Annotated in this window: 55 protein-coding genes and 1 tRNA gene (2 of these 56 only partly in view); 33 read left to right on the top strand and 23 right to left on the bottom strand. The window is 66.9% G+C overall.

All coding sequences use genetic code 11. The features are described from left to right. From AC1REK_RS09490 to AC1REK_RS09470, 5 genes are all read left to right on the top strand, one after another. Positions 1–757 carry the 3' portion of an SDR family oxidoreductase gene (locus AC1REK_RS09490; protein WP_492268253.1) on the top strand. The gene continues 20 nt to the left of window position 1, outside the view, so 757 of the gene's 777 nt are visible here — the last part of the coding sequence; its start codon lies off the left edge, out of view; the stop codon is at positions 755–757. A 181-nt stretch (positions 758–938) separates the two neighbouring features. Continuing rightward, a complete protein-coding gene (locus AC1REK_RS09485) occupies positions 939–1,376 on the top strand; it encodes an SxtJ family membrane protein (RefSeq protein WP_316016898.1) in 438 nt (145 codons plus the stop codon). Between the two features lie 13 nt (positions 1,377–1,389). Next, positions 1,390–1,539 (top strand): DUF5989 family protein, encoded by a 150-nt coding sequence (locus AC1REK_RS09480; RefSeq protein ID WP_184231721.1) that lies wholly within the window; start codon positions 1,390–1,392, stop codon positions 1,537–1,539. An 11-nt stretch (positions 1,540–1,550) separates the two neighbouring features. After that, positions 1,551–3,383 (top strand): carbamoyltransferase family protein, encoded by a 1,833-nt coding sequence (locus tag AC1REK_RS09475; protein WP_492268254.1) that lies wholly within the window; start codon positions 1,551–1,553, stop codon positions 3,381–3,383. 105 nt (positions 3,384–3,488) lie between these two features. Continuing rightward, on the top strand, positions 3,489–4,892 hold the full coding sequence (locus tag AC1REK_RS09470) for a DUF2793 domain-containing protein (protein WP_492268255.1): 1,404 nt from the start codon (positions 3,489–3,491) through the stop codon (positions 4,890–4,892). An 89-nt stretch (positions 4,893–4,981) separates the two neighbouring features. Here the strand turns inward: AC1REK_RS09470 and AC1REK_RS09465 are convergent, their stop codons facing one another. The 4 genes from AC1REK_RS09465 to AC1REK_RS09450 all read right to left on the bottom strand — a co-directional run bounded on the left by AC1REK_RS09465 (position 4,982) and on the right by AC1REK_RS09450 (position 9,951). Then, the gene (locus AC1REK_RS09465) at positions 4,982–6,322 is read right to left on the bottom strand and encodes a nucleotide sugar dehydrogenase (RefSeq protein WP_492268256.1); all 1,341 of its coding nucleotides are present in this window, start codon (positions 6,320–6,322) and stop codon (positions 4,982–4,984) included. Positions 6,323–6,442: 120 nt separating this feature from the next. After that, positions 6,443–8,173 (bottom strand): L-arabinonate dehydratase, encoded by a 1,731-nt coding sequence (gene araD, locus AC1REK_RS09460; protein WP_492268257.1) that lies wholly within the window; start codon positions 8,171–8,173, stop codon positions 6,443–6,445. A 154-nt stretch (positions 8,174–8,327) separates the two neighbouring features. After that, positions 8,328–9,257: a dihydrodipicolinate synthase family protein gene (locus tag AC1REK_RS09455; protein ID WP_492268258.1), complete on the bottom strand. Its 930-nt coding sequence runs from the start codon at positions 9,255–9,257 to the stop codon at positions 8,328–8,330. Then, a complete protein-coding gene (locus AC1REK_RS09450) occupies positions 9,247–9,951 on the bottom strand; it encodes a GntR family transcriptional regulator (RefSeq protein WP_316016892.1) in 705 nt (234 codons plus the stop codon). The genes AC1REK_RS09455 and AC1REK_RS09450 overlap by 11 nt, the downstream gene beginning before the upstream one ends. Before the next feature lie 210 nt (positions 9,952–10,161). On the opposite strand from AC1REK_RS09450, the gene AC1REK_RS09445 reads away from it, so the two are divergent. From AC1REK_RS09445 to AC1REK_RS09435, 3 genes are all read left to right on the top strand, one after another. After that, positions 10,162–11,136, top strand: a complete 975-nt coding sequence (locus AC1REK_RS09445; RefSeq protein ID WP_316016891.1) for a Bug family tripartite tricarboxylate transporter substrate binding protein — start codon at positions 10,162–10,164, stop codon at positions 11,134–11,136. Between the two features lie 175 nt (positions 11,137–11,311). Beyond that, positions 11,312–12,028, top strand: coding sequence for a ribonuclease activity regulator RraA (locus AC1REK_RS09440; protein ID WP_492268259.1), 717 nt, complete (start codon positions 11,312–11,314; stop codon positions 12,026–12,028). A 176-nt stretch (positions 12,029–12,204) separates the two neighbouring features. Continuing rightward, the gene (locus AC1REK_RS09435) at positions 12,205–13,239 is read left to right on the top strand and encodes an SMP-30/gluconolactonase/LRE family protein (protein WP_492268670.1); all 1,035 of its coding nucleotides are present in this window, start codon (positions 12,205–12,207) and stop codon (positions 13,237–13,239) included. A gap of 82 nt (positions 13,240–13,321) precedes the next feature. Here AC1REK_RS09435 and AC1REK_RS09430 read toward each other — a convergent pair whose 3' ends face one another. After that, positions 13,322–14,182, bottom strand: coding sequence for an alpha/beta fold hydrolase (locus tag AC1REK_RS09430; RefSeq protein WP_492268260.1), 861 nt, complete (start codon positions 14,180–14,182; stop codon positions 13,322–13,324). Between the two features lie 168 nt (positions 14,183–14,350). Between AC1REK_RS09430 and AC1REK_RS09425 the strand changes: the two genes are divergently transcribed. Beyond that, positions 14,351–14,806 carry a MarR family winged helix-turn-helix transcriptional regulator gene (locus tag AC1REK_RS09425; protein ID WP_492268261.1) on the top strand — a complete coding sequence of 152 codons (456 nt, stop codon included), beginning with the start codon at positions 14,351–14,353 and terminating at the stop codon, positions 14,804–14,806. Here the strand turns inward: AC1REK_RS09425 and AC1REK_RS09420 are convergent. Beyond that, complete coding sequence (locus AC1REK_RS09420) at positions 14,803–15,876, bottom strand: LLM class flavin-dependent oxidoreductase (protein WP_492268262.1); 1,074 nt, start codon at positions 15,874–15,876, stop codon at positions 14,803–14,805. The genes AC1REK_RS09425 and AC1REK_RS09420 overlap by 4 nt on opposite strands. A 146-nt stretch (positions 15,877–16,022) precedes the next feature. Beyond that, complete coding sequence (locus AC1REK_RS09415; RefSeq protein ID WP_492268671.1) at positions 16,023–16,370, bottom strand: winged helix-turn-helix transcriptional regulator; 348 nt, start codon at positions 16,368–16,370, stop codon at positions 16,023–16,025. Between the two features lie 140 nt (positions 16,371–16,510). Here AC1REK_RS09415 and AC1REK_RS09410 point away from each other — a divergent pair, with 140 nt between their 5' ends. From AC1REK_RS09410 to AC1REK_RS09400, 3 genes are all read left to right on the top strand, one after another. Continuing rightward, positions 16,511–17,557 (top strand): LLM class flavin-dependent oxidoreductase, encoded by a 1,047-nt coding sequence (locus tag AC1REK_RS09410; protein ID WP_492268263.1) that lies wholly within the window; start codon positions 16,511–16,513, stop codon positions 17,555–17,557. Between the two features lie 10 nt (positions 17,558–17,567). Next, positions 17,568–18,218, top strand: a complete 651-nt coding sequence (locus tag AC1REK_RS09405; protein ID WP_492268264.1) for an NADPH-dependent F420 reductase — start codon at positions 17,568–17,570, stop codon at positions 18,216–18,218. A 116-nt stretch (positions 18,219–18,334) separates the two neighbouring features. Then, positions 18,335–19,879, top strand: a complete 1,545-nt coding sequence (locus AC1REK_RS09400; protein WP_492268265.1) for a VOC family protein — start codon at positions 18,335–18,337, stop codon at positions 19,877–19,879. 103 nt (positions 19,880–19,982) lie between these two features. Here the strand turns inward: AC1REK_RS09400 and AC1REK_RS09395 are convergent, their stop codons facing one another. Beyond that, positions 19,983–20,156 (bottom strand): hypothetical protein, encoded by a 174-nt coding sequence (locus tag AC1REK_RS09395; protein WP_327523989.1) that lies wholly within the window; start codon positions 20,154–20,156, stop codon positions 19,983–19,985. A 484-nt stretch (positions 20,157–20,640) separates the two neighbouring features. Here AC1REK_RS09395 and AC1REK_RS09390 point away from each other — a divergent pair, with 484 nt between their 5' ends. The 7 genes from AC1REK_RS09390 (at position 20,641) to AC1REK_RS09360 (ending at position 27,644) form a co-directional block, all read left to right on the top strand. Continuing rightward, on the top strand, positions 20,641–21,741 hold the full coding sequence (locus AC1REK_RS09390; RefSeq protein ID WP_492268266.1) for an ABC transporter ATP-binding protein: 1,101 nt from the start codon (positions 20,641–20,643) through the stop codon (positions 21,739–21,741). Positions 21,742–21,752: 11 nt separating this feature from the next. Then, a complete protein-coding gene (locus AC1REK_RS09385; protein WP_492268267.1) occupies positions 21,753–22,832 on the top strand; it encodes an ABC transporter ATP-binding protein in 1,080 nt (359 codons plus the stop codon). Continuing rightward, the gene (locus AC1REK_RS09380) at positions 22,832–23,734 is read left to right on the top strand and encodes a carbohydrate ABC transporter permease (RefSeq protein WP_316016880.1); all 903 of its coding nucleotides are present in this window, start codon (positions 22,832–22,834) and stop codon (positions 23,732–23,734) included. Before AC1REK_RS09385 ends, AC1REK_RS09380 begins: the two co-directional genes overlap by 1 nt. 9 nt (positions 23,735–23,743) lie before the next feature. After that, the gene (locus AC1REK_RS09375) at positions 23,744–24,619 is read left to right on the top strand and encodes a carbohydrate ABC transporter permease (RefSeq protein ID WP_492268268.1); all 876 of its coding nucleotides are present in this window, start codon (positions 23,744–23,746) and stop codon (positions 24,617–24,619) included. Further along, positions 24,619–24,915, top strand: coding sequence for a DUF2160 domain-containing protein (locus AC1REK_RS09370; protein ID WP_492268269.1), 297 nt, complete (start codon positions 24,619–24,621; stop codon positions 24,913–24,915). The genes AC1REK_RS09375 and AC1REK_RS09370 overlap by 1 nt, the downstream gene beginning before the upstream one ends. A gap of 90 nt (positions 24,916–25,005) precedes the next feature. Continuing rightward, positions 25,006–26,745: an ABC transporter substrate-binding protein gene (locus AC1REK_RS09365; RefSeq protein ID WP_492268270.1), complete on the top strand. Its 1,740-nt coding sequence runs from the start codon at positions 25,006–25,008 to the stop codon at positions 26,743–26,745. Between the two features lie 527 nt (positions 26,746–27,272). Continuing rightward, positions 27,273–27,644 (top strand): hypothetical protein, encoded by a 372-nt coding sequence (locus tag AC1REK_RS09360; protein ID WP_492268271.1) that lies wholly within the window; start codon positions 27,273–27,275, stop codon positions 27,642–27,644. 229 nt (positions 27,645–27,873) lie between these two features. Here AC1REK_RS09360 and AC1REK_RS09355 read toward each other — a convergent pair. The 3 genes from AC1REK_RS09355 to mnmA all read right to left on the bottom strand — a co-directional run bounded on the left by AC1REK_RS09355 (position 27,874) and on the right by mnmA (position 29,853). Then, positions 27,874–27,950: transfer RNA gene (locus tag AC1REK_RS09355), tRNA-Met, on the bottom strand. A gap of 92 nt (positions 27,951–28,042) precedes the next feature. Beyond that, positions 28,043–28,672 (bottom strand): class I SAM-dependent methyltransferase, encoded by a 630-nt coding sequence (locus AC1REK_RS09350; RefSeq protein ID WP_327523996.1) that lies wholly within the window; start codon positions 28,670–28,672, stop codon positions 28,043–28,045. Further along, positions 28,669–29,853, bottom strand: a complete 1,185-nt coding sequence (gene mnmA / locus AC1REK_RS09345) for a tRNA 2-thiouridine(34) synthase MnmA (protein WP_492268272.1) — start codon at positions 29,851–29,853, stop codon at positions 28,669–28,671. Before mnmA ends, AC1REK_RS09350 begins: the two co-directional genes overlap by 4 nt. A gap of 250 nt (positions 29,854–30,103) precedes the next feature. Between mnmA and AC1REK_RS09340 the strand changes: the two genes are divergently transcribed. The 8 genes from AC1REK_RS09340 to flbD all read left to right on the top strand — a co-directional run bounded on the left by AC1REK_RS09340 (position 30,104) and on the right by flbD (position 38,079). Beyond that, positions 30,104–31,657 (top strand): flagellar hook-length control protein FliK, encoded by a 1,554-nt coding sequence (locus AC1REK_RS09340; RefSeq protein WP_492268273.1) that lies wholly within the window; start codon positions 30,104–30,106, stop codon positions 31,655–31,657. A gap of 14 nt (positions 31,658–31,671) precedes the next feature. Next, positions 31,672–32,352: a flagellar hook assembly protein FlgD gene (locus tag AC1REK_RS09335; RefSeq protein ID WP_327523999.1), complete on the top strand. Its 681-nt coding sequence runs from the start codon at positions 31,672–31,674 to the stop codon at positions 32,350–32,352. Positions 32,353–32,454: 102 nt separating this feature from the next. Further along, complete coding sequence (sciP, locus tag AC1REK_RS09330; RefSeq protein WP_038359348.1) at positions 32,455–32,730, top strand: CtrA inhibitor SciP; 276 nt, start codon at positions 32,455–32,457, stop codon at positions 32,728–32,730. Between the two features lie 202 nt (positions 32,731–32,932). After that, positions 32,933–34,618: a flagellar basal-body MS-ring/collar protein FliF gene (gene fliF / locus AC1REK_RS09325; protein ID WP_492268274.1), complete on the top strand. Its 1,686-nt coding sequence runs from the start codon at positions 32,933–32,935 to the stop codon at positions 34,616–34,618. An 11-nt stretch (positions 34,619–34,629) separates the two neighbouring features. Further along, a complete protein-coding gene (gene fliG, locus AC1REK_RS09320) occupies positions 34,630–35,712 on the top strand; it encodes a flagellar motor switch protein FliG (protein ID WP_327524000.1) in 1,083 nt (360 codons plus the stop codon). Further along, a complete protein-coding gene (locus tag AC1REK_RS09315; RefSeq protein ID WP_492268275.1) occupies positions 35,712–36,314 on the top strand; it encodes a FliH/SctL family protein in 603 nt (200 codons plus the stop codon). The genes fliG and AC1REK_RS09315 overlap by 1 nt, the downstream gene beginning before the upstream one ends. 5 nt (positions 36,315–36,319) lie before the next feature. After that, on the top strand, positions 36,320–36,670 hold the full coding sequence (fliN, locus tag AC1REK_RS09310) for a flagellar motor switch protein FliN (protein ID WP_316016868.1): 351 nt from the start codon (positions 36,320–36,322) through the stop codon (positions 36,668–36,670). 44 nt (positions 36,671–36,714) lie between these two features. Then, positions 36,715–38,079, top strand: coding sequence for a sigma-54-dependent transcriptional regulator FlbD (gene flbD / locus AC1REK_RS09305; RefSeq protein WP_327524001.1), 1,365 nt, complete (start codon positions 36,715–36,717; stop codon positions 38,077–38,079). A gap of 63 nt (positions 38,080–38,142) precedes the next feature. Here the strand turns inward: flbD and AC1REK_RS09300 are convergent, their stop codons facing one another. The 3 genes from AC1REK_RS09300 to AC1REK_RS09290 all read right to left on the bottom strand — a co-directional run bounded on the left by AC1REK_RS09300 (position 38,143) and on the right by AC1REK_RS09290 (position 40,524). Then, positions 38,143–38,469, bottom strand: coding sequence for a hypothetical protein (locus tag AC1REK_RS09300; RefSeq protein WP_316016866.1), 327 nt, complete (start codon positions 38,467–38,469; stop codon positions 38,143–38,145). Between the two features lie 201 nt (positions 38,470–38,670). Continuing rightward, positions 38,671–40,104 carry an MFS transporter gene (locus AC1REK_RS09295; RefSeq protein WP_492268276.1) on the bottom strand — a complete coding sequence of 478 codons (1,434 nt, stop codon included), beginning with the start codon at positions 40,102–40,104 and terminating at the stop codon, positions 38,671–38,673. Between the two features lie 78 nt (positions 40,105–40,182). Beyond that, positions 40,183–40,524: a hypothetical protein gene (locus tag AC1REK_RS09290; RefSeq protein ID WP_327524003.1), complete on the bottom strand. Its 342-nt coding sequence runs from the start codon at positions 40,522–40,524 to the stop codon at positions 40,183–40,185. Between the two features lie 225 nt (positions 40,525–40,749). On the opposite strand from AC1REK_RS09290, the gene flhA reads away from it, so the two are divergent. Next, the gene (gene flhA, locus AC1REK_RS09285; RefSeq protein WP_327524004.1) at positions 40,750–42,873 is read left to right on the top strand and encodes a flagellar biosynthesis protein FlhA; all 2,124 of its coding nucleotides are present in this window, start codon (positions 40,750–40,752) and stop codon (positions 42,871–42,873) included. A 100-nt stretch (positions 42,874–42,973) separates the two neighbouring features. Here the strand turns inward: flhA and AC1REK_RS09280 are convergent, their stop codons facing one another. Continuing rightward, the gene (locus AC1REK_RS09280; RefSeq protein ID WP_414645015.1) at positions 42,974–43,549 is read right to left on the bottom strand and encodes a helix-turn-helix domain-containing protein; all 576 of its coding nucleotides are present in this window, start codon (positions 43,547–43,549) and stop codon (positions 42,974–42,976) included. Between the two features lie 118 nt (positions 43,550–43,667). Here AC1REK_RS09280 and AC1REK_RS09275 point away from each other — a divergent pair, with 118 nt between their 5' ends. Then, entirely contained in the window at positions 43,668–44,555 is an 888-nt protein-coding gene (locus AC1REK_RS09275) for a DMT family transporter (protein ID WP_316016862.1), read from the top strand. A 147-nt stretch (positions 44,556–44,702) separates the two neighbouring features. On the opposite strand, the gene AC1REK_RS09270 is transcribed toward AC1REK_RS09275, so the two are convergent. Beyond that, on the bottom strand, positions 44,703–45,797 hold the full coding sequence (locus AC1REK_RS09270) for a lysylphosphatidylglycerol synthase transmembrane domain-containing protein (protein WP_492268277.1): 1,095 nt from the start codon (positions 45,795–45,797) through the stop codon (positions 44,703–44,705). 172 nt (positions 45,798–45,969) lie between these two features. Beyond that, complete coding sequence (copM, locus tag AC1REK_RS09265; protein ID WP_492268278.1) at positions 45,970–46,344, bottom strand: CopM family metallochaperone; 375 nt, start codon at positions 46,342–46,344, stop codon at positions 45,970–45,972. A 169-nt stretch (positions 46,345–46,513) separates the two neighbouring features. Here copM and AC1REK_RS09260 point away from each other — a divergent pair, with 169 nt between their 5' ends. Beyond that, entirely contained in the window at positions 46,514–47,128 is a 615-nt protein-coding gene (locus AC1REK_RS09260; protein WP_492268279.1) for a GNAT family N-acetyltransferase, read from the top strand. A gap of 13 nt (positions 47,129–47,141) precedes the next feature. On the opposite strand, the gene fliJ is transcribed toward AC1REK_RS09260, so the two are convergent. After that, entirely contained in the window at positions 47,142–47,555 is a 414-nt protein-coding gene (gene fliJ, locus AC1REK_RS09255) for a flagellar export protein FliJ (protein ID WP_066470947.1), read from the bottom strand. A 235-nt stretch (positions 47,556–47,790) separates the two neighbouring features. On the opposite strand from fliJ, the gene AC1REK_RS09250 reads away from it, so the two are divergent. Then, a complete protein-coding gene (locus AC1REK_RS09250) occupies positions 47,791–48,993 on the top strand; it encodes an MFS transporter (protein ID WP_492268280.1) in 1,203 nt (400 codons plus the stop codon). A gap of 148 nt (positions 48,994–49,141) precedes the next feature. Then, a complete protein-coding gene (locus AC1REK_RS09245) occupies positions 49,142–49,729 on the top strand; it encodes a TlpA disulfide reductase family protein (protein ID WP_492268281.1) in 588 nt (195 codons plus the stop codon). 12 nt (positions 49,730–49,741) lie between these two features. On the opposite strand, the gene fliI is transcribed toward AC1REK_RS09245, so the two are convergent. Next, positions 49,742–51,082: a flagellar protein export ATPase FliI gene (gene fliI / locus AC1REK_RS09240; protein WP_492268282.1), complete on the bottom strand. Its 1,341-nt coding sequence runs from the start codon at positions 51,080–51,082 to the stop codon at positions 49,742–49,744. 345 nt (positions 51,083–51,427) lie between these two features. On the opposite strand from fliI, the gene ctrA reads away from it, so the two are divergent. Further along, positions 51,428–52,129: a response regulator transcription factor CtrA gene (gene ctrA / locus AC1REK_RS09235; RefSeq protein WP_291633241.1), complete on the top strand. Its 702-nt coding sequence runs from the start codon at positions 51,428–51,430 to the stop codon at positions 52,127–52,129. A 168-nt stretch (positions 52,130–52,297) separates the two neighbouring features. Here the strand turns inward: ctrA and AC1REK_RS09230 are convergent, their stop codons facing one another. The 4 genes from AC1REK_RS09230 to AC1REK_RS09215 form a co-directional block, all read right to left on the bottom strand. Further along, positions 52,298–53,182, bottom strand: a complete 885-nt coding sequence (locus tag AC1REK_RS09230) for a CheR family methyltransferase (protein ID WP_492268283.1) — start codon at positions 53,180–53,182, stop codon at positions 52,298–52,300. Further along, complete coding sequence (gene cheB, locus AC1REK_RS09225; RefSeq protein ID WP_492268284.1) at positions 53,179–54,279, bottom strand: chemotaxis-specific protein-glutamate methyltransferase CheB; 1,101 nt, start codon at positions 54,277–54,279, stop codon at positions 53,179–53,181. The genes AC1REK_RS09230 and cheB overlap by 4 nt, the downstream gene beginning before the upstream one ends. A gap of 78 nt (positions 54,280–54,357) precedes the next feature. Next, complete coding sequence (locus AC1REK_RS09220) at positions 54,358–54,723, bottom strand: response regulator (RefSeq protein ID WP_066470969.1); 366 nt, start codon at positions 54,721–54,723, stop codon at positions 54,358–54,360. Between the two features lie 25 nt (positions 54,724–54,748). Further along, positions 54,749–55,199: the 3' portion of a chemotaxis protein CheW gene (locus AC1REK_RS09215; RefSeq protein WP_492268285.1), read on the bottom strand. The gene runs 50 nt beyond the window's last position; only the last 451 of its 501 coding nucleotides appear in the window; its start codon lies beyond the right edge, outside the window; its stop codon occupies positions 54,749–54,751.

Genomic DNA, 55,199 nt, shown 5'->3' with positions numbered 1-55,199 from the left:
CCTGCGCGTGCTGGTGACGGCGGGTGCCAACGGTATCGGCCGCGCGACGGCACGGGCCTTCGCGGCGGAGGGCGCCAAGGTCCATATCTGCGATGTCGACGAGAAGGCGCTCGCCGAAATGGCGCAGAGCGATCCTGCGATCACGCGCTCGGTCTGCGACGTCTCCGACCGCAAGGCGGTGGCGCGGCTGTTCGAGGAGACAATCGGGACGCTCGGCGGGCTCGATTGCCTGGTCAACAATGCCGGCATCGCCGGGCCGACCGGCCGCGTCGACGAGATCGCGCCGGAGGACTGGGACGCTTGCGTCGCCATCGACCTGACCGGCCAGTTCAACTGCACCCGGCTTGCGGTCGAGCACCTCAAGCAGTCGAAAAACGCCTCGATCGTCAACCTCTCCAGCCAGGCTGGCAAGCATGGCTTCCCGCTGCGCTCGCCCTATGCGGCGGCGAAATGGGGCGTGATCGGCTTCACCAAGGCGCTTTCGGCCGAGCTCGGCGAATTCGGCATCCGGGCGAACGCGATCTGCCCTGGCCTGGTCGACGGCCCGCGCATCCAGAGCGTGATCGCCAACAAGGCGCGCTCGCTCAACGTCTCGCATGAGGAGATGACCGGGCGGCTCTTCGCCGGCGTCTCGATCAAGCAGTTCGTCGACCCCAACGACATCGCCAAGCAGATCGTCTTCCTGGCCTCGCCCTTCGCCAAGACGATTTCGGGACAGGAGATCTCGGTCTGCGGCGATACGCGCATGCTGAGCTGAGAGGCGGGCCGGTCATGCTCGCCCTTGTGGCGAGCATGACCGGCTTGAACACGACACTGCCCAAAGGAAGACGTGGATGGTCGAGACAAGCCCGACCATGACACCAGAGTTCGCGGCCCGCTTGCCCTGTACCTTCCGCCCTTAATCGCCTAGAGGATGCCGCTTGGACAGGAGCGGCGGCTTGGCGAAGGGCGTGCATCACGAATTCGGGGCCGGGGCAGGCCATGACGATGGCGAGGGATCGAGCGATCGCTCCTTCGGCTTCGTCTTCGCGGCCGTCTTCGCGCTGATCGGCCTCTACAACGCCTGGCATCACGGGCGAGCCTGGCCCTGGCTTGCGCTCATCGCGGCAGGCTTTCTTGCCGTTGCGCTGATCCGGCCTGCGCTGCTCGCGCGGCTGAACAGGCTCTGGATGAAATTCGGCCTGTTGCTGGCGATGATCATCAACCCGATCGTGCTCGGCATCCTGTTCTTCCTCGTCTTCACGCCGATGGCGCTGGTCGCCCGGCTGGTCGGCAAGGATTTTCTCAAGCTCAGGTCTCAGCCGGAGGCGAAGAGCTACTGGGTCGTCCGCGATCCGCCGGGGCCGGAACCGGTCTCGATGAAAGACCAGTTCTGACAGGGAAACACCGATGTCGTTCCTGCGCGAGTTCTTCCGCTTCATGGCGGCGCGAAAGAAGTTCTGGCTGGCGCCGATCCTCCTGATGTGCGTGCTGCTCGGCGGCCTGCTGTTCCTGACCAAGGGCAGCGCGATCGCGCCCTTCATCTACACGCTGTTCTGAGCTGCAGGCGGATGCGCATTCTCGGCATATCCGGGCTCTATCACGACAGCGCGGCTGCGCTGGTCGTCGACGGGCGGATCGAGGCGGCGGTGCAGGAGGAGCGCTTCACCCGCAAGAAGCACGACGCCGAGTTCCCGAAACATGCGGTCGAGTACTGCCTTTCGGTCGCCGGTTGCGGGCTCGACGAACTCGATGCGGTGGTCTTCTACGACAAGCCCTTCATCAAGTTCGAGCGCCTGCTCGAAACCTATCTCTCCTTCGCGCCGCGCGGCTTCCAGTCGTTCAAGATGGCGATGCCGCTCTGGCTGCGCGAAAAGCTGTTCCAGAAGCAGATCATCGCCAAGGAGTTGAAGAAGCTCAGCCCCGGCTTCGATGTCGAGAAGCTGCTCTTCACCGAGCATCATCTCTCGCACGCCGCCTCCGCCTTCTATCCCTCGCCATTCGAGGAAGCGGCGATCCTGACCATGGACGGGGTCGGCGAATGGGCGACGATGACGCTCGCCGTCGGCAAGGGCAACGATCTCAAGGTCCACAAGGAGCTGCATTTCCCGCATTCGCTCGGGCTGCTCTACTCGGCGGTGACCTATTACATCGGCTTCAAGGTCAATTCCGGCGAGTACAAGGTGATGGGCCTCGCGCCCTATGGCGAGCCGCGCTTCGCCAGGCTGATGCTGGAGAAACTCGTCGACCTCAAGGAAGACGGCACCTTCCATCTCGACCAGAGCTACTTCAACTACAGCGTCGGTCTGACCATGACCAACGACAAGTTCGCCGCGCTGTTCGGCGAGCCGGTGCGCGGGCCGGAGCAGTTGCTGACCCAGTTCCACATGGACATGGCGGCCTCGATCCAGGCGGTGACCGAGGAGATCGTGCTGAGGCTCGCGCGTTCGGTGCGGGCCGAGACCGGCATGAAGAACCTCTGCCTCGCCGGCGGTGTCGCATTGAATTGCGTCGCCAATGGCAAGCTGCTGCGCGAGGGCATCTTCGAGTGCTTGTGGATCCAGCCGGCGGCGGGCGATGCCGGCGGTGCGCTGGGCGCCGCGCTCGCGGGCTACCACCTCTTCCATGGCAAGCCGCGCGACGTCCCTGCCAAGGGCGACGCGATGCGCGGCAGCTATCTCGGCCCGAGCTTCAGTGAGGCCGAGATCGAGGCCGAGCTGACGGCCGCCGGGGCGAAGTTCGACGTTCTGGACGATGCCGCATTGATCGAGGCGACGGCGCAGGGTCTCGCGGACGGCAAGGCGGTCGGCTGGATGCAGGGGCGGATGGAGTTCGGCCCGCGTGCGCTTGGCGGCCGCTCGATCCTCGGCGATCCGCGCTCCCCGGCGATGCAGAAGACGCTCAATCTCAAGGTGAAATACCGCGAGAGCTTCCGGCCTTTCGCGCCGTCCGTGCTGCGCGAGGATGTCGCCGACTGGTTCGAGCTCGACGGCGACTCGCCCTATATGCTGCTGGTCGCCGATGTGCGCGAGGAATTGCGCCGCGAGATGACGGCGGAAGAGAAGGCGCTGTTCGGCATCGACAAGCTGAACGTGCCGCGCTCGAGCATTCCGGCCGTGACCCATGTCGACTATTCGGCCCGCATCCAGACGGTCCATGCCGAGACCAATCCGCGCTATCACCAGCTGATCTCGCGCTTCAAGGCGCTGACCGGCTGTCCGGTCGTGGTCAATACCTCCTTCAACGTCCGCGGCGAGCCGATCGTCTGCAGCGCGACCGACGCCTTCCGCTGCTTCATGGGCTCGGAGATCGAGCTTTTGGTCGTCGGCGACTGCATCCTGCGCAAGGAGGATCAGGACCCGGCGCTGAAGCTCGACTACAAGGAAGCCTTCGAGCTCGACTGAGGAGCGCGGGGATAAGATCGCAAACAATCCCCGTCGCTGTGGGAGCCCGCATAATCGGCCGGCATGGCGCGCCTCCCGCGTGCCGATCCGACCTTGCGAGGCCCCATGAGCGAAACCCCGCGTCTCGGCCTGCCCCTGCTCGCCGCCGGGCAGGCACAGAAGCATGTCACCCACAATGATGCGCTGATGCGGCTCGATGCACTCGTGCATCTGGTCGTCGCCAGCCGCACGCAGACCGCAGCGCCAGCGTCGCCGGCTGAGACCGCGGCCTATATCGTCCCGGCCGGCGGCAGCGGCGCCTTCGCCGGTCGTCAGGATGAACTCGCCATCTTCGAGGACGGCGCCTGGAGCTTCCTGCCACCGCGCGCCGGCTGGCAGGCGTGGGTGAGCGACGAGGCCGAGCACCATGTCTGGACCGGCTCGCAATGGCGCCGCTCGCAACCCGAAAGCAGCCTGGGCGCTGCGCTCTGGGGGGTGAACGCAACGGCCGATGCGACGAACCGGCTTGCCGTCTCGGCCGACGCCACATTGTTCAACCATGCCGGCACGGATCACAGGCTCAAGCTCAACAAGGCGAGCGCGGCGCGCACGGCAAGCCTGCTGTTCCAGGATGATTGGTCCGGCCGGGCCGAGATCGGGCTCGCCGGTGACGATCAGTTCCGGATCAAGGTCAGCGCCGACGGCGCGAACTGGACCGAGGCGCTGGTCGTCGACCGGGCGAGCGGGCTGGTCAGCTTGCCGGCGAGCGACTGGGCGCGCGACGTGCCGCGGCCGAACCTGCTGATCAATGGCGACTGGCAGGTCAACCAGCGTGGCTTCGCCGGTGGAGCGCTGACGGCGGGCGCATTCGCCTATGACCGCTGGAAGGCGCATGCGGGCGGCGCCACGCTCAGCCGCAGCGGCTTCGATCTGACCCTGACCTCCGGCGCGATCCAGCAGATCGTCGAGCCGGCGCTCTGGGGCCTGTCGTCCTTCGCATCGACGCCGCTCTGCCTGTCTGTCGAGGACTTGAGCGGCGGCGATCTCGAGGTGACGCTCGGCAGCGTCTCGGGAACGATCACCGCCGGAAGCGGCCGGCGCTTCGTCATCTTGACGCCGGCGGTCGGCGACAGCGGCAATCTCGCGGTCCAGATCGCACCCTCGGCGGGAGCAGTTACATTCCGTGCGATCAAGCTCGAAACGGGAAACGCGCCGAGCCCATGGCTGGCGCGCAATCAGACGCAAGAGCGGCAGCTCTGCGAGCGCTATCATTGGCGCCCGGGCATGCCGGTCCACCTCGACTGCTATCATGCCGCCTTTGGCTACATGCAGCAGCTGCTGAAGTTTCCGGTCGCGATGCGGGCGATGCCGGCCGCAAGCTACACGGTCATAGCCGAGGCCAACATCTATGGTGGCGAGAGGTGGATCACGCCGAACTCCACCGCCATTGCGGTCGCCTCGATCCGCGCCTCGGCGGAGGGGCGCACCTATGCCAGCTTCGACGAGATCGCCTTCGACGCCGAACTCTGATCGGTGGGCCGTTCAGGGCGCAGCTCGTCCCGAAGCGATCGCGCTCTCATCGATCCTGCCGATTGGACGGGCGCGGTGCTCTGGCTCGATCAGGCCTTGAAGACGTGCGCTGCGCCGACGCCCTTGCGGGCACAGACATTGCGGGTATCGACCACGAGCTTCGCATTGGCGACGACCGAGGCGTAGTCGACATCGTCATGGTCGGTCGCGATCAGCACGGCATCGTAGCCGGCGAGCGCCTCCTTGCCGATCGGAACGCTCTTGCGGCCGGTCAGCTCGGGGTGCTCGCGGGTCGGCGTGATCACCGGGATGAAGGGATCGTGGAAGGCGACCGTTGCGCCGCGCTTCTCGATCAGCTCGATCAGCTTGAGCGAGGGGCTCTCGCGCATGTCGTCGATGTTCTTCTTGTAGGCGATGCCGAGGATCAGGATCTTGGCATCGCTGAGATTCTTGCGGCCCTCGGAATCGAGCAGCCGGGCGAGCTGGTCGACCACCTGATAGGGCATGCGGGTGTTGATCTCGCCGGCAAGCTCGATGAAGCGGGTCGTGATGTCGTATTCCCGCGCCTTCCAGGTCAGGTAGAACGGATCGATCGGGATGCAGTGCCCTCCGAGCCCCGGTCCCGGATAGAAGGGCATGAAGCCGAAGGGCTTGGTCTTGGCGGCGTCGATTACCTCCCAGACGTCGATGCCCATCGCGGCGTAGACCGTCTTCAGCTCGTTGACGAGCGCGATGTTGACGGCGCGGAAAATGTTCTCCGTGAGCTTCACCGCTTCTGCCGTCGCGGTCGAGGAAACCGGCACAGCCTTGACGACGAGGGCGCCGTAGAGTGCCAGCGACATCGCCAGTGCGTCGGCGCCGTCGCCGCCGACGATCTTGGGAATCGTCGACGTCCCGAAATCGGGATTGCCGGGGTCCTCGCGCTCCGGCGAGAAGGCGAGGAAGAAGTCCTTGCCACTCGTCAGCGCGCTCGTGCTTTCGAGGATCGGTCGCATCACCTCCTCGGTCGTGCCGGGATAGGTGGTCGATTCCAGCACGACGAGCTGGCCCTTGCGGAGGCGCTGAGCGATCGCTTCCGTCGTTCTGACGACATAGGACAGGTCGGGTTCGCGATATTTGGTCAGCGGCGTCGGCACGGCGATGAGCAGCGCATCGGGCTCGCCAAGCCGGTCGAAATCGGTCGTTGCGACAAAGCGGCCGGTGCGGGTTCCCTCGACGATCAGGTCCATCGGAATATGCTTGATCGCGATCTGGCCGGCATTGAGCGCATCGACGCGCTTCTGGTCGATGTCGAAGCCGATGACCTTGATGCCCTGCCGGAGCGCCGCGAGTGCGAGCGGGATGCCGACATAGCCGAGACCGATGACCCCGATCACGATGGAACGGTCATCGACACGCTCGATGAACTGCTCGGCCACTGAGGACGTCACGGAACCTCCGGGAAATGCGGCGAAACACGCGACCACGCGCTTTCGTGCCGAGGCTGTCCCAGAGTTGCCGGGCGTCGTCAACAGCGGGCAATGCCGTGCCTCGACGACCGGCAGCAGCTCTCAGTGAATTTCCGGCTCCGCCACCTTGGCCGTGCCGGTGAGGTAGTCGAAATCGCAGCCCTTGTCGGCCTGCTGGATGTGGGCAGCGGACATTTTGCCCCAGCCGCGCGGATAGTCGCGGTCGGGCGGCGTCCAGCTCTTCAGGCGCTCGGCGATCTCCTCGGGCGTGAGATCGACCGAGATTCTGCGAGCCTCGACATCGACCCTGATGATGTCGCCAGTCTTCACCGCCGCGAGCGGGCCCTTGATGTAGGCTTCCGGCGCGATGTGGAGGACGCAGGCGCCGTAGCTGGTGCCGGACATGCGGGCGTCGGAGAGCCTGAGCATGTCGCGCACCCCCTGCTTCAGCAGCTTCTTCGGGATCGGCAGCATGCCCCATTCCGGCATGCCGGGGCCGCCGACCGGGCCGCAATTCTTCAGCACCATGATGTGCTCGGCGGTGACGTCGAGATTCTCGTCGTTCACCGCCCGCATCATCGCGTCATAGTCCTCGAAGACGAGCGCAGGGCCGGCGTGCTTCAAGAGGCGCGACTCGGCGGCCGAAGGCTTGATGACGCAGCCATCGGGGGCGAGGTTGCCCTTGAGCACGGCGAGCCCGTTGGCGGTCGACACCGCCTTGTCGAGCGGGCGGATGACGTTGTCGTCATAGACCTGGGCGAGGGCGATCGTCTCCGAAATCGGCTTGCCGGTGACGGTCATCGCGTCGGTGTGGAGCTTGCTCTCGAGCTGCTTCAGCAGGGCAGGGAGTCCGCCGGCGTAGAAGAAATCCTCCATAAGGAATTCGCCGGAAGGCCGCAGATTGGCGATGACCGGCACCTTGCGCGAGAATTCGTCGAAATCGTCGGGGGTGAGCGGCACGCCGGCGCGCCCTGCCATGGCGACGAGATGGATGATCGCATTGGTCGAGCCGGCGACCGCCATGTGGACGGTGAGCGCGTTCTCGAAGCTCTTGCGGGTCAGGATGCGGTCCGGCGTCAGGTCTTCCCAGACCATTTCGACGATGCGCTTGCCGGCAGCCGCCGCCATGCGCGGATGGGCGGCGTCGGCGGCGGGGATGGCCGAGGCGCCGGGAAGGGTAAGGCCGAGCACCTCGGCATGGCTCATCATCGTCGCGGCCGTGCCCATCACCATGCAGGTGCCGTGCGAGCGCGCGATGCCGCTCTCCATGTCGCGCCACTGGTCGTCGGAGATGTTGCCGGCCTCCTTCTCGGCCCAGTACTTCCAGACGTCCGCGCCGGAACCCAGCACCTTGCCGGCCCAGTTGCCGCGCAGCATCGGCCCGGCCGGCACGAAGATGAAGGGCAGGCCGGCGCTGCAGGCGCCCATGATCAGGGCCGGGGTCGACTTGTCGCAACCGCCAAGCAGCACCGCGCCGTCGAGGGGATGGGAGCGGATCGATTCCTCCGCCTCCATCGCCAGGAAGTTGCGATAGAGCATGGTCGTCGGCTTCTGGTACTGCTCTGAGGCCGACATCACGGGGATCTCGACCGGGAAGCCGCCGGCCGCCCAGACTGCGCGCTTCACCGCCTCGGCACGGTCGCGCAGATGGGTGTGGCAGGGGTTGATCTCGGACCAGGTGTTGAGGATGCCGATCACCGGCTTGCCCATGAACTCGTCATGGTTCAGCCCCATCTGCAGCGCCCGCGAGCGATGTCCGAAGGAGCGCAGGTCGCTGGCGCCGAACCAGCGCTTCGAGCGTAGCGTGTCGGGCGTCTTGCGGGGATAGGACATCGGCGTTTCCTCGAATTCTTGGTGTTCTAAGTTTTGCTCATGACGGGCACTGCCGTCATGCTCGCCCTTGTGGCGAGCATCCACGTCTTGAACACCGCGCTTGGCGAAGGAAGACGTGGATGGTCGGGACAAGCCCGACCATGACGATGAGGCGCTACTCCGCCGCTGCTCGCTGGCCACCCCAGCTCGAAACGATCGCCCGCAGCTCGGCGCGTTCGCTCTCGTTGAGCTCCGGGAGGCCGGGCAGCCGCACCGGGCCGACATTGGTGCCGAGCAGGCCGAGCGCTTCCTTGACCACGGTGACGTTGGCGCCGTTGCCGTATTTCGTCCTGAGCTTCTCGAAGCCTGCGATGGCGTCGACCTCGCGGCGCGCGGCGTCGTAGTCGCTGGCCTCCAGCGCCCGCCAGACCGCCAGCGACCGCTCCGGCGCGACATTGATCAGGCCGGAGGTGAAGCCGCGCGCGCCGAGCGCGTAGAAGGGCGCCGCCCAGCCCTCGGCGAGGCCGCAGATCCAGTTGGCGCTGGAGCCTTCAGTCTCGCGGACGCAATCCGCCAGCAGCATCATGTTGCTGGAGGCGAACTTCACGCCGGCGACGTTCGGGTGGTTCGCGACGCGGGCGAGATCCTTCACGCCGATCGCATCGGAGCGGACATAGGCGACGAGCGGGATCTCCAGCACCTCTGCGATCGCCAGGAAATAGTCTGCCTGGGATTGCGGTGCGGCGAAGGGGTCGAGCGGGTGATGCACCATCACGGCATCGCAGCCGGCCTTGGCGGCAAGCCTGCCGGTCGAAACCGCCTCGCGCAGGGAGCGGCCGATGCCGGCGGTAACCAGCGCCTTGCCGGCGGCAGCCTCGGCCGCGACGGCGTGGCTGCGCACCACCTCGTCGGTGGTCATCGGGTAGAATTCGCCGGTATTGCCGGCCGAGACGATGTTGTGGATGCCGGCGACGGCGATGCGGGCGACGATCTTGCCGGTCAGCGCCCAGTCGGCCTCGCCATCGTTCTTCCAGGCGGTGACGTGCACGCCGGAAATGCCGCGCAGCGCCTCGCGCACCTTCTGCTGTCCGCTCTCATTCGTCATAGGCCAATCCTTCCGCGTCGGCGCCGAAGACCTGGCGCACATGGCTCTTGGCGGAGCGGACGATGTGGCTCCGCATCCTTTGCTCCGCCAGCGCCGGATCATGGGCGGCGAGCGCTTCGAAAATGCCCTTGTGCTCGACATAGCCCTGGCGCCGTTCGGCCGGCTCGCCGAGCAGGGCGATGCGCTGGGCATGGTCGTACATGCGCTGGCCGTCGAGCCGGCGCTCCAGATAGGCGCAGCCGGAAATGCGGTGGATCATGCCGTGATAGGCCTCGTTCAGGTTGACGAGGTCTTCGAGCGCACTGTGCTCGGTCGCGTGCGCCATCTCGTCGATCAGCCGCGCCATCTCGGCGATCTCCGCGTCGCCGATCCGGTTGGCCGCGATATGGGCCATGACGCTTTCGAGCGCGGCGCGGCCGAGCGCCATTTCCAGCGCCTGCCTTGCCGAAAACTCGACGAAGACGCCGCGGCGCGCCTCGGTGCGGACAAGGCCCTCGCTTTCGAGCTTGCGGATCGCGTCCTTCACCGGGGTGGTGGAGACGCCGAGCAGATCGGCAAGATGCCGCTCGTTCAGGCGCTCGCCATTGCGGAAATTGCCCGCGACGATCGCTCGGCGCAGGCGCTCATGCACATGCTCGCGCAGCGAGCGCAGCAGGTGCGGAGAGACGGGTTCGATCGCGAGCAGGTCTGACATCGGGGCTCCAGCCATCCGTCGGCCGATCCCTTGTGCGGGCCGCGCCGGACAGCGCCATTCCGCATCAGTCACCACAAAGCGCAAGCTGTATCAAGTCTGAAATTTCAGATTTCAAATTTCAAATCCCGTGCTATGGGAAAGGGCAAGACGCCCAACGAGGCGCGGCCTGAAGCACGCGGCAGGGCGGGAAACGCAGAAGGGGAGGAACAGATGACGAAGTTCACACGCCGGGCTTTGCTCGCCGGCGCGGCCAGCCTGATCGCGGCGCCGGCCCTGGCGCAGTCCGCCTATCCCGGCAGCAAGGTCGTCACCATCGTGGTGCCCTTCGCCGCGGGCGGTACGACCGATTTGCTCGGGCGCATCCTGGCCGACCGGCTCAGTGCCCGTCTCGGCGGCAAGTTCATCGTCGAGAACCGGGTCGGCGCCGGCGGCAATACCGGGGCTGCGGCGGTGGCCCGCTCCGAGCCCGACGGCTACACGCTGACCATGGGCACGGTGTCGAGCCATGCGATCAACCCCGGCGTTTATGCCAAGATGCCCTATGACCACATCAAGGATTTCGCGCCGATCTCGCAGGTGGCGAGCGTGCCGAACATCCTGATGGTCAATCTCGACCTGCCGGCCAAGACCGTGCCGGAGCTGATCGAGCTGCTGAAGAAGAACCCCGGCAAATACTCGTTCGGCTCGTCCGGCGCCGGCACCTCGACCCATATGGCCGCCGAGCTGTTCAAGGTCGCGACGGGCACCGACATGGTCCATGTGCCCTACCGCTCCAGCGGGCAGGTGACGCAGGACCTGCTCTCCGGCCAGATCCAGCTGACCTTCGACAACATCACCATCGCCTGGCCGCATGTCGAAGCCGGCAAGATCCGCGCTCTCGCCACGGCGACGCCGAAGCGGCTCGCGGTCGCGCCCGACCTGCCGGCGCTCTCCGAATTCATCCCGGGCTATGACGCCAGCTCCTGGCACGGCTTCTTCGCGCCTTCGAAGGTTCCGCCGGAGATCGTCGCCAAGCTCTCGACCGAGACGCAGGCGATTATGCGCGAGCCCGCCGTGATCGAGCAGCTCAAGAAGCTCGGCGTCGACGCGGTCGGCTCCTCGCAGGCCGAGTTCACCACCCACATCGCCAACGAGACCAAGCGCTGGGCCGAGGTCGCCCAGAAGGCGAATGTCAGGATCGAGTGAGCGGCGGGTTCGCCGCTAGCCTCGCTCGTCATTCCGGCCGCAGCGAAGCGGAGTGCCGGAATCCATCACAGGGCTCGCCTCGAGATGGATTCCGGAGCTGCGCGGCTTATGCCGCTTGTCCGGAATGACGATCCTGGCGCTGATTGAGTCGTGGCCTGAACGAGGACGCCCGCCAATGACATCGACTGCCCTGACGCCCGAGAACCGCGAGAAGCTCAAGCGCGTCTCGACCGCGACCCTGACCACCGCCCTGTTCAAGCGCGGCTTTCGAAACGTCTTCATCCAGGATGTGCGTCCGCTCGATCCCAAGGCGCGCATGGTCGGCGAGGCCTATACGCTGCGCTATATCCCGGCGCGGGAGGATCTCGACCATCTCGGCGTCTTCGCCGGCACCGAGCATCCGCAGCGCGTCGCGGTCGAGGCCTGCCCGCCGGGCCATGTCATGGTGATCGACAGCCGCAAGGATCCGCGTGCCGCCTCCGCGGGCTGCATCCTGGTGACCCGGCTGATGCAGCGCGGCGTCGCCGGGATCGTCACCGATGGCGGCTTCCGTGACACCCCCGACATCGCCGCGCTCGGCATCCCGGCCTATCACAACCGGCCGAGCGCGCCGACCAACCTGATCCAGCACCATGCGCTCGACCTCAATGCGCCGATCGGCTGCGGCGACGTCCCGGTCTATCCGGGCGACATCATCGTCGGCGACGGCGAGGGCGTCTGCGTCATTCCCGCCCATCTCGCCAACGAGGTCGCCGCCGAGGCCTATGAGCAGACGGCCTATGAGGACTTCGTCGAGGAGAAGGTGCGCGAGGGGCGCGGCATTTTCGGGCTCTACCCGGCCAATGACGAGACCAAGGCCGAATTCGCGCGATGGCGCCCCGGCTGGAAGTAGCCGTCGGTCGCGGCACCAGCCGCGCGAGCAGGAAAGCAAACGAGGGCCGATCATGAAAGGGGGGCGTCCAGCGGCGCCCGTGAACGCAGCAACACAAGCAAGCATGGGAGAACGCAATGGAAGATGCCTCTCGCCGTCAGTTGCTGAAGGGAGGGCTCGCAGTGGCGGCGAGCCCGATGCTCGCCATTCCGGCGCTCGCCCAATCCTTCCCGTTCACGCCGAACCAGCGCTATCCCGATCCGGCGGTCGAGATCCTCGATCCGAGCTTCGCGAAATACCGGATCTATTCGAGCACGGTCGAGCAGCTCGGCAGCGGCATGCGATGGGCCGAGGGGCCGGTCTATTTTCCGGAAGGGCGCTACGTTCTCGTCAGCGACATCCCGAACAACCGGATCATGAAATATGACGAGGTGAAGAACGGCTTCACCGTGTTCCGCGACAACGCCAACTACGCCAACGGCAATGCCCGCGACCGGCAGGGCCGGCTCGTCACCTGCGAGCATTCGGTGACGCGGCGCGTCACCCGGACCGAGAAGAACGGCAAGATCACGGTGCTCGCCGACAAGTTCGAGGGCAAGCGCCTGAACGCGCCCAACGATGTCGTCGTCAAATCGGATGACACGATCTGGTTCACCGATCCGCTCTTCGGCATCAACGGCGAATGGGAGGGCGCGCGCGCCAAGCCCGAGCAGGCGACGACCAATGTCTACCGGCTCACGCCGGACGGAAAGCTGACGGCCGTCATCACCGATCTCGTCAATCCGAACGGACTCGCCTTCGCACCGGATGAGAAGAAGCTCTATGTCGTGGAATGGCGCGGCACGCCGAACCGCAGCATCTGGAGCTATGACGTCGCCGCCGACGGCGGCGTCGCGAACAAGGTCAAGCTGATCGACGCCGCCGATTTCGGCGCGCTCGACGGCTTCAAGGTCGACCGAGACGGCAATCTCTGGTGCGGCTATGGCAGCAATGGCGCGCTTAATGCCGAGCCGAGCGATGTCGGCGGGCGCAAGGTCCACACGCTCCGGGGCAGATCGGAGGATCTCGACGGGGTGATGGTGTTCAGCCCGGCTGGCAAGCCGCTCGCCTTCATCCGCCTGCCGGAACGCTGCGCCAATCTCTGCTTCGGAGGGCCCAAGGGCAACCGGCTCTACATGGCGAGCTCGCACTCGCTCTACGCCTTTTATGTCGAGGCGCACGGCGCGGTCTGACGAGCACTCGACAAGGGCTCCGACCTGACAACGAAGGGCCGGCAACCGCGGAGGTCGCCGGCCCTTCCTGCCTTTTCGGGGGTCAGCTCTTCAGGAAGGCCAGCATGTCCTGGTTGAGCCGGTCCTTGTGCGTGTCGGAGAGGCCGTGCGGGGCCCCCTCATAGACCTTGAGCTCCGCATGCGGGACGAGCTTCTTCGAGGCGCGGCCGGCGGCGTCGATCGGCACGATCTGGTCGTCGTCGCCATGGACGATCAGCGTCGGCTTGTCGAACTTCTTGAGGTCCTCGGTGAAGTCGGTCGCCGAGAAGGCCGCGATCGAGTCATAGGTGTTCTTGAAGCCGCCCTGCATGCCCTGCGCATACCAGGCGTCGATGATGCCCTGGCTCGGCTTCGCGCCCGGCCGGTTGTAGCCATAGAAGGGGCCCGAGGCGATGTCCTTGTAGAGCTGGCCGCGATCGGCGATCTGGCCGGCGCGGATGCCGTCGAAGACGTCGATAGGCAGGCCGCCGGGATTGGCAGGGGTCTTCAGCATCAGCGGCGGTACCGCCGAGACCAGTCCGAGCCGGGCGACGCGCTTGGTGCCATGGCGGCCGACATAGCGCGCCACCTCGCCGCCGCCGGTCGAGAAGCCGAAGGCCGAGACATCGCGCAGGTCGAGCGCCTCGATCACCTCGGCGAGGTCGTCGGCATAATGGTCCATGTCGTTGCCGTCCCAGGGCTGGCTGGAGCGGCCATGGCCGCGCCGGTCATGGGCGACGACGCGGAAACCGTTATTGGCGAGGAAGAAGGCCTGATTCTCCCAGCTGTCGGAGGAGAGCGGCCAGCCATGGCTCAGCGTGACGACCGGGCCGTCCTTCGGACCCCAATCCTTGAAATAGAGGCTCACGCCTTCACGGGTGGTGACATAGCTGCCGGCGACGGTCGGCTTGGCATTGGCGGTCATGATCGTACTCCCTGGCTCGAGGCCCGGCTTCCGGGCGGATCGCATTGCAGATCTATAAATCGCTCACGATTAGATCGTGAGCGATTTATATGCGGATCTTTTCCAAGCTGTCAATCCCTTGCGATCAGATCGCGCACGATTTATCTGGGGCGCAAAGGAGACAGCCTCATGACGACCGGACCTGCCGCCGCGAGTCCAGCCCTCAGGCTCGACAATTTCCTCTGTTTCGCGGTCTATACCGCCGGCCACGCCTTCAACCGGCTCTACACGCCGTTGCTCGAGGCGCTCGGCCTGACCTATCCGCAATATCTCGCCATGGTCGCGCTCTGGGAAAAGGACGACCAGACCGTCGGCGAACTCGGCGAAAAGCTCTTTCTGGAATCGAACACGCTGACGCCGCTGCTGAAGCGGCTCGAAGGCATGGGGCTGGTCACGCGGGTCCGGGACAAGGCCGATGAACGCCAGGTCCGGCTGCAACTGACCGAGGCGGGCAGGGCGCTGCGCGAGAAGGCGGAGACGGTGCCGCCCTGCGTGCTCGATGCGGCGGGGATGACGGCCGCCGATGCCGGCGCGCTGACCGATGCGGTGACGAAGCTGCGCGATACGCTGCTGCGGCGCGACTAGGCCGCGGCCTCGCCGACCAGCTCGCGCACCATCGGCATAACCTTGCCGCCATAGAGCGCGATGCAGCGCATCATCCTGTCATGCGCCAGCGGCCCGGCGCTGATCTTCAGCTGGAAGCGCGAGAGACCCAGCCCCTTGACGGTCGTCGCGATCTTGCGCGCGACCGTCTCGGGCGAGCCGAGATAGAGCGAGCCGCTGGCGACCTCGCGCTCGAATTCCTCGCGCGTCATCGGCGCCCAGCCGCGCTCGCCGCCGATCCGGTCGCGCATCTGCTTGTAGGCGGGGAAGAACTCCTCGGCGGCCTCAGCATCGCTCTCCGCGACATAGCCCGGCGAGTGAACGCCGACGGGTCGCACGGGGCGGCCGAGGCGCTCGAAGGCATCGCGATAGAGATCGACGAAGGGCCGGAAGCGCAGCGGCGGCCCGCCGATGATGGCGAGCATCATGGGCAGGTTGTAGCGCGCGGCGCGGACCACCGATTCCGGGCTGCCGCCGACGCCGATCCAGGTGGTGAGCCCGCCCTTCTCGATCGGCGGGAAGACCTGCTGGTCCTGGAGGGGCGGGCGTAAGTGCCCCTGCCAGGTCACGCTCTTCTTGCTGATCAACTCGGCGAAGAGGTCGAGCTTCTCCTCGAACAGCGCCTCGTATTGGCGCAGGTCGAAGCCGAAGAGCGGGAAGGATTCGGTGAAGGAGCCACGGCCGAGGATGACTTCGGCACGTCCGTTCGAGAGTGCGTCGACGGTCGAGAAGCGCTGGAAGACGCGGATCGGGTCGTCCGAGCTCAGCACGGTGACGGACGAGCCGAGGCGGATACGGCTGGTGCGGGTGGCGATGCCGGCGAGCACGGTCTCGGGCGACGAGACCGCGAAATCGGCACGGTGATGCTCGCCGATGCCGAAGAAATCGATGCCGAGCCGATCGGCGAGCACGGCCTGTTCGACGAGGTCGCGGATCACCTGCGCATGCGGCAAAAGCTTGCCGTCCGGGCCGGCGGTGACGTCGCCGAAGGTGTCGAGGCCAAGCTGCAGGCCGCGGCCGCCGCGGGTTGCATCTTCAGGCGTTTCGGGCATTGCGGCCACCGTTCCTCGGGAAGACGGAGGGGAGGGTTCGAGCGCCACTGCCTAGCACGGGGCGGGGAGGGCGCCGCATGCATTTGTGAAAGCCGTCGCTTTCCCGGATCGTTCGCCCGGATTGCGCTCTGGTGCTTCCGGCTGCGCTAGCGGCCCGAGCCTTCCTTGCCGTCGAAGGCCTCCTGCGCCTTTGCGATCCGGGCCTCGTGCTCGATCGCCCAGAGCCCGAGCTGCTCGACGGGCTCACGCAGCGAATGGCCGAGCTCGGTCAATTCGTAATCGACGCGCGGCGGCTTGCTCGGGATGACCGTCCGCCTGACCAGCCCGTCCCGCTCCATGCCCTTCAGGGTCAGGGTCAGCATGCGCTGCGAGATCGTGCCGATGGCGCGCTTGATCTCGTTGAAGCGGCGCGGACCGTTGCGCAGCGCCATCACGATCAGCACGCTCCATTTGTCGCCGACCCGCGCCAGGATCTGACGGACGGGCCAGCACATCTCCAGCAATCCGCCGGTCTCAGGTAACACCGGTGTGCCTCCTTGCGCGGTTTCTGGCAGTCACAATATGAGGCCAGGTTACGAAAATATACTGATCGAAGGGTGCGGCAGCAAGCGGCGCCCTTCGCGAAGGAGGGATCATGGAACTGGGAATCTACAGCTTCGGCGACGTGCAGCGCGATGCGGCGACGGGCGAGCTCGGCTCTACCGCGCAGGCGACGCGCAATCTGCGCGAAGCGATCAAACTTGCCGACGAGGTCGGGCTCGATTTCTTCGGCATCGGCGAGCACCACACCCGCGAAATGCCGGCCTCGGCCGCAACCGTGGTGCTCGGCGCCGCGGCCAGCGTGACGAAGCAGATCAAGCTCGGCAGCGCGGTCACGGTGCTCAGCACCGACGATCCGGTGCGTGTCTACCAGCAGTTCGCGACGCTCGACGCGCTCTCGAACGGCCGAGCCGAGATCACGGCCGGGCGCGGCTCGTCGACAGAGTCCTTTCCGCTCTTCGGCCATAGCCTGAACGATTACGACGAGCTCTTCGCCGAGAAGCTCGATCTCCTGCTCGACATCAACGAGAACGAGACGGTGAGCTGGAAAGGCAAGCACCGGCCAGCCCTGAACGAGGCGCTGGTCGTGCCGCGCCCCGACAGCGGCAAGCTGCCGATCTGGCTGGCGACTGGCGGTAATCCGCAATCCTCGGTGCGCGCCGGGCTGCTCGGCCTGCCGATCTCCTATGCGATCATCGGCGGGCAGGCCGCCCGTTTCGCGCCGCTGGCGGAGCTTTATCGCCGCGCCGGTGCGCAGGCGCAGATTCCGGCCTCCGAGCTCAAGATCTCGGTCGCAAGCCCGGGCTTCGTCGGCGAGGACGCGGCCAAGGCCAAGGAGCAGTTCTGGATCCACTGGCATGCGGTGATGGAATCGATCGGCAAGATCCGCGGCTTCGCGCCGCCGCCGCGCCATCACTACGATCTTGAGGCGAGCGGCGCCGGGGCGCTGTTCGTCGGCGACCCCGAGGAAATCGCCCGGCGCATCGTCGCCCTGCACGGGCAGATCGGTCATATGCGCCAGTTCTTCCAGATGGATGTGGGTCATCTCCCGCAGAAGGATTTTCTACGTTCGATCGAGTTGCTCGGCACGCGGGTGAAGCCGCTGGTCGATGCCGAACTCGGGGCAAAGCAGGCTGCTTAAGGAGATGTCGATGCGAGACGTTGCGAAGACCATCGGCATCCTCGGCGCGGGACGCGTCGGCACCGCGCTTGCGCGCCGAGCCGTCGCGGCCGGCTACGAGGTCCGGGTGGCGACGGCAAAGCCCGCGGCGGAGATCGCGCTGCTGCTCGAGATCATGGCGCCGGGCGCCAGGGCCGATGAGGCGCAGGCGGTGATCGCCGGCTCCGATATCGTCATCCTGGCGCTGCCCTTGTCGAAGTACCGCGCTCTGCGGCCGGAGCTGTTCGCCGGCAAGGTCGTGGTCGACGCGATGAACTATTGGGCGCCGACCGACGGGGTGATCCCCGAATTCGAGGGCGCCCGCTCCAGCAGCGAGGTGGTCCAGGACCATCTTACCGGAGCCCGGCTCGTGCGCAGCTTCAACCATATGGGCTATCACGAGATCGACGAGGCGGCCCGGCCTGCGGGCGATCCGCAGAGGCGGGCGCTCGCGCTGGCCGGCGACGATGGCGAGGCTCGCGATCTCGTCGCCGGCTTCATCGATCGCATCGGCCTCGATCCTGTCGATGCCGGTCCGCTCGCGGCGAGCCGGGGTTTTGCCACGGGTGGTCCGATCTTCGGCGCCAACCTCGGGCGCAGCGAAATGCAGCGGCGCCTGCAGGAGGGCGCGTTCGCGGCCTGATATCCCGTCGGCGTCGCGGCCCAGTTGCATGCGCCGGCTGGAAGAATGAGAGAGTGAAGGCGCCCCGGTCGCGAAGGCCCCCGGGGCGCGCCTGGAGAAAGGACGAGTGACCTGACATGACCAGCGGGATCCACCATCTCACCCTGATCACGCGCGACGTGCAGGCCAATGTCGATTTCTATGCCGGCTTTCTCGGCCTGCGGCTGGTGAAGCAGACGGGCGGCTACGAGGATGCCGAGCAGCTTCATCTGTTCTATGGCGACCGGCAGGGCACGCCGGGCTCGCTGATCACCTTCCTGGTCTGGCAGGACGGATCGCAGGGGCGCGTCGGCCATGGCCAGGTCAGCGAGATCGCGCTTGCGGTGCCGCCGGCCAGCATCGGCTTCTGGCTGACGCGGGCGCTGACCCGGCAGGTGCCGGCCGAGGGGCCGCGGCAGGAGTTCGGCGAGCCGGTGCTGCGCCTGCGCGATCCTGATGGCGTAGTGGTCAAGCTGGTCGGCACGGAGATGCCGGCCGCTGCGCCCTGGGCATCGCCCGGCATCGAGCCCGGCGATGCGGTGCTGCGCCTGCGCGGCGCGACGATCCTCACCGAGACGCCGGAGGAGACCGCCCATTTCGTCGGGCGCTTCGGCTATGAACCCGCGGCGAAGGCCGATGGCGTCCAGCGCCTGATCTCCGCGAGCGGCGATGTGATCGATATCCGCGAGGCGGGCGGCTTCTGGCCGGGCGCGCCGGGCACCGGCGTCGCCGACCATGTCGCGTTCCGGGCGCCCGACGTGGAAGCGGTCGCGGCGGCGGAGGCTTCGCTGGCGCGCCTCAACTCCTCGATCACCAACCGCCACGACAGAAAATACTTCACCTCGCTCTATGTGCGCGAGCCCGGCGGCACGCTGATCGAGCTGGCGACGGACGGGCCGGGCTTCACCATCGACGAAACCGAGCAGGCGCTCGGCACGACGCTGATGGTCCCGCCTTCCGACGCCGAGCGCGCCGATGCGATCCGGGTGATGCTGCCGCAATTCGCGCGGCCGGGCGAGCCGCGCCCGACCTATCGCGACCTGCCCTTCGTCCACCGCTTCCATGTCCCGGCCGAGGATGACGGCAGCACCATCGTGCTCCTGCACGGGACGGGCGGCAACGAGGCCGACCTGATGCCGCTTGCTCACCGAGTCGCGCCGCAGGCGACCCTGCTCGGCCTGCGCGGGCGCAGCACCGAGGAGGGGACGGCGCGCTGGTTCCGGCGGTTCGGCGAAGGCAAGTTCGACCAGGGCGACATCCGCGCCGAGGCCGCGGCCTTCGCCGCCTTCGTCGAGGAGGCTTCGCGGGCCTACGGGCTCGATCCCGCTCGCACGACCTGGCTCGGCTATTCGAACGGCGCAAACTTCCTCGCTGCGGCGATGCGGCTCCATCCCGGCCTGATCCGCCGCGCCGTGCTGCTGCGCGCGGTCGATGTGCTCGAGGAGCAGCCCCCTGCCGATCTTTCGGACAGCGCGGCGCTGATCGTGGCGGGTGAGGCCGACGCCTATGCTCCAGGGGCCGAGGCGCTGGCGGAGGCGCTCCGTGATGCCGGCGGCAAGGTCGAACTGGCGCGGATCGACGCCGGTCACGCGCTGTCGGACGCCGATGTCGTCACGATCAGGACCTGGCTCGCGGCCCGCTGACAGGGCTGGGGAAGCCGCAGGCCAACACCGGCAAGCCGTCCTGCCGGGCCAGACGAGCGGGAGGCTGCCGCGCGGATCTACCGCGGCAAGGCAGGCGGATGCGTCAGCCGGCCTTGCCGCCCAGCGACTCGCGTTCCTTCAGCAGCGTGTTGAGCCGCTGCTGGAGATCGTCCAGCCGTGCGGCGAGGCTCTCTTCCGTCGCGGCTCCCGATGCGGCGGTTGCCTGCTCCATCAGGTCGGAAATGGTCCGTCGGAGAAGCGCGATCCGTTCGTCCAAGGTTGTTGCGGAGTCAGACACAGGCCATCACTCCTTCCGTTTCGCCAACGCACGCAAAGGCGACGGCGTCGCTGCAGCTCCGCCAGCAGATCACCGGGCTTCGCTTTTGTACAGATGACCTGCGGGCGCGGGCGGCCAGGAGCCATCTTGTTCTTCGTCCGCGTCGGTGGTGGCAGTGGACGAGCCGGGACCGATAGGGCGCATGCCGATGCACGCCATCCTGCTTCAATTGCTTGATGCGTCTCGGGCTGGAAGCCCCTCGTGGAGAAGACCGATTGGCGCTACTATTCGCTTGCGCTCAGTCGAACCGACGAATGCGCGTCTGTGACCTCAGGGTTCGTGACGTGCTGTCCGGCATCGAGAGGACAGCCAATCCCGGCCGGGAGGTCGCAGCGACACCACTGCTATGACGCGAAGCGCCCGCGGCGCTTAGGCCTGAGATCGTTCCCGTTCCGCTTGCCCGCAGGGCTTGGAGGAGGCTGGCGTGGGTCTTGTGCTCGACAAGGTACGTCGCGACGTTGGAGCGCAGACGCATATCCATGAGACGAGTTTGCGGCTTTCGCCGGGCACCATGACCGTGCTGCTTGGCCCGACACTCGCCGGCAAGACCTCGCTGATGCGGCTGATGGCCGGCCTCGACAGGCCGACATCGGGACGAATCCTGGTCAATGAAGGCGGACGAGAGAAGGACGTGACCGGGACCGCGGTCCGCGAGCGCTCGGTCGCGATGGTCTACCAGCAGTTCATCAACTACCCCAATCTCAGCGTCTTCGAGAACATCGCCTCGCCGCTCCGGGTCAAGGGCCTGCCGAAGGCCGAGGTCGACAGCAAGGTGCGGGCAATGGCGCGTCTCATGCAGCTCGAGCCCTTCCTCGCGCGGATGCCGCTCAATCTCTCGGGCGGGCAGCAGCAGCGGACGGCGATGGCGCGCGCGCTGATCAAGGGGGCCGACCTCGTCCTGCTCGACGAGCCGCTCGCCAACCTCGACTACAAGCTGCGCGAGGAACTGCGCGAGGAACTGCCGAAGATCGTGCGGCTGTCGAATGCGACGGTCGTCTACGCCACCACCGACCCGCAGGAGGCGCTGCTGCTCGGCGACCATACCGCCACGCTCTGGCAGGGCCGGGTGACGCAGTACGGGCTGACGGCGGCGGTGTATCGACAGCCACAGGATCTGATCACGGCGCGCATATTCTCCGATCCGCCCCTCAACATCCTGCCCATCGCCAAGAGAGGCGCCGACATCATGCTGCCCGATGGCGCGAGCGCCCCCGCGACGGGAGCGCTGGCCGGGCTGGCGGATGGCGACTACCAGGTCGGCTTCAGGGCCCATCATCTGGGACTGCAGGCCGGGGCCGGACCCGGCCTAAGCTTCGACGGCACGGTGATCGTGTCGGAGATCGCCGGTTCCGAGAGCTTCGTCCATGTCGAATGCGCAGGGGCGCGCTGGGTCGCACTTGTGCCCGGGGTCCAAGAGCTGGAGCCTGGGGCCGCAATTTCTGTCCATGTCGACCCGGCGACTGTCTTCGTGTTCGATTCCGACGGGCGGCTCGCTCACGCCCCGGCCTTCCTCTCGGCTGCTTGAGGAGACGCTCCATGGCGCGCATCGAACTTTCCGATCTCGCGCATTCCTACAAGCGGGGCGCCTCGGATCCCGGCGATTTCGCCCTGAAGCCGATGACCCTGACCTGGCGCCAGGGCGGCGCCTACGCCCTGCTCGGCCCCTCCGGCTGCGGCAAGACCACGCTGCTCAACATCATCTCGGGCCTGCTCGTCCCGTCGCACGGTCGCGTGCTGTTCGACGGCCGGGATGTTTCACACCTGCCGACGGAGGCCCGCAACATCGCCCAGGTGTTCCAGTTCCCGGTCGTCTACGACACGATGACGGTTTACGAGAATCTCGCCTTCCCGCTGCGCAATCGCGGCATGATGGGCGGGACGGTCGATCGCCGTGTCCGTGAAATCGCGGCGCTTCTGGATTTGACCGAGGAGCTGAACCGCAAGGCGCGAGGCCTGACGGCGGACGCCAAGCAGAAGATATCGCTCGGCCGCGGTCTCGTACGCCCCGATGTTGCAGCGATCCTGTTCGACGAGCCTTTGACCGTCATCGACCCCCAGCTGAAATGGGAACTGCGTTCAAAGCTCAAGGCCCTGCACAGGGCGCTCGATCTCACCATGATCTACGTGACGCATGATCAGACCGAGGCGCTGACCTTCGCCGACACGGTGGTCGTGATGCATGACGGAAGGGTCGTGCAGGTGGGGCGGCCGGACGAGCTGTTCGAGAAGCCCGCCCATACCTTCGTCGGCTATTTCATCGGCTCGCCGGGCATGAACGTGCTTCCTGCTGCGGTCGTGGGCAACCACGCTGAGATCGCCGGCGCGACGATCGAGCTGCCGAAGAGCTACGACATCCCGGCCGGCAAACGGATCGAGATCGGGATCAGGCCCGAATTCGCCATGCTCGCCCGCCCCGGCGAGGGCCTGCCGGTCAGGGTCGAGCGCATCGATGATCTCGGCCGCTCCCGGCTGGCCCGCCTGCGCCTGCGAGAACATGCGGTTGCCGCGGGTGTGCCGGACGGGCTCGGCGAGATCGGAGAGACCGCGGGGCTCATTCTCCAGCCCGGTCACATCCATGTCTACGCCGATGGCGCACGCCTGGACGGAAGGGCGTGATGGACAAGCCCTATGACAATCGCGCCTGGCTCCTCGTCCTGCCGGTGCTTGCCATCGTCGCCTTCTCGGCGGTGATTCCGCTGATGACCGTGGTCAACTATTCCGTGCAGGACACGTTCGGCAACAACCAGTTCTTCTGGAACGGCACCGGCTGGTTCAGGGAGCTGCTCGACCCGTCGAGCGACCTTGGCGGCCGCGTGCGCGACTCGCTTTGGCGCAACCTCCTGTTCTCGGCGATCATCCTCGCGATCGAGGTGCCGCTCGGCATCGCAGTCGCGCTCGCCATGCCGCGCGAGGGCTGGAAGGTTGCGGCGACGCTGGTGCTGATGGCGATGCCTCTGCTCGTGCCGTGGAACGTCGTCGGCACGATCTGGCAGGTCTTCGCGCGCGGCGACATCGGGCTGCTCGGCTACACGATCAACCGTCTCGGCATCGACTACAACTATGTCGCCGATCCGCTGGCGGCCTGGATCACCATCATCGCGATGGATGTGTGGCACTGGACCTCGCTGGTGGCGCTGCTCTGCTATGCCGGCCTGAAGTCGATCCCCGACGCCTACTACCAGGCCGCGCGCATCGACGGCGCCAGCCGCTGGGCGGTGTTCCGCTTCATCCAGCTGCCGAAGATGCGGCGCGTGCTGATCATCGCCGTGCTGCTGCGGTTCATGGACTCGTTCATGATCTACACCGAGCCCTTCGTCGTCACGGGCGGCGGCCCGGGCAACTCGACGACCTTCCTGTCGATCGAACTCGTGAAGCTCGCGCTCGGCCAATTCGACCTCGGCAAGGCTGCGGCGATGTCGATCGTCTACAACCTGATCATCCTCGCCGTGTGCTGGGTCTTCTACACGGTGATGACCAATCTCGATGTCGAGCGCCGGCGCCCGCCGGCCGATGGATGAGGGCGGCCGATGTCGACGGACAGTCTCAGCCCGACCGCCGCGCTCCCCGCCGCCGGGGCGACGCCGAAGGCGCGCTCGGCCTTCCGCTTCAATGGCGGCGCGCTGACGCTCGGCCTGTACCTGATCTTCCTGACCCTGCCGATCTACTGGCTCATCGTGATGAGCCTCAAGACCAATGCCGAGATCAATTCGGGCATGACGCTCTGGCCGCGCGAGATCACTTTCGCGAACTACCGGACGATCTTCACCGATCCGTCCTGGTATTCCGGCTACATCAACTCGCTGAGCTATGTGGTCATGAACACGGTGATCTCGATCACCCTGGCGCTGCCGGCGGCCTACGCCTTCTCGCGCTACCGTTTCCTCGGCGACAAGCACCTGTTCTTCTGGCTGCTCTCGAACCGGATGGCACCGCCGGCGATCTTCGCCCTGCCGTTCTTCAACCTCTACTCGGCGATCGGCCTGTTCGACACGCCGCTCGCGGTGGCTCTGGCCCACTGCCTGTTCAACGTCCCGTTGGCCGTGTGGATCCTCGAGGGCTTCATGTCGGGCGTCCCGCGCGAGATCGACGAGACCGCCTATCTCGACGGCTACTCCTTCCCGCGCTTCTTCGTGCGGATCTTCGCTCCGATCATCGCCAACGGCATCGGGGTCACCGCCTTCTTCTGCTTCATGTTCTCCTGGGTCGAGCTGCTGCTGGCGCGAACCCTGACGACGGTGAACGCCAAGCCGATCGCCGCGACGATGACGCGCACGGTCTCGGCCGCCGGCATGGACTGGGGACTGCTCGCCGCCGCCGGCGTGCTGACGCTGATCCCCGGCGCGCTCGTGATCTGGTTCGTCCGAAACTACATCGCCAAGGGCTTTGCCCTGGGGAGGGTCTGATGCCCGGCTTTGCCTCGATCGATCTGGCATGGATGGCGTGGACGCCACAGACCGGGCTGTTCTTCGCCGGGCTCTTCGGCCTGCTCGGGCTGATGACGGCGCTGGCGATCTGGCGGCCCGAGCTCGAGCGCGTCGGGGTGCTCGGCATTCCGACGACGCGCGGCGACCGCCTCTTCCTGAGCCTGCTGGGCTCGGCCTTCATCCACCTTGCCTGGCTGGGCCTCATAGGCGCCGATCTCTGGTGGGCGACCGGCCTTTCGCTTCTCTACGCCGCGGCGGTTTTCCGCTTCGTCTGACTACCCACGGAGGCTGTTCTCGGACGACCACTGCCTTCGCAACAAGAAGCCGGCAAGGCTCGCAGGAACAATCATCCAGTGGAGGAAACGATGAGAAAGCAGATGCTAGCCGCGACCGCGCTCAGCTCCTTGCTCAGCGCCGTACCCGCCCTCGCCGATATCGACGCGGCGCGACGCTGGATCGACAGCGAATTCCAGCCTTCGACGCTGACCAAGGACGATCAGCTCAAGGAAATGGAATGGTTCATCAACGCCGCCAAGCCGTTCGCCGGCATGGATGTCAATGTCGTCTCCGAGACAATCACCACCCATGAATACGAAGCCCGGACGCTGGCCAGGGCCTTCAGCGAGATCACCGGCATCAAGGTGAAGCACGACCTGATCCAGGAGGGCGATGTCGTCGAAAAACTGCAGACGCAGATGCAGTCCGGCCGGAATGTCTATGATGGCTGGATCAACGATTCCGACCTGATCGGCACGCATTTCCGCTACAAGCAGACCACCAATCTGACCGATTGGATGGCGGGGCCGGGCAAGGATGTCACCAACCCGATGCTCGACGTCGACGACTTCATCGGAAAATCCTTCGGCACCGCACCGGATGGAAAGCTCTACCAGCTGCCGGACCAGCAATTCGCGAACCTTTATTGGTTCCGCTACGACTGGTTCACCCGCCCCGACCTCAAGGATAAGTTCAAGGCCAAGTACGGCTATGAGCTCGGCGTGCCGGTCAACTGGTCGGCCTATGAGGACATCGCCGAGTTCTTTTCGAACGACCTCAAGGAGGTCGATGGCGTCCGTGTCTATGGCCATATGGACTACGGCAAGAAGGACCCCTCGCTCGGCTGGCGCTTCACCGATGCCTGGCTCTCCATGGCCGGCAACGGCGACAAGGGCATCCCCAACGGCAAGCCCGTCGATGAATGGGGCATCCGCATGGAGGGCTGCCGCCCGGTCGGCTCCTCGGTCGACCGCGGCGGCGACACCAACGGTCCCGCTTCGGTCTATGCCGTGCAAAAATATGTCGACTGGCTCAACAAATATGCGCCGCCTCAGGCGCGCGGCATGACCTTCTCGGAATCCGGGCCGGTCCCGGCGCAGGGCGCCATTGCCCAGCAGATCTTCTGGTACACCGCCTTCACTGCCGACATGGTCAAGCCCGGCCTGCCGGTGGTGAATGCCGATGGCACGCCGAAATGGCGGATGGCGCCTTCGCCGAAGGGCTCCTACTGGAAGGAGGGCATGAAGCTGGGCTACCAGGATGCGGGATCGCTGACCCTGCTTGAATCGACGCCGCTGGAGAAGCGCAAGGCGGCTTGGCTGTACCTGCAGTTCATCGTTTCGAAGTCGGTCAGCCTGAAGAAGAGCCATGTCGGCCTGACCTTCATCCGCGAGAGCGACATCTGGGACAAGAGCTTCACCGACCGGGCTCCGAAGCTTGGCGGCCTGATCGAGTTCTACCGCTCGCCGGCGCGCGTGCAGTGGACGCCGACCGGCAACAACGTTCCCGACTATCCGCGTCTCGCGCAGCTCTGGTGGCAGAACATCGGCGACGCGTCCTCCGGCGCCAAGACCGCACAGGCAGCCATGGATTCGCTGGCCGCGGCGCAGGACTCGGTGCTCGAACGCCTCGAACGCTCGGGCGTCCAGGGCGATTGCGGCCCGAAGCTGAATCCGAAGCAGACCGCGGAGGCCTGGTTCGCGAAGTCGAAGGCGGACGGCAACGTCGCTCCGCAGCCCAAACTCGCGAATGAGAAACCCAAGGGCGAGACGATCGACTATGACACGCTGATCAAGTCCTGGCCGGCGACGCCGCCCAAGAAGAACTGAGACCGAACCCCAAAACGCGGGCGGACGATACGAGCCGCCCGCGCACGCGCAGCGAGGACTGGCGCGCTTTGCCTTTTGCCTTCAGCCTGTCGTCAGCAGGCTTAGTTCTGGTTTCCGAACTGCTGGGAGAGCTGATCCGGAGACGATGAGCTCTCTTTTTCCGTCGGGGTTGAAGCGTATCACGCTGCCATCGTCTCTCAGGAGATATGCCGAGAGCCCGGCACGTCTCATTTGCTGAATGGTGTTGCGGTGGAACAGCGCGATTTTCCGATCGAAGGTGGGGGGCATGTGGTGCGCTCCGCGGCTCAATCCAGCGCAATGGATACGCAATTCTCCGGAAGTGAATGTGACGGGGCTCACAGAACGAATATTGCCAACTGGCTTGGCGGGCGGGCCGCAAGCTGAATTGGAAGATCGTCGCCAGCGACGGTTGGACGAGCGGCCGAACCAAAAATGTGCGAGTTCCGACTTCGACGCGAAGCGGCTATTGAGCCGGGGTGACCTCGTCAAAGCTCAGGAACGCCACGATGACAGAGCCCGCCACGATCCTCTTGAGCCGCGTCAATGGCCACGGCGCCTCCACGAGCGGGCAAAGCAGCTGCCTCGATCTGACGGATAGCAATGGCCAGCGCTTCATTCTTCACATCCCGCGTCACCTTGAGGGTGATTTCCTGTCGCGGTTCGAAGCTGCTGCCATGCACGCTGCCGAGCTCCGTGGCTCGCCAACACATGCCGACGTGGTCAGCGCGGTCCTTGCCGAACAAACCAGCTTCGTCATGGCGGACGACGGAACGCTCATACTGAGGACGAAAACCCGTTCAGGCGTGGATATCGACATCAGCTTTGACGAGAGCACTGTCCGCGGCCTTCGCGCGCTCCTGGACATCCGGCACCCCTGAATTTGGATTGCTACGGCGCTTTGCCTCGGCGCGTCGTGACGTCGACGTTCGCACCGCGGATGAGGGGCCAGCTCCCGGAGCGAGCCGGAAGCGATCGCATCCATCAGGGTCTGGAATCGGCAATGAGGTATGCCTGTGAGATGTCTCACAGTCCGTAGGCGCGAAAGATCGCCGAAGAAACGATTGATTTCAAAGTCTTGAACCTGCTCAGGGGGTTCAAGAAAGGAAATGGTAGCGGGAGAGGGACTTGAACCCCCGACACGCGGATTATGATTCCGCTGCTCTAACCAGCTGAGCTACCCCGCCCCGATGCGCCGCGTCTCGAAAGACGCTCAATCGCGACGGCGCGGATATAGGGTTTCGCGGGGGGCGGCGTCAAGCCTTGATGCGGCTTAGATTCACCGCAACTTTCGCAGCCTCACGACCTTGAAGTAGCCCTGGCCGACATGGACGGTCTCGTAGCGGCCCGTCGCAGCGGCCCAATCGGTCAGCCGGCTGACCTTGAAGTCGCTGCTCCAGCCGACCGCCTTGGCCAGCGGCGCGACCAGCGACCAGAGCGGCGCGGCGAGCCCGCCTTCGCCGACGAGGCGGCTTGAGATGACGATCTCGCCGCCCGGCCGCAGCACGCGGTCCATCTCGGCCAGCGCCTGCTCCGGGTCCGGAACCAGCGTGATCACGAACTGCGCGGTGACCGCGTCGAAGGAGCGGTCGGCGAAGCCGAGGCGGCAGGCGTCCATCACGAGCAGGCCGATGACGTGATCGAGCCCCTGGCTCTGAACCTTGGCGTGGGCAACGCGCAGCATGTCGAGCGAGAGATCGGCGCCGACGACCCGCCGGTCACGCTCGAAATAGGGCAAGGTCAGCCCGGTGCCGACGCCGATCTCGAGGATGTCGCGGCCGCAGGCGCAGGCCGCGGCCACCGCCTCGCGCTGGGCGCGCGACAGCAGCCCCTGATAGATCCGGTCGTAGAATTTCGCCCAGACCGCATAGACGCGCTTCTGCGCGTCGAGACCCTTGCCAGCCGTCATGATGTCGCGAGCGAAAGTTCCGGAGTGTCGGGAATGCGGCGGGTCTTTTCAGCCAGGATGACGCCGCCGCCAAGGACGCGCGCGCCTGCGCCGGCATGATCGTAGATCACGCAGGCCTGGCCGGGCGAGACGCCTTCCTCGCCCTGGGCGAGCAGGACATGGACGCCGCTGCCGTCGACGAGGAGACGCGCCTCGCGCGGCGCCCGGGTCGAGCGCACGCGGACCGCGACTTCGAGGCCTTCGGGCGGCAGTTCGGCGAGCGGCGTGTCGCCGATCCAGTTGAGATCGCGCAGGTCGACGCGGCTGACGCTCAGCGCCTCGCGCGGGCCGACGATGACGCGGGCGTTCTGCGCGTCGAGAGCGATGACATAGAGCGGCTCGGCGCCACTGATGCCGAGACCCTTGCGCTGGCCGACCGTGTAGCGCAGCACGCCTTCGTGCTGGCCAAGCACGCGCCCGTCGAGATGGACGATCTGGCCGGGGCGGGCAGCGCCCGGCTTCAGCCGCTCGATGACGTCGGCATAGCGGCCGTTCGGCACGAAGCAGATGTCCTGGCTGTCGGGCTTGTCGGCGATGGCGAGGCCGAATTCGGCGGCGAGCGCGCGGGTCTCGGCCTTTTCCATCTCGCCGAGCGGGAAGCGCAGCAGGTCGAGCTGCTCCTGCGTCGTGGCGTAGAGAAAATAGCTCTGGTCGCGGTTCTCGTCGGCGGCGCGGAATAGGCCGCGATGGCCGTTGCCGAGATCGCGGCTGGCGACATAGTGGCCGGTGGCGAGCGCGTCCGCCCCGAGTTCGCGGGCGAGCCCGAGCAGGTCGCGGAACTTCACGGTGCGGTTGCATTCGACGCAAGGGATCGGCGTCTCGCCGGCGAGATAGCTTTCGGCGAAGCGCTCGATCACCGCGTCGCGGAAGCGGCTCTCGTAATCCAGCACATAATGCGGGATGCCGATCGCCTCGGCGACGCGGCGGGCGTCGTGAATGTCCTGGCCGGCACAGCAGGCCCCGGCGCGGTGCACGGCGGCACCATGATCGTAGAGCTGGAGCGTGACGCCGACGACGTCATAGCCCTGGCGCTTGAGCAGCGCCGCGACCACCGAGGAGTCGACGCCGCCCGACATCGCGGCGACGACACGCGTCGCCGCGGGCGGCTTGGCGATGTCCAGCGAGTTGAGCGGGGCGGTCATGATGAATTCTGGCGCGCGGCAAACGAGGGCGGGGTGCCCACTTGACGGGTTCTATACCGGCTTTGCCGGGTCGGGACCAGCATCCACCCGGCAAATACTGCCGGGCCGGTTCGGCAAGGCGGCGCTTCCTGCCGGGGGGTGGCCAAGTTGAACCCGTCAAGTAACTGATTTGACGCGGTAATTTATCTGGCCCGGCTCTTGCTGCGGCGAGGCTGGCGCCCTTCGCCATCTGGCCGTTCCGGAGTCCTTCATGTCCACCGCGTCGATCTCGCGTTCTCCGTTCGAGACTGCGCCGCCCGCTCGCCGCGAGCCGGCCAAGGCGCGCGGGACGGATGAGGTCTTCACCCTGCCGCAGGCCGAAAAGTCCGGTCAGCAGGATGGGGCGAGCCGCCAGCGCACGCGCGTCGAGCCGGGGCGCGGCGTCGGCGAAGCCGCGGCGGCAGAACGTGCCGGAGCAGGCGGCAAGGAGGTTGCCGAGGCGACGCCTCCGGACGGAGCGGAGAAGACCGAAGGCGGCAAGGCGACCGATGAGACGAAGGCCGACGGGAGCCGGGCCGACGCGGGCCCGCAGCCCGGCGAGGTGCCTGCCGAAAAGCCTGTCGCTGGTGAGAAGCCGCTGATCGGCGAGGAGATGATCGCAATCCTGCCGCAGCCGGTGCCGCACGTGGTCGAGACGGGCAAGCCAGGGCTCGCAGCGGCGCCCGAGGGAGCGGCGCAACCCGCCCCGGATGTCATTCCCGCGACTGGCGAAACGCCGCCGGAGGCTGCGAAGCCTCCAACCAGCCCTAGCGAGATCGCGACGCAATTCCTGGCGCTTGTCGCCACGATCCAGCAGCCCGGCACCGCTGCCGAGCCAGACGACGCAGCAGACAAAGAGGCGGGCGCTGTGCCGAACGGCAAGCCGGAGACCGTGGGCGCGTTGCCGGCCGCCGCCGCGATTGTGTCGGCTCCAGCCGCGCCGGTCCAGGCGGAAGGCGAGGCGAGCGTCGGTGGCGAAGTCGTTGTCGGCGAGGCCAAGGCCGCAGCCAAGCCGATGGTTGCAGGCACCATGCTGCCTGCCGAGGCCGTCAAGGCCGATCCCGAAGCGGCCGACGAGGCCGGCACGGGACAGACGAGTACTCCGAGCGCCACGGCCGGCGCCGAAGGCAAGCACGCCGAGCGCGCAGCAAGTGCCGGACAGGTTCCTGCGGCGACCGAGGCCGGCAAGGCGGATGCGCCGCAACAGGCGGCGCCCGCGAACGTCCAGGCCGTCCCGGCCGCCGCTCCGCAGGTGCCGGCAAGGCCGGAGTCGCCGCTTGCGCCGCTCGAGGCCGCTGCCCAGGCCAATGCGCAGGCCCAATCCGAGGCGAATGCCCGGGCTCCGGTCGAGACCACGAGGCCGACGCCGCTGCATGTCGTGCCGGTCGAGATCGGCGCGCGGGCGTTGGCAGGCAACAAGCGCTTCGATATCAGGCTCGACCCGGCCGAGCTCGGCCGCGTCGATGTTCGCCTGGAGATCTCGGACAAGGGCGAGGTCAGCGCCAAGCTGACGGTCGACCGGGTCGAGACGCTGCATCTGCTGCAGCGCGATGCGCGGACGCTGGAACGGGCCTTCGAGCAGGCCGGGCTGAAGCCTTCCGAAGGTGGCGTCGAGATGAGCCTGCGGGATTCTGCCGATCAGAGCTCGCGCCAGCACCGCCAGGAGGATGAGGGCGGACGCACGCGTCGGGCCTGGATCGAGACCACCGAAGAGGCCGTGCCCGTCACCGAGATGGCACCGCTGCGCCGGGCCGCAAGGCTCGGCGGCGTCGACCTCAGCATCTGAAGAGAGGCGATACCGTGAGCATCTCCAACACCGGCAAGCTGAGCAATTCGGCCGTCACCGCCGCGCAGAACGGGACCAATGCAAGTGGCGGCGGCACCTCGATCGCCAATAATTTCGACCAGTTCCTGACGCTGCTGACGACGCAGCTCAAGAACCAGAACCCGCTCGACCCGCTCGACACGAACCAGTTCACCCAGCAGTTGGTGCAGTTCGCCGGCGTCGAGCAGCAGCTCAAGCAGAACGAGACGCTGACCGCGCTGCTCGGCGTCAGCAAGGCGACGACCGGGGCGAGCGCGATCGGCTTCGTCGGCCAGAAGGTGACGGCCGACGGTGCCGCGACCCAGCTCAAGGACGACAAGGCCGAGTGGAAGCTCAACGCCTCGAAGGGCGGCACGGCGACGATCACCATCAAGGATGTGAACGGCAAGGTCGTGCAGACCGCCACGACGACGCTGACGGCCGGCGATCAGAGCTATCGCTGGGACGGCAAGACCTCGACCGGCTCGGTCGCTCCCGAGGGCGAATACACCATCACGGTCGACGCCACGGACATTTCCGGTGCCGCTATCACGGTCAAGACCGAGGTCACCGGCATCGTCGACGGCGTCGACTTCTCGACTGCGGTCCCGACCCTGCTGATCGGGGCGATCAAGGTGCCGCTCGACCGGGTGAAGTCGGTGAAGAGCAATTCCTGACGCGCGGCATACTGAAAGCCTGCGCGGTTGCTTTAGGCAAAATTTAAGTCCGGAGGGGTACGGTCGGGAAGAAGTAGGTCTGTTGAGTTGTGTGAGTGTACCATGACCGAGCCGCTGCGACCGCGCGTGAAGTATGTCATCGGCCCCGACGGGAGCCCGCTGACCATCGCCGATCTGCCCCCGATGAACACCCGTCGCTGGGTGATCCGGCGCAAGGCCGAAGTCGTCGCCGCCGTGCGCGGCGGCCTGCTCAGCCTCGAAGAGGCCTGCCAGCGCTACACGCTGACGGTGGACGAGTTCCTGAGCTGGCAGATGTCGATCGACCAGCATGGCCTGGCCGGTCTGCGCACCACCCGTATCCAGCATTACCGCCAATAGGCGCTGCTGCATTTTAAGGTTTACCGAGAGGCGGCGGTCCCGACAAGGACCGGCGCCTCTCGGCGTTTGTGCCAGCCAATTCCATCTTGAGACGCCTCGATCATCACGGCGTTAACCCGGTGCTAACCATGCACTGGGAAAAACTTGCCTAGCGATAGCTGCGCGGGTTGGTCCGCGTCGGCGACGGGCATCGGATGGCGGCGTGAACGGTTTGGTCGATCAGTTCCGGAGATTTGGCGCGGCGCGGCTGGCGGCGATGCTGGCGGTGACGCTGGCGCTGATCGGCTTCTTCGCCTTCGTCATGCTGCGCATGTCGCAGCCGGCGATGGGCGTGCTGTTCGCTGACCTGTCGAGCCAGGACGTCAGCGCGATCCTGAAGGATCTCGACGCGCGCGGCGTCAAATACGAGCTGCGCGGCGACGGGCAGACCATTCTCGCGCCGCGCGCCGACGTGCCGCGCCTGCGGCTCGATCTCGCCGGCAAGGGCATCCCGTCCGGCGGCGGCGTCGGCTACGAGATCTTCGACAAGGGCGATGCCTTCTCCTCGACCAGCTTCGTCCAGAACATCAACCATTTGCGGGCGCTCGAGGGCGAGCTCTCGCGCACCATCCGCTCGATCGGCCGGGTCCAGGCCGCGCGCGTCCATCTCGTCATTCCAGAGCGGCGCCTGTTCGAGCGCGACCGCGAGCCGCCGCGCGCCTCGATCGCGCTCAAGCTCGCCGGCGACCTCGACGCGGCCCAGGTCCGGGCAGTTCGCCATCTCGTCGCCTCGGCGGTGGACGGGCTGAAGCCGGAGCGGGTCTCGATCGTCGACGAGCGCGGCCGGCTTCTCGCCGACGGCGCCCAGGGCGAGCAGGGGCTCGCCGGCGTCGGCCTCGACGAGCGCCAGGGCGCGATCGAGCGGCGGATCAAGTCGCAGGTCGAGGATATCGTCGCCAGCATCGTCGGTCCCGGCCGGGCGCGCGTCCAGGTCTCGGCCTCGCTCGACAGCAACCGTATCGAAAGCCGCTCCGAGACCTTCGATCCCGAGAGCAAGGTCATCCGTTCGAGCCAGAACCGCAACGAGACCTCGACCACCAACGAGTCGCGCGAGGGCGTCACCGTCGGCAACGAGCTGCCGGGTGCGCAGCAGCCGAACCAGGCCCAGCAGGGCGTGCAGAAGGACGCCACCAACAAGAACGAAGAGGTGGTCAACTACGAGATCTCGCGCACCACGCGCACCGAGGTGCTCGAGGGCGGTCGCGTCCGCAAGCTTTCGGTCGCGGTGCTGGTCGACGGCACCTATGCCCGCGGGCAGGGCGCCGAGGCGAGCTACCAGCCGCGGACCCAGGAGGAGCTTGAGCGGATCGGCCAGCTGGTGCGCACCGCCATCGGCTTCGACCGGCAGCGCGGCGACCAGGTCGAGGTCGTCAACCTGCGCTTCGCCGAAGGGCCGCAGGCGCAGGCCGATCTCGTCGAGCAGAGCCTGATGCAGCAGCTGCTCTCCTTCACCAAGGAGGACATGGTCCGCTTCGCCGAGATCGGCGTGATCTCGCTGCTGATCCTGATCGTGCTGATGGTGGTGGTGCGTCCGCTTCTGAAGCAGGTTCTGGCGCCCGAGCGCGACTTCCGGGCGATCCCGACCTTCATGCGCAATGGCGTGATCGTCACCACGGCCGAGCAGGGCACCGGTGATCCGGCGAACCTGCCCGCAGTCGCCGGTGGCTCCGTTGGCGACGGCGGCGATGGCGATGTCGCCGCACCATCCGAGCGGATGCTAGCGATCGCGCAGGTCAAGGGCCAGCTCAAGGCCCAGTCGGTCGAGAAGATCGGCGCCATGGTCGCGCAGAACCCGGCCGATTCGGTCGCCGTGCTGCGTGGCTGGATCCACGAAAAAGCACCGGCGTGAGGGGCTGAGCCATGGCCACGCGCTCCATAGCTACCCGAAGCGCCGGCGAGAGCGATCTCGCCGAGAGCTTTTCGGGGCAGCTGCCGGTGGTCTCCCTGGAGGCCATGACCGGCCCGCAGCGGGCGGCCGTCATCCTGCTGGTGCTCGGCGAAGACCATGGCCGGGTGATCTGGCAGGAGTTCGACGACGAGGAAATCCGGATCATCACCCGGGCGATGGCCGAGCTCGGCACGGTCGATTCCGACCAGGTCGAGCGGCTGATGCTCGAATTCGTCGGCAAGCTCTCCAGCGCCGGCGCGATCACCGGCTCCTTCGACCGCACGATTTCACTACTCGAAAAGATACTGCCGACCGATCAGGTCGCCCTGATCATGGAGGAGATCCGTGGTCCGGCCGGCCGCAACATGTGGCAGAAGCTCGGCAATATCGACGCCGTCGTGCTCGCCAACTTCCTGAAGAACGAATACCCGCAGACCATCGCGGTGATCCTGTCGCGTATCCGCCCCGAGCATTCCGCCAATGTGCTGCGCAACCTGCCGGGCGAGCTCTCGATCGAGGTGGTCAGCCGCATGCTGCGGATGGAGTCGGTGCAGAAGGAAGCGCTCGACCATATCGAGAACACGCTGCGCACCGAGTTCGTCTCGACCCTGACGCAGACGCGCCGGCGCGACCCGCACGAGATGATGGCCGAGATCTTCAACGGCTTCGACCGCCAGACCGAGACGCGCTTCCTCGCGGCGCTCGATGCCACCAACCAGGAATCTGCCGAGCGCATCCGGGCGCTGATGTTCACCTTCGAGGACCTCGGCAAACTCGATTCCGCCGGGCTGCAGACGCTGATGCGCCAGGTCGACAAGGACACGCTGGCACGGGCCCTCAAGGGTGCCGGCGAGGAGATGCGCAACTTCTTCCTCGGCGCCATGTCGCAGCGCGCCGCCAAGAACCTGCTCGACGACATGCAGGGGCTCGGCCCGCTGCGCCTCAAGGAGGTCGACGAGGCGCAGATGAAGATGGTGACGCTGACCAAGGATCTCTCCGAGAAGGGTGAGATCGTCATCTCCAAGGGCAATGCCGAGGACGAGCTGGTTTACTGATGGCCCCCGCCAAGAAATTCATGTTCGACACCGACTTCAGCGGCAACAGCCGCAAGGCGGTCGACGAGGGGGCGCTGGATGCGGCCCGGGCCGAGGGTTTCCACAGCGGCGTCGACCAGGCGCGTCGCGAGGCCGACCAGCAGACCGCAACGCTGCTGTCGCAACTCGCCAGGTCCTGCCAGCAATTGCTGGCGCAGCAGGATGCCCGGCTGGCCGCGATCGAGGAGCAGGCGGCGCATCTCGCCGTGGCCGCCGCACGCGGCCTCGCCGGGGCGGCGCTGGCGGACAAGCCGTTGGTCCAGCTCCTTGCTGCCGCCCGCGAGTGCTTCGGCCATGCAAGGCAGGCACCGCATCTGGTGGTCCATGTGCATGAAAGCCTGGTCGAGACCGTCGAAGGCAAGCTTGCGGGGCTGGCGCGCGAGACCGGCTTTGCCGGCCGCGTCGTCGTGCTCGGCGAGCCCGATATCGCACCGGGCGACGGGCGCATCGAATGGGCCGATGGCGGTCTCGCCATCGACAGCGCGCAGCGCGACGGCGCCATCGAGGCGGCGATCAGAAGCGTATTTGGCCCGGCCGGATCGTCCGGCCAGGGAACGAGGTGACAGACATGGCCGACAACGACCTCAACCTGCCTCCGCTCAACCCGGCCGATCTTTCCTTCGACCACAACAACGATGCCTCGGTCGCCCGGTCCGGACCGGTGCCGGTGAAGACGGCCGAAGATCTGGAGCAGGTCTTCGACGTGCCGGTGACGGTCTCGGCGGTGCTCGGCTCCTCGCGCATCGCGGTCGGCGATCTCCTGCGGATCACGCCCGGCGCCGTGCTCGAACTCGACCGGCGCGTCGGCGAGGCCATCGACATCTTCGTCAACGAGCGCCTGGTGGCACGCGGCGAGGTGGTGGTGGTCGAGGAACGCCTCGGCGTCACCATGACGGAAATCATCAAGGCTGACCGGTGACGAACCGGACGGCCAAAGCAGATCACGCAAGGAAGTCCTGACCCATGCGCCTCATCATCGTCGGCAGCCTCAAGGGCCAGCTCATCACCGCGGCCAAGATCGCCGTCTCGCATGGCGCCGCCGTGACCCATGCCGAAAGCGCCGAGCAGGCGCTCGCCGTGCTGCGGGCCAAGGGCGGCGACCTGCTGATGGTCGATGTCGAGCAGCCGATCGCCAAGCTGATCGCGGCGCTCGAGGCCGAGCGCATCCGCACCCCGCTCGTCGCCTGCGGCACCTCGACCGATGCCCGGGCCGCAGTGGCGGCGATCCAGGCCGGCGCGCGCGAATATGTGCCGCTGCCGCCGGATCCGGAGCTGATCGCGGCGGTGCTCGCCGCCGTCGCCTCCGACAAGGCAAGCCTGATCTGGCGCGACCCGGCGATGGAGCGTGTCGTCCAGCTCGCCAACCAGATAGCCCGTTCCGACGCTCCGGTGCTGGTCACCGGCGAAAGCGGCACCGGCAAGGAGATGATCGCTCAGCACCTGCACCAGAAGTCGCTGCGCAAGGACAAGCCCTTCGTCGCGGTGAACTGCGCGGCGATCCCCGACAACCTGCTCGAATCCGAACTGTTCGGCCATGAGAAGGGCGCCTTCACCGGGGCGGTCGCCCGGCGTATCGGCAAGTTCGAGGAGGCCAGCGGCGGCACGCTGCTGCTCGACGAAATCTCGGAAATGGATGTGCGGCTGCAGGCCAAGCTGCTGCGCGCCCTGCAGGAGCGGATGATCGACCGGGTCGGCGGCACGCAGCCGGTCAAGGTCGACCTGCGCATCATCGCGACTTCGAACCGCAATCTCGGCGACGCCGTGCGCGAGGGCTCGTTCCGCGAGGACCTGTTCTACCGGCTCAACGTCGTGCATCTGCGCCTGCCGGCGCTGCGCGAGCGCCCGGGCGACATCCTGGCGCTGGCCGACCATTTCGCCCGGAAATACGCCGAGCTGAATGGGCTGCCGCAGCGACCGATCGCAGCCGAGGCGCGCAAGCTGCTGCTTGCCAATGGCTGGCGCGGCAATGTCCGCGAGCTCGAGAACACCGTCCACCGCGCCGTGCTGCTGGCGCAGGGCGTCGAGATCGGCACGGAGGCGATGCTGACCCCGGAGGGCGAGACGCTCGGCCCGGCCACCGGCCGCGATGTCGCCTCACGGGCGGCCCAGACGGCAGAGGCGATGACGCGCGGCCTCGTCGGGCGCACCGTCGCCGATGTCGAGCGCGACCTGATCCTCGACACGCTCGACCATTGCCTCGGCAACCGCACCCATGCGGCGAAGATCCTCGGCATCTCGATCCGGACCTTGCGCAACAAGCTCGGCGAGTATGTCTCCGCCGGCATTCCGGTGGCCGAGCCGGGGCAGGCGCGGACGCAGTCGCTCTGAGCGCAGCGACGGCCGCAGAAAATGAAGCGGGCCGGAGCGATGCTCCGGCCCGTGGAAAACCACTCAGTAGTAGTAACGACGGCGGTAATAGGGCCGCGGGCGATAATAGTAGCGCGGGCGATAATAGGGACGCCGATAATAGCGCGGGCGATAATAGGGGCGCCGGTAATAGGGGCGCCGATAATAGTAGTACTGGCTGAACTCGGCGTCGGTCTTGTCGAGCGCGGCGCTGGTCTCGGCGTCGAGCGCTTCGCCGCCTTCAGTTGCCTTGGGCTCGGGCGCCGGCGTTGGAACGAGCTTCGGCTGGGCCGCTTCGGCAGCGGCGATACCGCCGACGCTGGCAGCGGCCAGACCGCCGAACAGCGCCATCACGAATGAACGTCTATCCATGCATTCCTCCATCAGGTTCGATCCGAGCGCCGCGTACCCGCGAAGCCACTTTAGGTTCCCCCTGACCAGCCGTCACGTCCCTGGACGCGCCGATCGGCAACGGGGCTGACGGCGCGGGGGGCCGGCCGTTAGCGCTTTGGGATGGTCTGAGGCCAAATCGCCCGGCCTCGTCGGCATCCCGATTATTGCGGCCTGCGGGAGTCATTGCGCCCCCAGCGGCCGGCTGATGTCCTCCAGCGAGCGGCGCTCGGCCCTGACCGCGAATTTCCAGGCGATCAGGCCGGCGCCGATCATCAGCACGGCACCGAACAGATAGCCGCCGAGCACGCTGGTGCGCGAGCCGGTGTCAATCAGGGCGCCGAAAACCCACGGGCCGGCGACGCCGCCAAGGCCGGTGCCGAGCGCGTAGAAGACGGCGATCGCGAGCGCCCTGATCTCGAGCGGATAGGTCTCGCTCACCGTCAGATAGGCCGAGCTCGCCGCCGCGGATGCGAAGAAGAAGACGACGCTCCAGCAGGCGGTGAGCTGGGCGGCCGTGAGCAGGTCGCGCTCGAAGAGCAGGCCGGTGCCGGCCAGCAGCAGGCCCGACAGCACATAGGTCGCAGCGATCATCGTCCGACGGCCGAGGCTGTCGAAGAGCCGGCCGAGCAGCAGCGGGCCTAGGAAGTTGCCGGCGGCGAAGGGCAGGATGAACCAGCCGATCGCGTTGGACGGCACGTTGTAGAAATCGGTGAGGATCAGCGCGTAGCTGAAGAAGATGGCGTTGTAGAAGAAGGCCTGCGAGGACATCAGCGCGAGCGCCACCAGGGTGCGCGGCCGGTGGGTCACGAACAGCGTGTGGCCGACCTCCTTCATTGGCGTGAAGCGCCGGGGCCGCAGGGTGAGGGTCGGGAGCGGCGCCTGCGGCGGCGGGGCAGGGGCAAAAGCCTCGATCCGCGCCACGATGGCTTCGGCCTCGGCGAGGCGGCCATGGCTCATCAGCCAGCGCGGGCTTTCGGGAATCCAGCGGCGCAGGAAGAGGATGATCAGGCCGAGCGCGGCGCCGATGAAGAAGGCGAGCCGCCAGCCGAGCTCGGGGTCGATCACCCTGGGGTCGAGCAGCACGATCGCGCCGATTCCGCCCATCGCGGCACCGACCCAGAAGGAGCCGTTGATGACGAGGTCGGTCCAGCCACGGACACGGGCGGGCACCAGCTCCTGGATTGTCGAGTTGATCGCCGTGTACTCGCCACCGATGCCCATGCCGGTCAGGAAGCGGAAAAGGAGGAAGCTCCAGAGGTGCCAGGAGAAGGCGGTCGCGGCCGTGGCGGCGAGATAGAGCAGCAGGGTGATGGTGAAGAGGCGCTTGCGGCCGAGCCGGTCGGTCAGCCAGCCGAAGAGCACGGCTCCGATCACCGCGCCGGCGAGATAGGCCGCGCCGGCGAGGCCGACCTCGGTGTTGCTGAACTTGAGGACCGGGCTTTCCTTCAGCGCGCCGGACACGGAGGCTGCGAGCGTGACCTCGAGGCCGTCGAGGATCCATGTGACGCCAAGGGCGACGACGACGAGCGTGTGGAAGCGTGACCAGGGCAGCCGGTCCAGCCTGGCGGGGATGTCGGTGACGATTTCGCGGGGCAGGTCGCGCGTTTCGTTCACGGCTCCCGTTCCATCACAGGGCGGCCGGAGGCCGCGAGGAGGGAAAGGGCCGGCGCCTTCGCGCCGGCCCGTTCGGCGTCAGCGCACGTAGACGCGGCGCGGTCGGACGACGGTGGTGCGCCGGACCACGACAGGGCGCCGATAATAGCCCGGCGGGCGGCGGACGACGGTGGTACGCCGGACGACGACGGGACGGCGATAGCCGACCGGACGGCGCACCACGGTGGTGCGGCGGACCACGGTCTGGGTGAAGTCGGCGTCGGCCTTGTCGAGACCAGCCTTCAATTCGGGTGCGAGATCCTCGGGACTGGGAACCGGGCTGGCTGGCGCCGGCATTGCCGCCTGAGCCAGGCCCGCACCACCGATCGCGGCTGTGGCGAGGCCACCGAACAGGCTCAATACAAACGAGCGTCTATCCAAGATTTCCTCCAATAATCCAGGCCCGAAAGCCAATCTTGTCGACCCGCGCCGAGTTGGCTGGCCGAATGCGGCCGCAAAGCGGCCATTCGATAACGGTCTGTTCAGGGAAAGGTTCCAAACGGGATTTTTTCGCCCTTCTTAACCACTCGTTCACCATACACCCGGCAAGAATTGCCGGGTGTGGATCGCGCTTCGTGACGGGCCACGCATGGAGCGGGCTGGGCGATGAGCGATGTGACGGCGGGCGCTGGCGGTGGCATGACCATGCCGACGCGCGGCCAGATGGGCAGCCTGCTGAACCGTCCGGACCTGTTCCTCGCGATCGGCGTGATGGGCATCCTCGTGGTGCTGATCTTCCCGATGCCGGCGGTCCTTCTGGATCTCCTCCTGGCGCTGTCGATCATCCTCTCGGTGCTCGTGCTGATGACGGCGCTGTTCATCGAGGAGCCGCTGGAGTTCTCCGCCTTCCCGACGGTGTTGCTGATCGTCACCATGTTCCGGCTGGCGCTCAACCTCGCCTCGACGCGCCTGATCCTGTCGCATGGCCATGAGGGCAGCTCCGCCGCCGGCCATGTCATCGAGGCCTTCGCCAATTTCGTGATGAGCGGCAATTTCGTGATCGGGGTGATCGTCTTCACCATCCTGATCATCGTGAATTTCGTCGTCATCACCAAGGGTTCCGGCCGCATCGCCGAGGTTGCGGCGCGCTTCGCCCTCGACGCCCTGCCGGGCAAGCAGATGGCGATCGACGCCGATCTTTCGGCCGGTCTGATCGACCAGGATGTCGCCAAGGCCCGCCGCAAGGCGCTGGAGGACGAAGCCTCCTTCTTCGGCTCGATGGACGGTGCCTCGAAATTCGTGCGCGGCGACGCGATCGCCGGCCTCCTGATCACCTTCATCAACGTGATCGGCGGCATCATCATCGGCGTCGCGCAGCAGGGCATGAGCTTCGGCGCGGCGGCCCACAACTACACCCTTCTCACCGTCGGCGATGGCCTCGTCAGCCAGATCCCGGCGCTGATCGTCTCGACTGCGGCTGGCCTGCTCGTCTCGAAATCGGGCGTGCGCGGCGCTGCCGACAAGGCGCTCGGCAAGCAGCTCTCGGGCTATCCCAAGGCGCTCGGCATGTCGTCAGCGGTGATGGCGCTGATCGCGATCCTGCCCGGCATCCCGATGCTGCCCTTCCTGGTGCTGGCGGGCGGCTCGGCCTGGCTCGCCCGGCATTTCGGTCAGATCGCCAAGGAGCGGGCGGTGGAGACCGCGCAGGCGGCGCAGGACGCTTCGCCGCTGGCCGCCGACGGCACGCCGAAGGAAGAGACGCTGAACGACCTGCTCAAGCTCGACGAGCTCAAGATCGAGATCGGCTACGGGCTCTTGCCGCTGGTCAACGCGCCGGGCGGGGCAGACCGTCTGACCGACCAGGTCCGGGCGCTGCGGCGCCAGCTCGCGGCCGAGCTCGGCTTCGTCATGCCGGCGGTGCGCATCGTCGACAACGTCCAGCTCGAGGCGAACAACTACTACATCAAGATCAAGGAGATCGATGCCGGCCACGGCGTCGTCTACGCCGGCCAGTACATGGCGATGGACCCGATGGGCGGCAGCGTGAACCTGCCCGGCCACAATGTGCTGGAGCCGACCTTCGGCTTGCCGGCGACCTGGATCGACGCGGCGCTGCAGGACGAGGCGCAGCTGCGCGGCTTCACGGTGGTCGACGCCGCGACCGTGATATCGACCCACCTCACCGAGGTTCTCAAGTCGCACATGCCGGAGCTGCTCTCGCATGGCGAGGTCCAGAAGCTGCTGCGCGAGCTGCCGAAGGACCATGCCGATCTCGTCAAGGAGATCGTGCCGAACCAGATCTCGACCACCGGCATCCAGCGCGTGCTGCAGCTCCTGCTCGCCGAGCGCATCTCGATCCGCGACCTCGCGACCATCGTCGAGGGCATCGCCGAGGTCGCGGGCGGCATCAAGAACCCGCGCGACATCGCCGAGCATGTCCGCGTCCGGCTCGCCCGCCAGATCTGCGCCCAGTTCTCCAACCAGCACGGGCAACTGCCGATCATCACCCTGTCGCCGGCCTGGGAGAGCGTCTTCGCCGAGTCGATTGTCGGCCAGGGCGAGGACCGCCATCTCGCCATGCAGCCCTCGCGCCTGCAGGAATTCGTCCATGCCGTGCGCGACAAGTTCGAGGACGCGGCGCGGATGGGCGAGATGCCGGCGCTCGTAACTTCAGGAATGGCGCGGCCCTTCGTGCGCCAGATCATCGAGCGCTTCCGGCGCGAGACGCCGGTGCTCTCGCAGGGCGAGATCCATCCGCGGGCCAAGCTCAGGACGGTCGGGAGCGTCTGACCTGCACGGCCAGCTTCGCGCAACTTCCAAGCTCCCATCCTTCGAGACGCCGCTTCGCGGCTCCTCAGGGTGAGAACTGAAGGAGCGTGTTCCCAGGGAGTCAGCGCCGCGACACTACCACGAGATAGCGCGCCGGCCCGGGGCCGGGATTGCTGAAGCGGCAGTCGCTCGGCGGGCCGAGCTCCATGCAGTCGCCTGGCTCGAGGCGCGTGACGATGCCGCCCTCGTCGAAGTCGAGCACGCCAGACTGCATCCAGATCTGCTGGCGGATGAAGGCATAGGAGCTGGCGGGGTAGGCGATGGCGGCGCCGGCAGGAAGCTCGCCCGCGACCAGTTCGAGATCGCCGTTGCCGGCCGGCGAGATGGCGCGGCGGACGAAGCCGGTCTCCGGGTCGCGCCAGGAGGGCTGGTCGGCGGCGCGCCGAAGGCGCTCGCCGGCGCTCTCGATGCGGGCGAGCAGATTGGACAGGGTCAGGCCGAAGGCGCCGGAGAGCCGGCCGAGCAGAACCGCCGTCGGGCTGGCCTCGCCGCGCTCGATCCGGCTGATCATGGCGCGCGAGACGCCGGAGCGCTCGGCGAGATCGTTCAGGCTCCAGCCCCGCGCCTCGCGCTCGCCACGCAGCCTCTCTGCCAGTCTTGACGCGAGATCGTCCATCATCATACCCTTCTTTCTCATATAATAGACTGCGGTGGGGGCCTTGGCCAGATGGCGAGGCGGGCGCCCTGCATCCGCGCCATGGCTGCATGCCCGGCCGGCATTGGCCCTTGCTCGTCTCTCTCGCTAAGCGCAGCCCATGTCCCGCAATGCCGCTCTCTTCGCCTTGATGTGCCTCGTCTGGGGCCTGACCTGGCTGCCGATCAAGGTCGGGGCTCAGCATGTGCCGCCGGTCTTCCTCGCGGCGGCGCGCTTCACCATTGCGGGTGTGCTGATGCTCGCCTGGGCGGGGCGCGACCTCAGGAAGGTGCCGGCGGATGCATGGCCGCGCCTCGTCGCCACGGCGCTGCTGCTCAACACCGGAAACTATTCGCTGCTGTTCTGGGGGGCCGCGCAGGCGCCGAGCGGGCTCGCCGCGATCGTCAACTTCGCGACGATCCCGATCTTCACCATCATCGCCAGCCGGACGATCGAAGGCCAGGCGATCGGCGCGCGCAAGCTGGCCGCCATCGGCCTCGGCACGCTCGGGCTGTGCTTCCTGTTCGCGACGCGGGCGCTCGGCGGTCTGGACGCGGCGAGCGGCAATCCGCTGGAAATCTGGGGCCTCGCCGCGATCGCGCTCGGAACCCTGCTCTACTGCTTCGGTGCCGTCCTGGCGCGTCCCATCGCCAGCCGCATGCCGACACTGGCCCTTGCAGGCTGCCAGACGCTGATCGGCGGGATCGGCCTCAGCCTCGTCTCGGCCAGCTTCGAGACCGTGACGGCCGCGCATTTCCAGGCGCTCGTCGCGTGGCCGACGCTGCCTTCGCTCGCCTTCCTCGTGCTCGGTGGCTCGCTGATCGGCTTCACCGTTTACATGCGGCTGGTGCGCGACTGGGGCGCTTTCCGGGCCGGGCTCTATGCTTTCATCAGCCCGGCGGTCGCGGTGGCCGCTGGTGTGCTCGTGCTGTCCGAGCCGTTCGGCTGGAGCGAGGCGCTCGGGAGCCTTTTGATGTTCGGCGCAGCGGCGATCGCGCTGAAGCGCTGAGGGCCCTCCGCTTTCCGGTTGCCGCGGTGGTGTGGCCGCCGGGCGACTTCTTTGCGAGGGCACCGGTGCTGGATTCGAGGCTCAGGCCTTCGGCCAGTCCCGGAAAGACGGCATGGTTCCGTTCGTAAGCGAGCGTGCGCTCAAGCCTTAATCCGGCTTGTCGATGTGCAGGGCTGCGGCCTTGGCAGCCGCCTGTTCCTGCGCCTTCACCTGCGTCTCATGCGCCATCGCCTTGCGCAGCTGCGCGCGCTCGAAGGCGAGCACGATCGGCAGCGAGAGCACCAGCGGCAGGATGAGATAGAACAGGCGCCAGATCAGCAGCGCGGCGAAGACGGCGGGGGCGGGCACGCCCGGCATGACGGCAAGGAAGACCGCCTCCATCACGCCGACGCCGCCGGGAACCTGGCTGAGAAGCCCGGCCGAGAACGAGATCAGGAAGGCGCCGAGCACGATGAAGAAGCCGGGATTGCCCTGATCCGGCAGGGCGAAATAGATGATGCCGGCTGCCCCCATCAGTTCCAGCGGCGCGGCGAGATACTGTCGTGCGACGATCGGCAGGCGGGGATAGACCAGCTCGAACTTGCCGATCCTGAGCGGCTTGAAGCGCAGCCAGGAGCCGATCGTGTAGAGAACGCAGAAGGCGAGGAGGCCGAAGCCGATCAGCCTCGCCTGCGTGTCGCCGATCCCGAACCATTGCGAGAGGCGATGGAGCGGGCGCAGGATCTGCGGCTCGCCGACCAGGACGAGGCCGAGCAGCAGGATCGTGCCGAAGGCGAAGGTGAAGGAGCACAGGGCGACGAGCACCGCGATCTCTGCCGCGGTCAGCCCCTTCGCGTGATAGGCGCGGTAGCGCACCATGCCGCCGGAGAACACCGAGGCGCCGATATTGTGCGACAGCGCATAGGTGACGAAGGAGCAGAGCGAGATATAGGGCCAGGAAATGCCCTTCTCCTTGCCGAGATGGAGCAGCGCGATGCGGTCGTACCAGGCGAGCGCGGCATAGGCGACCAATGTCGCAAGGCCGGCATGGAAGAAGGCGGCGGGCGGGATCAGCGCAATCTTCTGGCCGATGCCGCCGGCGACGATGGCGATGCTGTCCCAGAGTCCGGCATGTTCGAGGCGCGCGCTCATCGCCTCGTTGGTCAGAGCCTCGGTCTTGAGCTTGTCCCAGAGCAGCTCGACGGACCAGATGACAGCGACGAGGCCGATCAGCGGCCAGAGATAGTCGAGATACTTCTTCATGAAACCCGCAGGCGGCCGGACGGCGAGGGAGGTATCGAGGCTATGCGCAATCTGCAGCCGGCGCATGCGAAATCCGCGCGGGTCGCGTTCGTTCTCTCTGCCAGCGGCCGGCAGCGAGGGCAAGCGGCGCGACGGTATTTCGTTTCAGCCGAGCCACTTGCCGTAAGGTCGGTCAGTGGCCGTTCTTCTTGAGCCAGTCCCGCATGAAGGCGATCTCCTTCTCCTGCTCGGTGATGATCGCATTCGCGAGCTTGCGCAGCTCCGGGTCCTTGCCATGGGCGAGCACGACCTTGGCCATGTCGATCGCGCCCTGGTGGTGCGGGATCATGCCGCGGACGAAATCGGCATCGGCGTCGCCGGTGAAGGCAACCATCATGTCCTTGTGCATCTTGTCGTTGACCGCCTTGTAGGCGGCGGTCGAGGCGCTGTCCGCGGCGCTGGCGCCATGGCTGCCGTGGCCCTGATGGCTCTGGGCGAGGGCGGAGCCGGCGGAGGCGAGGGCGCCGGACAGGGCGAGACCGGCGAAAAGCCTGCGGTCGATGGTCATACGATATCCTTTCGAAGCACTAGGCCGCCGTCAGGGCGCACCGGGCCAGGCCCGGCATCGCCTGTGGGCGGGCTGCCGGACGAACAGCCGGCCTGGTCCAGTTGGGCCGGGATCATGTCATGATCGCGGCGAAACGAATCGAGCCCGGGCGTCGCCCCGGCGGAGCCCCATGCCCGAGACCTTTTCCATCAGCCTCAACGGCGTCACCGACCTGCCGCCGGGCAAGGTCGCCGCCATCGTCACCTCGCTCGAAATGACCGCGGCGCCGCCAGTGCGACAGGACCCACCGGGCACCGAGGGGCTGGCGCTGGAGCCGATCGGCGCGCCCGACACGGCGCGTTATCTCGCCATGTACAGGGTGTTGGGCGAGCGTTGGATGTGGTTCAGCCGCCTGGTCAAGCCGGCGGCCCATAGCGAGGCGATCCTCGGCGACGCGGCGGTGCTGTGCTTCGTCGTGCGCCTCGAGGGGCGCGATGTCGGATTGCTGGAGCTGGACTTCCGTGAGGCGGGCGAGGGCGAGCTCGCCTTCTTCGGCCTGGAGGAAAGCGTGCTCGGCAAGGGCGCGGGGCGCTGGCTGATGAACCGGGCGCTGGAACTGGCCTGGGCCCGGCCGATCTCACGCTTCTGGGTACACACCTGCACGCTCGATCATCAGGGAGCGCCGGAATTCTACCAGCGCTCCGGATTCAGGGCGTTCAAGCGCAGCGTCGAGGTGGTCGACGATCCAAGGCTCGCGGGCCATATGCCGCGAGCCTCCGTGCCGCATCATCCGGTGATCGAATGATGCGGCTGTGGGCTTACATGCCGGGGCGCGAGGAGCGCAGGCCGATCGAGTCCATCATCGCCTGATCGCGGGCGGCGTCGGCGGCACGCTCGGTGGCGCGCTCGCGGTCCTCGAGGATTTCGACCTTCTTCATCTCCTCGAAGGCCTCCTGCAATTCACCCTTGGCCTCTTCGAGCTGGCCCTGCAGGTTGTCGGCCGACTGGCGCAGATTATCCCGGCGACCGAGCGCCGCCTTGGCATAGGTCGGGTAGGCGAAATGGGCGGGATCGGAGATCCCGGCGCGGCTTTCCTCGTTCTGGATCTCGCGATCCAGATCGCCCGCCATCCGGTGAAACTCGGCGATCATCATCTCGATCTGGCTCACGCGGCGGCGCTTCTCGTCCACCTGGAACCGTTTGAGACGCAAAAGGGTCTCTCGCGACTTCATGTCGGCTCTTACTCCTGATTACGCATGGCGGCGTGCCAACCCCTCGGCACGGCGCCCGAACGACTTACGCGAGACGAAAAGGACAATGGCGCAAGGAGGTTGACCGTTCCTTACCGGCAATGGCCGCATTTGACGCATGTTGCATCTGCGCCATGGAGCCTGCCGACCGGACGCGGCCTCGCCTAGTCTCGGCGTTATTAAGAATCAGCAGCAAAAGTGCTGCGGGACCATCGTCTTGCCCGGCCCTTTCCGTCTTCCCCAATATGGGCCGCTGCTTGCCGGCCTCGCCCTCACCCGGATCATCGGCTGGGGTTCGATCTACTATTCGCCCTCGGTCCTTGCGGCCTATCTCGACCGCGATCTTGGCCTCGGCCCGGCGGTGGTCTTCAGCGGGGTGACCATCCTGCTGGTCACCGGCGCCGCGCTCTCGCCGTCGCTCGGGCGTCATCTCGACCAGCGTGGCACGCGGCAGGCGATGTGCGTCGGTGCGGTGATCGCCGCGATCGGGCTCGCTTTGCTCTCGCAGGTGCAGGGGCCGATAAGCTATCTGGCGACCTGGTTCGTCATCGGCATCGGCCACGCGATGCAACTCGCCAACACCGGCAACGTCACGGTGGCGCAATTGATGGGCGAGCGCACGCGCAAGGTCATCGGCCTGATGATGCTGGTGACCGGGCTCGCCTCCAGCGTGTTCTGGCCGCTGACCGCGGCGCTGACCGCCGCTTATGGCTGGCGCGTCTGCCTCCTGATTTTCGCGGCGATCCAGCTCTTCATCGTCCTGCCGATCCACCTCGCGATTCCGCGCTACCGGATGAAGCCTACGGGCGAAGCTGTCGATGCCGGGCAGGAGACTGCCGATGAAGGCCGGGTGCCGCCATCGGCACGGCGCGCGACCTTCTGGCTGATGGCACTGAGCTTCTCCGCCAGCGGCCTTGTCTCCTGGGGGTTGCCGCTGCACGTGATAGGCCTGATGCAGAACGCCGGGCTCAGCAATGCGACTGCGGTGGCGATCGCGACGCTCAGCGGCCCGGCGACCCTGGTCGCCCGGGCCATCGATGCGGTGGCGGGCCATCGGTTCCCGGTCGAGCGCGTCGCGCTCGGGGGGCTCGCGCTCGGACCGCTGTCCTGCCTGCTGATGGCGCTCGCGCCGGGGGCTGCTCCGGTCGCGGTCGCCTTCATCCTGTTGTTCAACGCCGCGATGGGGGTGATCGCAGTCGCCCGCGCGACCTTGCCGCTGGCGCTGTTCGGCCGCCACGGATTTGGCAGCATGTTGGGGCGGCTTGCGGTTCCGCAGAACCTGACCTTTGCGGCCGCGCCACTGCTATTCGCGTTGATGATCGAGCGGATCGGCCCGTCCGGAACGCTCTACATCTCGGCCATGATCCAGTTCGCGGCGCTGCTGGCGATGGTCGCGCTGGTGCGTCGCCTCAGGACTTGAGTCCGGCGGGCGCAAATGTCGCGGCTGGTGCCTTGAGCGTGCCGTGTTAGGGCGGCAACGGTTCTGTGCCGCAGTGTCCGCGGTTGCCGGATGATCGCGCCACCGCCCCGACGAGGCGCGTGGATCTATTGAGAAACTCCCGAGCCCGATGCCGCTTCCACTCTTCTCCCGCCGCTTGGTCCTTCCGACCTTGTTCGCCGGGCTCGCCGTCTCGGCTGAGGCCGGCGAGCGCCCGCCGGTCTTCCGCACCTCGCGCTATCAATTCCGGGAGCTCGACCCGGTCGTCACCATGGCGCCGCTGGCGCTGGCGCGGCTGGACGGCAAGCCGGCTCTGGCGAAGCCGACAAACGGGAAGGTCACCTTGGTCTATCTCTGGGCGACCTGGTGCCCGGTCTGCCGGATCGAGCTGCCGCGCTTCGAACGCCAGCTGGCGCAGTTGCGGCAGGGCGGGGTCGATCTCCTGACGATCGCCACCGACGAGCGCGAGCCGGCGCATGTGAGGTCCTATCTCGCCCGGCTCGGCGTCAAGCAGCTTCCGGTCTTCCTCGACCATGGCGGCACGCGGCTCTCGGCCCGGCGCGATGATGGCAGCGAATCGCCGTTCTCGCTTTCCGAAGGCCAGCCGATCACCTATGCGGTCGATCCGCGCGGCGGAGTGCGAGGCTATATTCTCGGGGAGGCGGACTGGTCCTCGCCGCAGGCCCAGGCACTGCTCGGCTATTTCGCCAGAGCTTGAGAAGACCGGTGCTCACATCCCCATGATGCGGGCGAGCCTGGCATAGCCGTCGCCCAGCCCCGTCGCCTCGTCCTTGGCCTGTTTCAGGAAGGCCTCGAGCTCGGGGTTGAGGCGGATCGCCTCGTCGACCTCGGCGGAGGCGCCCTGGCGATAGGCGCCGAGGCGAATCAGCTCCTCCATGTCGGCATAGGTCGCGAGCGTGGCACGAGCCTTATGCACGACCGGATAATAGGCGGGGTCGCAGGAGCGCGGCATGGTGCGCGAGACCGATTTCAGCACGTTCACCGCCGGATAGCGGCCGCGTTCGGCAATGCCGCGTTCCATCACGATGTGGCCGTCGAGAATGCCGCGCACCGCGTCGGCGACCGGCTCGTCATGGTCGCCGCCATCGACGAGCACGGTGAACAGGCCAGTGATGGCGCCGTCGCCGGTGCCCGGCCCGGCGCGTTCGAGCAGGCGGGGCAATTCGGCGAAGACGGTGGGCGTATAGCCCTTGGTGGTGGGCGGCTCGCCGGCGGCGAGGCCGATTTCACGCATCGCCATGGCGAAGCGGGTGACCGAGTCCATCAGGCACATCACCTGCAGGCCCTGATCGCGGAAGAACTCGGCCAGCGCCAGCGTCGTCAGCGCCGCCTGCTTGCGCATCAGCGCCGGTTCGTCCGAGGTCGCGACGACGACGACCGAGCGGGCGAGTCCGTCCGGCCCGAGGTCGTCCTGCAGGAATTCCTGTACCTCGCGGCCGCGCTCGCCGACCAGGCCGATGATGTTGACGTCGGCGCGGGCATAGCGGGCGAGCATCGAGAGCAGCACCGATTTGCCGACGCCGGAGCCGGCGAAGATGCCCATGCGCTGGCCGAGGCAGCAGGTCAGGAAGGTGTTGAGCGCCCGCACGCCGAGATCGAGCGGCGGGCCGACGCGGCGCCTCGCATGGGCCGGCGGCGGGTCGTTGCGGAACGGGATTGTCCTCTCGCCGAGCGGGAGGGCCGGGCCGCCATCCACAGGCCGGCCGAGCGCGTCGACGACGCGGCCGAGCCAGGCCGAGGTCGGGCGCAGGCCCGGCACCGTACGCTCGACATAGGCGGGGCAGCCGCGTCGGACGCCGTCGAGCCCGCCAAAGGGCATGACCAGGGCCTTGTCGCCCGAAAAGCCGATGACTTCGCAGGGAATCCGGGTGCCGGCGGCGATTTCGATGCCGACGCGCCCGCCGAGGCTCATCGCCGAGATCGGCCCGGAAACCTCGACCATCAGGCCGCGGACGGCGGTGACCCGGCCATAGACGGTCGTGCCCTCGATGCCACCGATGATGGCAGCGAGGTGGGAAAGCCGTTCGGGATCGCGTTGCGCACCGCTCATGATGCCTGCCGTCAACCTTTCATTTACCTCTGTGATTAACACTGCGTTTCGAAGCTATGCCGCTGGGAGGTGCCGTTTTCGGGCAAATCCTCGGGGCGAGCTTCCGCGAAGGGCGCTTTCGCGGCTGAAGCCAGATCGATCCGTGTCAAATTCGACTCACCTCGACAAGGATCGTTAGCTTTCTCCGAAGAAGCGCTTGCGCCCGGGAATCAGGGTTTGTTAACCATTTCCCCGTAGCGTGTCGCGTGGCGTTTCATCAGGCAAGCTTTCGCCGTCCAGGGCCGTGGGGGTTCGGGGCGGAGTCAATTCGGATCGCTGGCCTCGGGGCGAAATTGGGGACGTGACATGCGGGTTCTGCTGATCGAAGACGATAGCGCAACCGCCCAAAGCATCGAGCTGATGCTGAAGTCAGAGAGCTTCAACGTCTACACGACGGACCTGGGCGAAGAGGGCGTCGATCTCGGCAAGCTCTACGATTACGATATCATCCTGCTCGACCTCAATCTGCCCGACATGTCCGGCTACGAGGTCCTGCGGTCCTTGCGCGTCGCCAAGGTCAAGACCCCGATCCTGATCCTCTCCGGCCTCGCCGGCATCGAGGACAAGGTTAAGGGCCTCGGCTTCGGCGCCGACGACTACCTGACCAAGCCGTTCCACAAGGACGAGCTGGTCGCGCGCATTCACGCCATCGTCCGCCGCTCGAAGGGCCATGCCCAGTCGGTGATCACGACCGGCGACCTTGTCGTCAATCTCGACACCAAGACGGTCGAGGTCGATGCCCAGCGCGTCCACCTGACGGGCAAGGAATACCAGATGCTGGAGCTGCTCTCGCTCCGCAAGGGCACCACGCTCACCAAGGAGATGTTCCTCAACCATCTCTATGGCGGGATGGACGAGCCCGAGCTCAAGATCATCGACGTGTTCATCTGCAAGCTGCGCAAGAAGCTGGCGAACGCGTCCGACGGCAAGAACTACATCGAGACGGTCTGGGGCCGCGGCTATGTGCTGCGCGAGCCGTCCGACGCCGAGGAACGCATCCCGGCCTGAAGTTCGTCATCAGCGTGTCATCACCGGCACGCTACAGGAAAGTCGCCTGATCGTCGGATGTACACGACAGGTGAACGGGGACCCCGCCGAGAGGCGGGGTTTTTGTTTGGCGCCTTGCGCAAGAGGCTCGTGGGATCGAGACGGAAGGTCCGCGCAGCGCGGGCCGCGTCAGCTCAGCGGGACGAAGCTGCGCGCCGGAGAACCCGCCGGGCCCGCGGGCTCGGGGCGCTGCGTCGCCCGGCTCGCGGCGTCGCGGTAAAGGCCGCGATGGAGAGGGTCGGGCACCAGCGTCGTGGTGATGCCGATGACCGTCTCGGCTGCGCCGAGAATGAAGGCGCCGTTCGGCGCCAGGCGCTGGGAAAGCGCCGCCATCACCCGCGCCTTGGTCGGCACGTCGAAATAGATCAGGACGTTGCGGCAGAAGATGACGTCGAACTGGCCGAAATGGGTGCTCGATTCCAGCAGGTTGTGCTGCTTGAGCTCGACCATGGCGCGGACACGGTCATCGACGCGCCATTTGTCGCCCTCCTGACGGAAATATTTGAGCAGGAGCTGGATCGGCAGGCCGCGCTGGACCTCGAACTGGCTGTAGAGGCCCTGGCGGGCCTTCTCGAGCACCTCGGTCGAAATGTCGGTGCCGAGGATTTCGATCTTCCAGCCGGCGAGGCGCGGCGCTGCCTCGTCGAGGATCATCGCCAGCGAGTAGGCCTCCTGTCCGCTCGATACGGCGGCGCACCAGATGCGCAGCTGCCGGCTCTGGGCATTGGCGGCGAGCTTCTCGGGCAGGATGACGTCCCGGAACAGGTCGAAAGGCGTCCTGTCCCGGAAGAACAGGGTCTCGTTGGTCGTCATCGCTTCGACGACGGCGTTCTCCAGCTCGCGGCCGGGCTCTCGGCGCAAGGTCGCGACAAGCGCGCTGATGCTCTCGATGCCGCGGCGCCGGCAGAGCATGCCGAGGCGGCTCTCGACGAGGTAGCCCTTCTCGGCGCTGAGATGCAGGCCGGAGCGGACCTGGAGCAGGATGCGCAGGAAATCGAAATCCTGTTCCGTCATGCGCCGTGGCCTCCGCCGACGAGGGCGCGAATGGCCGGGCCGATGTTGGCGAGCGGGATGATGGCGCTGGCATGGCGGGCCCGGACGACGGAACCCGGCATGCCCCAGATGGTGCTCGACGCCTCGTCCTGGGCGATGACGGCTGCGCCGGCGCGCCGCAGCGCGGCCGCGCCCTCCGTGCCGTCGCTGCCCATGCCGGTCATCACCAGGCCGAGGGCTGCGGGCCCGAGATGACGAGCAGCCTCGTTGAACAGCACGTCCACCGCCGGGCGGCAGAAGCGCACCGGCGGCCCGTCGCTGACATTGGCGACGATATGGCCGAGCTTGCGCTCGATGCCGAGATGGCGCCCGCCGGGCGCGATATAGACGGTGCCGCGCGCCAGCCGCTCGCCGTCATAGGGTTCTCGTGCGGGAATCCCGATCTGGGTTGCGATCTGATCGGCGAAGGAGGCGGTGAACAGCGGCGGCATGTGCTGCACGACCAGCGTCGTCAGATGGTGCACGGCGTCGCCGAGATCGGACAAGACGCGGGCGACCGCACGCGGACCGCCGGTGGAGGCGCCGATCACCAGATAGCGGGGCACGACCGAGACCAGCGGCTTGAGATCGACCACGCCGACCGGGGGTAGGGCGAGCGGCATGGGCGGCTCGGCGTCGGCTGGAGCGGTCCGCCCGCGGGATTGCTCGATGCTGGCAAGCTTGCCTAGGAACTCGCTTCGAAAATCGAGCGACAGGGTCAGGCCGCTGCGGCTTTCCGGTTTCGGCAGGACATCGACGGCGCCCATCGTCATGCATTGCAAGGCGAGGCGGGCATTGCGCTCGGTCAGCGTCGTCGTCATCAACACGGCGCTGCCGGGGCTCTCCTTGACGAGGCGGGGCAGGGCGGCGACGCCGTCGAGGCCAGGCATGTCGATGTCGAGCACGACGATGTCCGGGTGATAGCGGGCAGCATGCTCGATCGCCATCTCGCCATCGCCGGCGACGGCGACGACGTTGAACTTGCCGCTTTCGCCAAGCCAGCGCGCAAACAGCCCGCGCACGACGACGGAGTCGTCGACGATCATCACGGTACTGAGCCGTGTGCTAGGCTGGGGCATCGGGCTCGCGGTCAGCATCGAGGGCGCTTGTTCGAAGGAGGCTCGCGGTGTCCGAGAGGGCGCCGCGGAGGCATCACGTCAGAGCAGCCCCACCTGATGGAACTTCGACGCGACGATCTCCTTGTCGAACGGCTTCATGATGTACTCGTCGGCGCCGGCATGCATGGCGCGGGCGATATGGGCGATGTCGTTCTCGGTGGTGCAGAACACGACCTTGGGGCGCTTGCCGCCGGGCATCTGCCGGAGATTCCTCAGGAAGTCGTAGCCGTCCATGATCGGCATGTTCCAGTCGAGCAGCACCGCGTCGGGCATCTCGCCGCGGCAGGCGTCGATCGCGCGCGCGCCGTCCTCTGCCTCGGCGATACGGAACTGCAGGCCCTCGAGGATCCGGCGGGCGACCTTGCGGATGACGGCGGAGTCATCGACCACGAGGCAGTACTTCATTTCGGTTCTCCAGAGAGGCGGCTGCTCAGGCGGCGACCGGCAATTCGATTCTGAGGATGGCATCGACGTCGAGAACGACCAACAGGCGATCTTGGAGACGGTGCACGCCCTTGGCGACACCGGCCCAGCTCCGGTCGAGGTGAATCGGGACGGGCTCGAAGGTCGAACGTTCGAGGCGCATCACCTCGCCGACCTTGTCGACGATGAGTGCGAAGGCCTCGCCACCTTGGTCGATGCCTACGGCGACGAGCTCGCGCTCGCCGTCGCCGGGCGAAGTGGGGGCGGAAGGCTGGCCCATGCGCTCGCGCATGCTAATGGCGGTGACGATGCGACCGCGCAGATTGAGCAGGCCGACGATCTCGCGTGGCGCCAGCGGCACCGGCGTGATGCGCGTGGCGATGAAGACGTCCTGGACGCGGCCGATCGGTAGGCCGAGCAACTGCTCGTCGATGAAGACGGTGACGTAGTCGAGCGAG

The sequence above is a fragment of the Allobosea sp. GW823-FHT02B03 genome, assembly GCF_058797755.1.
Note: the sequence above shows the minus strand (reverse complement) of the source record. Positions and strands in the feature narration are given on the sequence as shown.

Coding starts and splice junctions, on each gene's coding strand:
- AC1REK_RS09480 (WP_184231721.1), top strand. CDS start 1,390: ATGTCGTTCCTGCGCGAGTTCTTCCGCTTCATGGCGGCGCGAAAGAAG.
- AC1REK_RS09475 (WP_492268254.1), top strand. CDS start 1,551: ATGCGCATTCTCGGCATATCCGGGCTCTATCACGACAGCGCGGCTGCG.
- AC1REK_RS09470 (WP_492268255.1), top strand. CDS start 3,489: ATGAGCGAAACCCCGCGTCTCGGCCTGCCCCTGCTCGCCGCCGGGCAG.
- araD (WP_492268257.1), bottom strand. CDS start 8,173: ATGTCCTATCCCCGCAAGACGCCCGACACGCTACGCTCGAAGCGCTGG.
- AC1REK_RS09455 (WP_492268258.1), bottom strand. CDS start 9,257: ATGACGAATGAGAGCGGACAGCAGAAGGTGCGCGAGGCGCTGCGCGGC.
- AC1REK_RS09450 (WP_316016892.1), bottom strand. CDS start 9,951: ATGTCAGACCTGCTCGCGATCGAACCCGTCTCTCCGCACCTGCTGCGC.
- AC1REK_RS09445 (WP_316016891.1), top strand. CDS start 10,162: ATGACGAAGTTCACACGCCGGGCTTTGCTCGCCGGCGCGGCCAGCCTG.
- AC1REK_RS09440 (WP_492268259.1), top strand. CDS start 11,312: ATGACATCGACTGCCCTGACGCCCGAGAACCGCGAGAAGCTCAAGCGC.
- AC1REK_RS09435 (WP_492268670.1), top strand. CDS start 12,205: ATGCTCGCCATTCCGGCGCTCGCCCAATCCTTCCCGTTCACGCCGAAC.
- AC1REK_RS09430 (WP_492268260.1), bottom strand. CDS start 14,182: ATGACCGCCAATGCCAAGCCGACCGTCGCCGGCAGCTATGTCACCACC.
- AC1REK_RS09425 (WP_492268261.1), top strand. CDS start 14,351: ATGACGACCGGACCTGCCGCCGCGAGTCCAGCCCTCAGGCTCGACAAT.
- AC1REK_RS09420 (WP_492268262.1), bottom strand. CDS start 15,876: ATGCCCGAAACGCCTGAAGATGCAACCCGCGGCGGCCGCGGCCTGCAG.
- AC1REK_RS09415 (WP_492268671.1), bottom strand. CDS start 16,370: ATGTGCTGGCCCGTCCGTCAGATCCTGGCGCGGGTCGGCGACAAATGG.
- AC1REK_RS09410 (WP_492268263.1), top strand. CDS start 16,511: ATGGAACTGGGAATCTACAGCTTCGGCGACGTGCAGCGCGATGCGGCG.
- AC1REK_RS09405 (WP_492268264.1), top strand. CDS start 17,568: ATGCGAGACGTTGCGAAGACCATCGGCATCCTCGGCGCGGGACGCGTC.
- AC1REK_RS09400 (WP_492268265.1), top strand. CDS start 18,335: ATGACCAGCGGGATCCACCATCTCACCCTGATCACGCGCGACGTGCAG.
- AC1REK_RS09385 (WP_492268267.1), top strand. CDS start 21,753: ATGGCGCGCATCGAACTTTCCGATCTCGCGCATTCCTACAAGCGGGGC.
- AC1REK_RS09380 (WP_316016880.1), top strand. CDS start 22,832: ATGGACAAGCCCTATGACAATCGCGCCTGGCTCCTCGTCCTGCCGGTG.
- AC1REK_RS09375 (WP_492268268.1), top strand. CDS start 23,744: ATGTCGACGGACAGTCTCAGCCCGACCGCCGCGCTCCCCGCCGCCGGG.
- AC1REK_RS09370 (WP_492268269.1), top strand. CDS start 24,619: ATGCCCGGCTTTGCCTCGATCGATCTGGCATGGATGGCGTGGACGCCA.
- AC1REK_RS09365 (WP_492268270.1), top strand. CDS start 25,006: ATGAGAAAGCAGATGCTAGCCGCGACCGCGCTCAGCTCCTTGCTCAGC.
- AC1REK_RS09360 (WP_492268271.1), top strand. CDS start 27,273: ATGACAGAGCCCGCCACGATCCTCTTGAGCCGCGTCAATGGCCACGGC.
- AC1REK_RS09350 (WP_327523996.1), bottom strand. CDS start 28,672: ATGACGGCTGGCAAGGGTCTCGACGCGCAGAAGCGCGTCTATGCGGTC.
- mnmA (WP_492268272.1), bottom strand. CDS start 29,853: ATGACCGCCCCGCTCAACTCGCTGGACATCGCCAAGCCGCCCGCGGCG.
- AC1REK_RS09340 (WP_492268273.1), top strand. CDS start 30,104: ATGTCCACCGCGTCGATCTCGCGTTCTCCGTTCGAGACTGCGCCGCCC.
- sciP (WP_038359348.1), top strand. CDS start 32,455: ATGACCGAGCCGCTGCGACCGCGCGTGAAGTATGTCATCGGCCCCGAC.
- fliG (WP_327524000.1), top strand. CDS start 34,630: ATGGCCACGCGCTCCATAGCTACCCGAAGCGCCGGCGAGAGCGATCTC.
- AC1REK_RS09315 (WP_492268275.1), top strand. CDS start 35,712: ATGGCCCCCGCCAAGAAATTCATGTTCGACACCGACTTCAGCGGCAAC.
- fliN (WP_316016868.1), top strand. CDS start 36,320: ATGGCCGACAACGACCTCAACCTGCCTCCGCTCAACCCGGCCGATCTT.
- flbD (WP_327524001.1), top strand. CDS start 36,715: ATGCGCCTCATCATCGTCGGCAGCCTCAAGGGCCAGCTCATCACCGCG.
- AC1REK_RS09300 (WP_316016866.1), bottom strand. CDS start 38,469: ATGGATAGACGTTCATTCGTGATGGCGCTGTTCGGCGGTCTGGCCGCT.
- flhA (WP_327524004.1), top strand. CDS start 40,750: ATGAGCGATGTGACGGCGGGCGCTGGCGGTGGCATGACCATGCCGACG.
- AC1REK_RS09280 (WP_414645015.1), bottom strand. CDS start 43,549: ATGAGAAAGAAGGGTATGATGATGGACGATCTCGCGTCAAGACTGGCA.
- AC1REK_RS09275 (WP_316016862.1), top strand. CDS start 43,668: ATGTCCCGCAATGCCGCTCTCTTCGCCTTGATGTGCCTCGTCTGGGGC.
- AC1REK_RS09270 (WP_492268277.1), bottom strand. CDS start 45,797: ATGAAGAAGTATCTCGACTATCTCTGGCCGCTGATCGGCCTCGTCGCT.
- copM (WP_492268278.1), bottom strand. CDS start 46,344: ATGACCATCGACCGCAGGCTTTTCGCCGGTCTCGCCCTGTCCGGCGCC.
- AC1REK_RS09260 (WP_492268279.1), top strand. CDS start 46,514: ATGCCCGAGACCTTTTCCATCAGCCTCAACGGCGTCACCGACCTGCCG.
- fliJ (WP_066470947.1), bottom strand. CDS start 47,555: ATGAAGTCGCGAGAGACCCTTTTGCGTCTCAAACGGTTCCAGGTGGAC.
- AC1REK_RS09245 (WP_492268281.1), top strand. CDS start 49,142: ATGCCGCTTCCACTCTTCTCCCGCCGCTTGGTCCTTCCGACCTTGTTC.
- fliI (WP_492268282.1), bottom strand. CDS start 51,082: ATGAGCGGTGCGCAACGCGATCCCGAACGGCTTTCCCACCTCGCTGCC.
- ctrA (WP_291633241.1), top strand. CDS start 51,428: ATGCGGGTTCTGCTGATCGAAGACGATAGCGCAACCGCCCAAAGCATC.
- AC1REK_RS09230 (WP_492268283.1), bottom strand. CDS start 53,182: ATGACGGAACAGGATTTCGATTTCCTGCGCATCCTGCTCCAGGTCCGC.
- cheB (WP_492268284.1), bottom strand. CDS start 54,279: ATGCCCCAGCCTAGCACACGGCTCAGTACCGTGATGATCGTCGACGAC.
- AC1REK_RS09220 (WP_066470969.1), bottom strand. CDS start 54,723: ATGAAGTACTGCCTCGTGGTCGATGACTCCGCCGTCATCCGCAAGGTC.